Origin of the sequence: Bartonella elizabethae F9251 = ATCC 49927 (genome assembly GCF_000518165.1) — a bacterium.
GTDB lineage: Bacteria > Pseudomonadota > Alphaproteobacteria > Rhizobiales > Rhizobiaceae > Bartonella > Bartonella elizabethae.
This window is the reverse complement of sequence record NZ_JADB01000002.1, coordinates 266,581-323,754: the sequence shown is the minus strand read 5'-3', so window position 1 is coordinate 323,754 and position 57,174 is coordinate 266,581. Positions and strand designations below refer to the sequence as shown.

At 37.7% G+C, this 57,174-nt stretch carries 25 protein-coding genes, 3 tRNA genes and 2 pseudogenes; 12 read left to right on the top strand and 18 right to left on the bottom strand.

What is annotated here, in order from left to right; all coding sequences use genetic code 11:
• From T429_RS10085 to T429_RS0103700, 7 genes and pseudogenes are all read right to left on the bottom strand, one after another.
• A pseudogene (locus tag T429_RS10085) lies at nucleotides 1-6,125 on the bottom strand (hypothetical protein); the annotation flags it as partial.
• Between the two features lie 836 nt (nucleotides 6,126-6,961).
• Complete coding sequence (locus T429_RS0103730) at nucleotides 6,962-13,009, bottom strand: Vomp family autotransporter (RefSeq protein WP_005774495.1); 6,048 nt, start codon at nucleotides 13,007-13,009, stop codon at nucleotides 6,962-6,964.
• A 535-nt stretch (nucleotides 13,010-13,544) separates the two neighbouring features.
• Nucleotides 13,545-14,678 carry a Vomp family autotransporter gene (locus T429_RS11330; protein WP_457911908.1) on the bottom strand — a complete coding sequence of 378 codons (1,134 nt, stop codon included), beginning with the start codon at nucleotides 14,676-14,678 and terminating at the stop codon, nucleotides 13,545-13,547.
• A gap of 201 nt (nucleotides 14,679-14,879) precedes the next feature.
• A pseudogene (locus T429_RS11325) lies at nucleotides 14,880-16,712 on the bottom strand (Vomp family autotransporter); the annotation flags it as partial.
• Nucleotides 16,664-18,937 carry a hypothetical protein gene (locus T429_RS10595; RefSeq protein ID WP_245257969.1) on the bottom strand — a complete coding sequence of 758 codons (2,274 nt, stop codon included), beginning with the start codon at nucleotides 18,935-18,937 and terminating at the stop codon, nucleotides 16,664-16,666. The gene T429_RS10595 and the pseudogene T429_RS11325, both read right to left, overlap by 49 nt.
• A gap of 806 nt (nucleotides 18,938-19,743) precedes the next feature.
• A complete protein-coding gene (locus tag T429_RS0103710) occupies nucleotides 19,744-25,101 on the bottom strand; it encodes a Vomp family autotransporter (protein ID WP_005774989.1) in 5,358 nt (1,785 codons plus the stop codon).
• A gap of 686 nt (nucleotides 25,102-25,787) precedes the next feature.
• Nucleotides 25,788-26,312: a helix-turn-helix domain-containing protein gene (locus T429_RS0103700; protein WP_005774988.1), complete on the bottom strand. Its 525-nt coding sequence runs from the start codon at nucleotides 26,310-26,312 to the stop codon at nucleotides 25,788-25,790.
• 937 nt (nucleotides 26,313-27,249) lie between these two features.
• Here T429_RS0103700 and T429_RS0103685 point away from each other — a divergent pair.
• The gene (locus tag T429_RS0103685; RefSeq protein ID WP_005774987.1) at nucleotides 27,250-27,519 is read left to right on the top strand and encodes a hypothetical protein; all 270 of its coding nucleotides are present in this window, start codon (nucleotides 27,250-27,252) and stop codon (nucleotides 27,517-27,519) included.
• Nucleotides 27,520-27,836: 317 nt separating this feature from the next.
• Here T429_RS0103685 and T429_RS0103680 read toward each other — a convergent pair whose 3' ends face one another.
• Nucleotides 27,837-29,045: an MFS transporter gene (locus tag T429_RS0103680; RefSeq protein ID WP_005774986.1), complete on the bottom strand. Its 1,209-nt coding sequence runs from the start codon at nucleotides 29,043-29,045 to the stop codon at nucleotides 27,837-27,839.
• A gap of 622 nt (nucleotides 29,046-29,667) precedes the next feature.
• On the opposite strand from T429_RS0103680, the gene T429_RS0103675 reads away from it, so the two are divergent.
• From T429_RS0103675 to T429_RS0103665, 3 genes are all read left to right on the top strand, one after another.
• Nucleotides 29,668-30,444: a class I SAM-dependent methyltransferase gene (locus tag T429_RS0103675; protein WP_005774486.1), complete on the top strand. Its 777-nt coding sequence runs from the start codon at nucleotides 29,668-29,670 to the stop codon at nucleotides 30,442-30,444.
• A gap of 508 nt (nucleotides 30,445-30,952) precedes the next feature.
• The gene (locus T429_RS0103670) at nucleotides 30,953-32,188 is read left to right on the top strand and encodes an MFS transporter (RefSeq protein WP_005774485.1); all 1,236 of its coding nucleotides are present in this window, start codon (nucleotides 30,953-30,955) and stop codon (nucleotides 32,186-32,188) included.
• A complete protein-coding gene (locus T429_RS0103665) occupies nucleotides 32,185-33,390 on the top strand; it encodes an ATP-grasp domain-containing protein (RefSeq protein ID WP_005774484.1) in 1,206 nt (401 codons plus the stop codon). Before T429_RS0103670 ends, T429_RS0103665 begins: the two co-directional genes overlap by 4 nt.
• Before the next feature lie 173 nt (nucleotides 33,391-33,563).
• Here T429_RS0103665 and T429_RS0103660 read toward each other — a convergent pair.
• The 4 genes from T429_RS0103660 to rplU all read right to left on the bottom strand — a co-directional run bounded on the left by T429_RS0103660 (nucleotide 33,564) and on the right by rplU (nucleotide 38,321).
• Nucleotides 33,564-33,653: transfer RNA gene (locus T429_RS0103660), tRNA-Ser, on the bottom strand.
• 425 nt (nucleotides 33,654-34,078) lie between these two features.
• Complete coding sequence (gene ptsP / locus T429_RS0103655) at nucleotides 34,079-36,610, bottom strand: phosphoenolpyruvate--protein phosphotransferase (protein ID WP_005774482.1); 2,532 nt, start codon at nucleotides 36,608-36,610, stop codon at nucleotides 34,079-34,081.
• A gap of 952 nt (nucleotides 36,611-37,562) precedes the next feature.
• On the bottom strand, nucleotides 37,563-37,832 hold the full coding sequence (rpmA, locus tag T429_RS0103650; RefSeq protein WP_005774481.1) for a 50S ribosomal protein L27: 270 nt from the start codon (nucleotides 37,830-37,832) through the stop codon (nucleotides 37,563-37,565).
• Between the two features lie 12 nt (nucleotides 37,833-37,844).
• Nucleotides 37,845-38,321 (bottom strand): 50S ribosomal protein L21, encoded by a 477-nt coding sequence (gene rplU / locus T429_RS0103645; RefSeq protein WP_005774480.1) that lies wholly within the window; start codon nucleotides 38,319-38,321, stop codon nucleotides 37,845-37,847.
• A 294-nt stretch (nucleotides 38,322-38,615) separates the two neighbouring features.
• Here rplU and T429_RS0103640 point away from each other — a divergent pair.
• Nucleotides 38,616-38,705, top strand: a tRNA-Ser gene (locus tag T429_RS0103640).
• Nucleotides 38,706-40,130: 1,425 nt separating this feature from the next.
• Here the strand turns inward: T429_RS0103640 and pgi are convergent.
• The 3 genes from pgi to T429_RS0103615 form a co-directional block, all read right to left on the bottom strand.
• The gene (pgi, locus tag T429_RS0103625) at nucleotides 40,131-41,795 is read right to left on the bottom strand and encodes a glucose-6-phosphate isomerase (RefSeq protein ID WP_005774478.1); all 1,665 of its coding nucleotides are present in this window, start codon (nucleotides 41,793-41,795) and stop codon (nucleotides 40,131-40,133) included.
• Nucleotides 41,796-41,985: 190 nt separating this feature from the next.
• The gene (locus T429_RS0103620) at nucleotides 41,986-45,123 is read right to left on the bottom strand and encodes an efflux RND transporter permease subunit (protein WP_005774477.1); all 3,138 of its coding nucleotides are present in this window, start codon (nucleotides 45,121-45,123) and stop codon (nucleotides 41,986-41,988) included.
• On the bottom strand, nucleotides 45,120-46,259 hold the full coding sequence (locus T429_RS0103615; protein ID WP_005774476.1) for an efflux RND transporter periplasmic adaptor subunit: 1,140 nt from the start codon (nucleotides 46,257-46,259) through the stop codon (nucleotides 45,120-45,122). Before T429_RS0103615 ends, T429_RS0103620 begins: the two co-directional genes overlap by 4 nt.
• Before the next feature lie 368 nt (nucleotides 46,260-46,627).
• Between T429_RS0103615 and T429_RS0103610 the strand changes: the two genes are divergently transcribed.
• From T429_RS0103610 to T429_RS0103595, 4 genes are all read left to right on the top strand, one after another.
• A tRNA-Arg gene (locus T429_RS0103610) sits at nucleotides 46,628-46,704 on the top strand.
• Between the two features lie 646 nt (nucleotides 46,705-47,350).
• A complete protein-coding gene (locus T429_RS0103605) occupies nucleotides 47,351-49,024 on the top strand; it encodes a formate--tetrahydrofolate ligase (protein WP_005774474.1) in 1,674 nt (557 codons plus the stop codon).
• Nucleotides 49,025-49,209: 185 nt separating this feature from the next.
• On the top strand, nucleotides 49,210-49,443 hold the full coding sequence (gene rpsU / locus T429_RS0103600) for a 30S ribosomal protein S21 (RefSeq protein WP_005774473.1): 234 nt from the start codon (nucleotides 49,210-49,212) through the stop codon (nucleotides 49,441-49,443).
• A 1,152-nt stretch (nucleotides 49,444-50,595) separates the two neighbouring features.
• A complete protein-coding gene (locus T429_RS0103595; RefSeq protein ID WP_005774472.1) occupies nucleotides 50,596-51,150 on the top strand; it encodes an SH3 domain-containing protein in 555 nt (184 codons plus the stop codon).
• A 46-nt stretch (nucleotides 51,151-51,196) separates the two neighbouring features.
• Here T429_RS0103595 and irrA read toward each other — a convergent pair whose 3' ends face one another.
• Nucleotides 51,197-51,709, bottom strand: a complete 513-nt coding sequence (gene irrA / locus T429_RS0103590) for an iron response transcriptional regulator IrrA (RefSeq protein WP_026500868.1) — start codon at nucleotides 51,707-51,709, stop codon at nucleotides 51,197-51,199.
• Between the two features lie 233 nt (nucleotides 51,710-51,942).
• Between irrA and fabA the strand changes: the two genes are divergently transcribed.
• The 3 genes from fabA to fabI are packed head-to-tail and all read left to right on the top strand — an operon-like array spanning nucleotide 51,943 to nucleotide 54,596.
• Complete coding sequence (fabA, locus tag T429_RS0103585) at nucleotides 51,943-52,452, top strand: 3-hydroxyacyl-[acyl-carrier-protein] dehydratase FabA (RefSeq protein WP_005774470.1); 510 nt, start codon at nucleotides 51,943-51,945, stop codon at nucleotides 52,450-52,452.
• A 56-nt stretch (nucleotides 52,453-52,508) separates the two neighbouring features.
• Complete coding sequence (fabB, locus tag T429_RS0103580) at nucleotides 52,509-53,729, top strand: beta-ketoacyl-ACP synthase I (protein ID WP_005774469.1); 1,221 nt, start codon at nucleotides 52,509-52,511, stop codon at nucleotides 53,727-53,729.
• Between the two features lie 48 nt (nucleotides 53,730-53,777).
• Nucleotides 53,778-54,596, top strand: coding sequence for an enoyl-ACP reductase FabI (gene fabI / locus T429_RS0103575; protein WP_005774468.1), 819 nt, complete (start codon nucleotides 53,778-53,780; stop codon nucleotides 54,594-54,596).
• 302 nt (nucleotides 54,597-54,898) lie between these two features.
• On the opposite strand, the gene T429_RS10710 is transcribed toward fabI, so the two are convergent.
• Both T429_RS10710 and gpsA read right to left on the bottom strand, forming a co-directional pair.
• Nucleotides 54,899-55,120 carry a hypothetical protein gene (locus tag T429_RS10710; protein WP_161629904.1) on the bottom strand — a complete coding sequence of 74 codons (222 nt, stop codon included), beginning with the start codon at nucleotides 55,118-55,120 and terminating at the stop codon, nucleotides 54,899-54,901.
• A gap of 495 nt (nucleotides 55,121-55,615) precedes the next feature.
• The gene (gpsA, locus tag T429_RS0103565; RefSeq protein ID WP_005774465.1) at nucleotides 55,616-56,620 is read right to left on the bottom strand and encodes an NAD(P)H-dependent glycerol-3-phosphate dehydrogenase; all 1,005 of its coding nucleotides are present in this window, start codon (nucleotides 56,618-56,620) and stop codon (nucleotides 55,616-55,618) included.
• Nucleotides 56,621-57,174 lie beyond the last annotated feature (554 nt).

Genomic DNA, 57,174 nt, shown 5'->3' with positions numbered 1-57,174 from the left:
AAAGTTACACTCGTATAATCAATTTCATCTTTTTCTTTTTTATCATAATGAACAACCGCTGAATCATCTGATTGAAGATGATTAATCTGGTTGGTGATCTCATTGGTGATTGTGTTTTGAACATTCGTAATAGAAGTACTAACACCTTCAAAAGCTTCTGCTACATTCTGATAAGTCTTATCTTCTTTATCACCATTATCCTTAACTGTTTTAACCTTAAAGCTTGGTGCTTTCAAATTGCCTTCCTTATCATAACCAGCGCCACCACCAAAGTACTGTGCAACACTGCTACCCAAAGCATAAAGCTGTGAACCATTGACCGCTTCTGTTGATTTGGATGAAAGATCTCCTTCTTTAACTCCAGAAAGAACCCGTTCTGTACCATCAGTATTGGCAAAACTTACTTGCGTACCATTCGTTTCACCACCAACTGATATGACATGTGTCTTCTCATCTTGCTTAACTAGGCTGTCCCCTACAACTTGGTTAATTTTCTCATCCACCTCATTATGAATATTCGTGAATGATTGATTTACACCTTCAAAGGCGTCAGCTACAGTTTTATATTCTTGCTCTGTTGCTTTGCCACTATCATCGAATTTCTTAACCTTAAAGACAGGAGAACTCCACTTGCCTTTCTCATCATAACCTGCTCCACCGCCAAAATAGCTCGCTAACGTATTGCTCATAGAATAAAGCTGAGAACCATTTACCGCTTCTTTTGATTTGGATGAAAGATCTCCTTCTTTAACTCCAGAAAGGACACGCTCTATACCATCAGTATTGGCAAAACTTACTTGAGTACCATTCGTTTCACCACCAACCGATATGACATGTGTCTTCTCATCTTGCTTAACTAGGCTGTCCCCTACAACTTGGTTAATTTTCTCATCCACCTCATTATGAATATTCGTGAATGATTGATTTACACCTTCAAAGGCGTCAGCTACAGTTTTATATTCTTGCTCTGTTGCTTTGCCACTATCATCGAACTTCTTAACCTTAAAGACAGGAGAACTCCACTTGCCTTTCTCATCATAGCCTGCTCCACCGCCAAAATATTTTGCAAACTGATCCTGTAAGGAATAAAGCTGAGAACCATTAACCGCATCCGTGGAATCCACAGTCACGTCTCCAGCCTTAAGGTGTGTAATTTTGCGATCTGCCTTTTCATCACCTTCGCCATGCTGTGCACTAAAGGCTTTGTCAGTATTGCTCCACAATAAAGCATCACCTTGAACGTGTTGTGTAACATTTGTTATGTTTTCAGTCAGTTCGTTAAACTTGTTCGTTAGATTATTATTTACTTCATTGATGTTTGTATCAAGCTGAGCTTTGTTAACAGCTTCATTATCATTGACTGCTGCCTTAACACCTGAAAGAGTGCGATCTGCTTTATCTTTGTTGGCAATATTGATTGCACCACCCTCTTTTTCTGCACCTATCTTGATAAGACCTGTCTCATCCTGCTTGACAAGACTATCACTAATAATACTGGTGATTTGGTTATTCACCTCATTATGAACATCTGTAATAGAAGTGCTAATACCTGCAAATGCATCCGCTACATTATCATAGGCAATTTCTTCAACTTCATTACTATCCTTTTTAACTGTTTTGACTTTAAAGGTAGGCGCTTTCCAGTTGCCTTCTGTATCATAGCCGGCGCCACCACCAAAATAGGTCGCAAACTTTTCGTTCATCGAATAGAGTTGTTTGCCCGTTATGGCATCCGTTGAATCTTTTGAAATAGTTCCATCTAAAAGATGTGTAAGCTTACTATTTTTCTTTTCATCATCTTTGCCATGATCAGCAACAAAAGCATTAGCTTCTTTGCTCCATAATAAGGCATCGCCTTGAACTTGTTGCGTAATATTCGTTATGTTTTGAGTAAAATCGTTGAATTTATTCGTTATATCGTTGGTAATTTTGTTTTGAACATTCGTGATAGAAGTACCAACGCCTTCAAAAGCTTCCTCTACATTTTTATAAGCCTTATTTTCTTCCTTGCCATCATTAGTTACAGTTTTAACTGTAAAAGTTGGATCGATCCAACTGCCATCTTTATAACCAGCTCCACCGCCTAAGTAAGCAGCAACCTTATTATTTGTTTCGAAAAGCTGTGAACCATTAATAGCTTCTGTTGAAGCTGCAGAAATTTCTCCAGCAGCAAGAAATTTAACTTTACTATTCGTTTTTTGACCTTCTTTTTCATGCTGAGCGACAAAAGCATTGTCTTCATTGCTCCATAGCAAAGCATCGCCTTTAACTTCTTTGTTAATGTTGTCTACTTTTTTATTAAAGTCTTCAACAATGTTCGTCAGATGATTGTTTACATTTGTGAAATTTGCATCAATCCCTGCAAAGGCTGAACCAACATCATTATATGTCTTGTTTTCAACTTTCTTACCATCTTCACTGAAAGTTTGCAGCGTAAAGCTTGGAGCTGTCCAGTTTCCATCCTTATACTCAGCTCCACCACCTAAGTAAGTAGCAACCTTATTATTTGTCTCGAAAAGCTGTGAACCATTAATAGCTTCCGTCGAGTCTTTCGTAATATCTCCGGTAGCAAGGAATTTAATTTTGCTATTGGTTTTTTCTTCTTCGCCATGTTGCGCACTAAAGGCATTGGCATCCTTGCTCCACGATAAAGAATCCTGCGCAACACCTTCAGAGACTTCTTTAATACGTTGATTCACATGCTTGATATTCGTATCAAGAGCTGCAAAAGCTGTTCCAACACCATCAAGAGAACTTTCTGTTACGACTCCATCCTTGGCAATGTACGATAATTTATAAGTTGGACCTGTAAAGGCTCCATTGTTAAAAGCTGCATTTCCACCCAAGGATTTCGCTATATCTTCGCCGATTTTATTAATCTGCTTACCATTGATTGCATCGTGAGATTCTGAAGAAATCACACCATCAGCAATATTGTGAAGTGCTGTGAGGGTTTTATCTTTCCCACCAAACGTTACACTCGCATAATCAATGGCTCCATTCTTTTGTTTATCATAATGAACAACCGCTGAATCATCTGATTGAAGATGATTAATCTGGTTGGTTATTTCATTGGTAATTTTATTCTGAAAATTCGTGATAGACGTACCAACACCTTCAAAAGCAGCTGATACATTCTTATAAGTCTCTTCTTTTTCCTCACCCTCTCCGTTAACAGTTTTAATTTTAAATGTTGGAGATGTCCATTCACCATTCTCATAACGAGCATCGCCACCGAAAGACTGAGCAATCTTATCACCCAAAGTGTAAAGCTGTTTACCTGTAATGGCATCTGTTGAGTCAGAAGCAATATTACCATCTAAAAGATGTGTAATTTTACTATTGGTCTTTGCATCATCCTTACCATGAGCCGCAATAAAGGCATTCTCACTCTCACTCCATAACAAAGCATCACCTTGGACTTGTTGCGTAATATTCGTTATGTTTTGCGTAAAGTCATTGAACTTATTCGTGATGTCTTTACTGACATTTTCGATACCTTTATCAAACTGCCCCTTGTTGACAGCTTCATTATTTTTCACCGCATCCTTCACACCGGAAAGGGTTCGTGCTTCGTTTGCGTTGTTAGCAATATTGATTTCACCACCAGCTACTTCTTTACCAATCGTGATGTAATTTGTCTTTGGGTCTTTCTTAATAAGGCTATCACCTTGTACATTGGTAATCGCATTATTAATCTGGTTGGTCATTTCATTTTTTATATTCGTGAAAGCAGTACCAACACCTTCAAAAGCTGCGGCTACACTTGTATAATTTTGTTCATCTTCTGTACCATCAGCTTTAACGCGTTTAATTTTAAAGGTTGGATCGGTCCATACGCCATTCTCATAACGAGCATTACCACCAAAATAGGTCGCAACCTTATCACCTAAAGAATAAAGTTGATTACCCGTAATGGCATCTGTTGAACCAGACGCAATATTACCATCCAAAAGATGTGTAATCTTGCTATTGGCTTTTGCGCCCTCATTCTTGTGCTGCGCACTAAAGGCTTGATCATCTGCACTCCACAATAAGGAATCGCCTTTAACAGTGTTAATCGTATTATTAACCTCTTTGGTAATCTCATTTTTAACATTCGTAATAGACGTTCCAACCCCTGTTAAAGCTTCAGCTACGTTATGATAAGTTGCATTCTCTTCATTGCCTTCATCGGTAACAGTTTTCACTGTAAAAGTTGGATCGGTCCATTTGCCATCTTTATATCCAGCACCACCACCAAAGGACTTGGCTATATCTGTGGCAGCAGTTTGGAGATTACTGGAAACAGTATTTACACTTTGATTTGTCTCAAAAAGCTGTGAACCAGTGACAGCTTCTTTTGAATCTTTTGAGATGTCACCATTCTTTATACCCGTAAGCGTACGTGTTTCTTTGTTATTATTGGTAATATCAATTTTATCACCACCTGTATCTTTACCAATGGTGATGTGTTGTGTCACAGCATCCTGTTTTACAAAGCTATTGGATGCAATTTGCTTTTCGACTTCTTGAACTTGTTTTTCTACTTGTTCTTGAACTTCTTTTTTTGCTTTGTCTAATTGTCCAAAATTCACCGCATCGGTCGTATCCGTACCATTGGCTACATTTGTAATCCTTTTACTACCTGCATTAATACCAGCAGTAGTGATTTGCGGACCATCTGTAATTTTCAAGCCCGTAGCATCAAAAATGTTCTTCCCCGCTGTTACACTATCTAGTGTAATGTTCTTTGCTAAATCAAATTTTATGTTATTGTCTTTTTCGCCTTTGGTGATGCTAAGGTTGTTACTTCCTGTCGCAAAATCTACCGTATTGTCTATCCCCACAGCTTTAGCATTTTTACCGTCAACAGATAGTTTCCACCCTTTGTCTACGTACATTTTTAATGACTTTAGCTGCGCAACATTCACTGCATCAGTATTCGCACTACCTGCTGCGACTCCTCCAATTTGTCGTGTTTTGCCATTAGTAATATCACCAACACTCACGGCACCATAAGTACTTTTCCATGTAAAGGTCGTATCTGTCGCTACACCCTGTAAAAAAGGGCTATAACCTGCAACACCAGCTTCAACGGTCGCTATAGAATCAGCACCTAAAGCAACAGCGTGATCTGCTTTTGCTCTTGAATAAAATCCTATAGAAACTGCCTCTTTTTGCGTTGCGTATGCACGATGACCAACAGCCGTTGAACCATACTCCAAAGCTTTAGAAACAGCACCCAAAGCTGTTGAATAATCACCCTGAGCAGTGGTATAATCATTGTCCCCGTGTTCACTTTTTACATTATATTCGGAACCTAGTGCGGTGCTGCTTTTCCCCAAAGCATGCGCCATGCGACCTATAGCCAAGCTATCTTCTTTTGTCGCCTGCGCCTGATCACCCATAGTAATAGCAAATTTTCCTGTTGATTGTGCCTTATGACCAATAGCAACACTTATCTCCCCTGCTGCATTTGCCAGCCCACCTAAAGCAACAGAAGAATCTCCTTTTGCTTCCGATCCTACACCCACAGCAATGCTCACCTTTCCAGCAGCAAGCGACGCAACACCAAAGGCTAATGACCCTCCCGTAAGGGCCGTTGCATTTGCACCAAATGCTGTTGAATAACTCCCCTGTGCCGCAGATCCACAACCAGTGGCAAAAGAATAAACACCAAAAGCCTCAGGCATTATATTCGCATCACCACCAGTCAAACCTCCCATATAACCAATATTCCCACTGGTTTGCCCATTACCAGTCCAAACTAGTTGCTTATCGCTGTGACTATAAGGAGAAAAATTTCCAAACTTTACTTCTTCGAGAAATCTCCGATATTCTTCTTCTGCAGTTATTTTCTTCCCACCACGCTTAGTGGTTCCTCCCCGACCAATAACATTATCCGCACCGCAATAATCATCATCACCAGAAAGAACAATACTGCCATGACTGCCTTTAGGATAATTTACATTTGGATCATTTTGACTCAAAACCTTTGCTCCTGTTATCGCAAGATTCGAAGCAAATACAGGAGAAATATTTGATAAAAATGTAGTCGCTGTGGCTAATGAAAGCGCTTTCACAAAAGAAAAACGAAAAACTTTCAAAGTACGCGCTCTTTGTGTGGCATATAATTTTTTCATAACAAACTCTCCAATGAAAAAATCTGAAAACCCATCCAAAACATAAAAAAGACATATTTTTCTGTTAGCCATTCGCTCAGGTAAATTTGGAAATTGAGAGTGGCTCTTTGAATAAAGACGTTTTGAGTCTTTTGTCGTGTTTTGTGTGTGCTTTCTGTAACGAGATCTAAATGAGAAATTTTGGAAATATGTTTATAAGAACATAAAAAAGACACATTTAGACTCTAATAAAATATTGGGTTACGGTTTACTCTTTAGGCTTGGAAAAAGATCTTTGAGGGTTTTAAACATTAGAGCATTTTACTTATTAGGTGTTTGGTTACTTAATAAAGTTTTTAGCAATGTTTTTTTGTTGGTGCTATGTATCTTTATTAAGGAATGTTATTTCTTTCGTATTCAAGTAAATGAAAAGCTAAATATTTAAAAAAACCTTAAATTTCTTTAGAAATATGAAATTTTTCTAGCTAGGTTGTTGTTTTGTTAAATGGAGTGCGGCTATGTAAATTCTGTTTTTACAGTATTTACAGTTTATACACTACCTCTTCCCCCCTTTTGAATTATTATTTCGATCAAAATGAGTCTTACTAATATACTTTATGTTGCACTAACCCCTCTATAATAAAATAGCAACAAAAAAATAACAATTTTTATCGCTTTGAATATTTTTTACAGAAATATGTGATCTTTTTTCAACAATTTAAGTAAAAAATTTTAGAAAAATAATGAGAATTCATAAGTATGTTGCTCTATAAAGCTCATTCTAAAGCTAAAATACTCCTTATTCTTCATAAAAAAGTATAAATGCAGAACGCAGCAATAATCTTAACGACTTTCTATCAATTCAATTTTACTCTTAAACCCGCTCCTATGCCCCAATGCCTACCAGAACTCGTAGCGGATATATTAGAACGAATTCTGCCATTTTCAGACATATAACCTGCTCCAACAGCAAAAGCTGATTGATTGCGCCATGTCCCCGTTCCTATCGATAAACTTAAAGAACCTGGCGTATCTTCATAACTCAAGTTCGATACCGCTAAACCTATCGCTGCTGCCTGTTTGGATTCTTTGTGAACTTCCTTAATTTCATACCTTAACGCTTCAAACTTTACATCTGTATAAGATTTTGTCTCATGAATAACATCGTCGACCGTGTTATTGACAATGTCCTTGAAACGCTCATTCGTATATTTCTTTGCATCAGAAAGAACGAGTTTCATCTGCTTATTCGTATAATCATGCAATTGACCTCCTGTAACAGCTTCTTTCGAACCGCTTTCAATGCGACCTTCCGCTACATTATCTATCAATACTGGATCACTCTCACTCATACCAACTAATGTTACTTTATTCGTTTTCTTGCCATCAGTCCCTTTATCATACTTAACAGCAATATCTGCCACACTAGCAATATCTTTTACTTGCTTATCAATCATATTGACATGGCTTTCAACCTCTTTAACTTTCTTATTCGTCTGCCAAAGTTGTCTGCCATTAACAGCTTCTTTCGAGCTTTCTGATATTTCACCATCCGCTACATGCTTAATTTTACTGTCTTGACCTTTATGACGCGCGTCAAAAGCTTTTTCTGTCTCACTCCAATTTAAACCACTCGAGAAAGTACTCTGTTCAACATCATGAATACGATTGTTGATTTTTGTCATGCTTTCGTTAACAGCTTCAAATGCAGAGGCAACATTGGTATAGTTCTCCTTTTTGCTTAACACACCAGCAGCAGTAAATTGTGCAACCTTAAAGCCTGGTGCTAACCATTTTCCATCCTTGTATCCCGCATCCCCACTAAAATATCTAGAAAGTACATTGATTACCGAATAAAGCTGAGAACCATTGATCGCTTCCGTGGATTCTACTGTAAGAAGCCCTGCCTTTACACCAGAAATACTACGCACACCGCTCGCATTGTTTGCAATACTGATTTCATTCCCGTCTTTTTCTCCACCAATCGTAATAAGTTTTGTCTTTTCATGCTGCTTAACAAGATTCTCACTTTCTATTTTGCTAATCTCATGGGTAATTTTATTCTGAATATTTGTGAAAGAAGTGCTTAAACCTGATAAAGCATCCGAAACGGTTTTATAATCTTCTTGCGTTGCATTGCCTTTAATATCAAATTTGTTTATTGTAAAATTTGGAGCAGTCCAACTTCCCCCTTCATAGCTCGCTCCACCACCTAAAGAAGCAGAAAGCGCATTCCCCATTGAATAAAGCTGACTACCCGTGATTGCATCTCTAGAATCAGAAGAAATATTTCCATCTAGAAGACGCGTAATCTTGCTGTTCGTTTTTGCACTCCCCTCTCCATGATCAGCAACAAACGCTTTTTCATCCTTGTCCCATAATAAAGCATCGCCTTTAACTTGTTGCGTAATATTCGTGATGTTTTGATTAAGTTCTTTAAACTTATTCGTTAAATGATTATTGGTTTTCTGGATATTCGTATCAATACTAGCAAAGGCTTTGCCAATATCTTTAAACTCAACCTGCTTTGTCTCACCTTTTTCATTAACACTGGATAATGCATAAGTCGGTCCTGTAAAGGACCCATTGTTAAAAGATGCAGTGCCACCCAAGAATTTTGCTATATCTTCACCAATTTTATAAATCTGCCCCCCTGTAATTGCATCCGTAGAACCATACGCAATATTTCCATCTAAAAGATGCGTAACCTTGCTGTTTGTTTTTGCACTCCCTTCTCCATGATCAGCAACAAATGCTTTTTCACCCTTGTCCCATAATAAAGCATCGCCTTTAACTTGTTGCGTAATATTCGTGATGCTTTTGGTAAAGTCATTAAACTTATTCGTTATTTCGTTATTTGCTTCTTTAATACTTGTATCAAGCTGACCTTTGTTAACCGCTTCATTCTCTTTTGTTGCTGCCTTTACACCAGAAAGCGTCCGAGCTGCACCATTCTTGTTGATGATATTGATGACATCACCTTCATTCTTAGCACCAATGGTAATATTATTCGTTGCTTTCTCTTGCTGTACAAGATTCTCACTTTCTACTTTGTTAATCACATGATTAATCTGTTCAGTCACTTGTTTTTGAATATTTGTGAAAGAAGTGCCAACTCCAGATAAAGCGTCCGCTACATTCTGATAAGTCTTATTTTCTTCTTTACCTTCATCATTAACAGTTTTAAGCGTAAAAGTTGGATCGGTCCATTTGCCATCTTGATATTTAGCATTCACTCCAAAGGACTTTGCTATATTCGTGGCAACCGTTTGGAGATTAGTGGAAACAGCTGTCACACTCTGATTGGTTGTAAAAAGCTGCGAACCAGTAACTGCTTCGTTTGAATCTTTTGAAAGAGCACCATTCTTTATTCCCGTAAGAGTACGCTTTTCATTCTTGTTATTGGCAACATCAATTTTATCACCCTCTGTATCCTTACCAATAGTAATGTGTTTTGTCTGCAAATCTTGTTTTACAAAGCTACTAGCCGCTACTTGTTCTTTAACCTCTTTTACTTGGTCTTTGATCTCTTGCTTGACGCCTTTTAGCTGTGAAAAATTCACAGCATCAGCATCTGTCATACCATCCTTTATACCCGTAAGAATTCGATTTTCACTTTTTCTGTTGGCGATATTGATGACATTGCCTTCTACTTTTGCACCAATGGTAATATTATTTGTTGATTTCTCTTGCTGTACAAGATTCTCACTTTGTACAGTGGTAATTGCACGATCAATCCGGTTGGTAATCTCCTTGGTCATTTTATTTTGAACATTTGTAAAAGAAGTACCAACTCCTGTTAAAGCTTCCGCTACATTCGGATAAGTCTTATCTTCTTCCTTGCCTTCACCGTTAACAGTTTTGACCTTAAAGCTGGGTGCTTTCCAGTTTCCTTTTTCATCATAACCAGCACCTTTATCCAAATAGGTCGCAAGCGTATTGCTCGTAGAATAAAGCTGCTTACCGGTAATGGCATCTGTTGAATCTTTAGAAACAGCACCATCTAGAAGAAAGGTAATTTTACTGTTTTCTTCCGTTGTTTTGCTTTGTTCTTCTGCTTTCTTTTTATGACGCGCAGCAAATGCCTGCGCTTCATCGCTCCATAATAAAGCATCACCTGTAACTTGTTGCGTAATATTTGTTATGTTTTGATTAAGTTCACTGAACTTATGTGTTATATCATTGGTAACTTTATTCTGAACATTCGTGATAGACGTACCAACGCCTTCAAAAGCAGCAGCAACATCCGTATAAGCTTCATCTTTTTTATTGCCTTGATCGTCAACAGTTTGAACCTTAAATGTTGGTGCACTCCATTTGCCATCTTTATAACTAGCCCCACCCCCTAAGTAAGTAGAAACTTTATTATTTGTCTCAAAAAGCTGTGAACCGATAACGGCTTCATTTGAATCTTCTAAGAGCACACCAGCTTTTATGCCTGTAAGAGTACGGTTTTCCTTATTCTTGTTAGCAATATCAATTTTATCACCCTCTGTATCCTTACCAATAGTGATATGTTTTGTTTCAGCTTCTTGTTTCACAAAGCTACTGGCTACGACTTGTTGTTCGACTTCTTTTTCAATTTTCTGCAATTGTCCAAAATTCACAGCGTCAGTCGCTTCAGTGCCCTCTGCTAAGTTTGTTATTTTTTTATTGCCAGCATCAATACCAGCCGTCATTATTTTGGGACCATTCGTGATGACTAAACCCGTGGCATCAAAAACATTCTGCCCCGCTGTTACACTATCTAATGCAATGTTTTTTGCTAAATCAAATGTTACCTTCTTCTCTTCTGCATTGCTTGTAATGCTAAAATTTGTACTTCCAGTTGCTAAATTTAATTTGTCTCCAGCACCAATAGCTGTATTCTTATCACCAACAGAAAGCTCCCAACTTCCTTGTCTTGTAATCAGTCCTCTTAAGGATTTTAACTGTGCAACGTTTACGGCATCAGTATCATTCGTGCCAGCTGCGACACCTACAATCTGCCGTGTTGAGGTAATTTTACGAGTATTACGATTTTCAACACCAATACCGAGAGCACCATATCCAGATTTCCATGCAGGTTCAGTTAATGTTGAGGTTTGTCCAGTTTTAGGATCATAGCCAGAAATTCCTTCTTTGACGCTCGTAACAGTGCTGGAACCTAAAGCAATAGCTCCCTTAGCATTAGGTTGCACTTTTGCAAAATAACCAATAGCAATTGCCTCATCAGCACCACTATCAACGTAAGAGGTTGTGCCTATGGCTATTGCAAAATCGGAGTTTGCTATTGGACCTTGGAAGACAACAGCACCATCACCACGCTTTTCCTCCCAGTGTGCTCCTATCACAACACTTCCTCTTTTGGTCCAGCTATCAGGCACACCTAGTCTTACTTTGTTCTTAGACCATTCAGAAAGATTGTCTCTAGACACAGATACAGCTTTTTTTAACTGGGAAAAATTTACAGCGTCGGTATCATCTGTACCATCGACTACATTTGTAATCTTTTTACTGCCTGCATTAATACCAGCAGTGGTGATTTGGGGACCATTAGCAATTTTTAAGCCTGTAGCATCAAAAATGTTCTGTCCTGCTTTTACACTCTCCAGTGTAATGTTCTTTGTTAAATCAAATGTTACCTTATTGTCTTTTTCGCCTTTGGTGATGCTAAGGTTGTTACTTCCTGTTGCGAAATCTATCGATCCATCTATCCCCACAACTTTAGTATTTTTACCGTCAACAGATAGTTTCCAGCCTTTATCTACGTAGGCTTGTAATGACTTTAACTGCGCAATATTCACTGCATCAGTATCTTGAGTACCAGCAGCTACACCTCCAATTTGCCGTGTATTTTTACTAGCAAGATCACCAACACTCACGGCACCGTAAGTACTTTTCCATGCAAAAGTTGTATCTGTCGCTGCTTTATGTAGAAGAGGATCATAGCCTAGAACACCAGCAGCAACGTTTGCTATAGAATCAGCACCTAAAGCAACTGCATGATCTGTTTTTGCTCTTGAATAAAAACCTATAGAAACAGCGTCTTTTTCCGTTGCATATGCACGATGACCAACGGCCGTTGTACCATATTCTAGAGCTTTAGAAACAGAACCCAAAGCTGTTGAATAATCACCCTTGGCGGTTGTATAGTCATTCTGATTCTTTTCATTATATTCAGAGCCTAGTGCAGTGCTGCTTTTCCCCAAAGCATGCGCCATATGACCTATAGCAATACTATCTTCTTTTGTGGCTTCTGCCTGATCTCCCATAGTAATGGCGAATTTTCCTGTTGCTTGAGCCTTATGACCAATAGCAACACTTTCCTGCCCTGCTGCATTCGCTCCTTGCCCCAAATTAGTAGCATTTGATCCACCTCTTGCGCTTACAAACGTCCTTCCACCCACTTGTATTGGATATCTCTCCTCTGATGAACTAGGTGTATTTAAGAGAGCTATGCCATTTCCATGATTATCATCAACCGAAGACTCTAATTTTTTTTGTGTAGAACTGCTATCTTTGTCCAAAACATTCACAGCAGTCTTCCCTTTTTCAGAAAGCATAGTGATTAAAAAATCCACGTAACTACTAGACGTACTCACGCTTGACATTATGGCTGTAGTGAGCACTGTTAAATAACTTGATTTTGATAAACTTATATCGTCAAAGAAACCCGTATGAGGGTTATAAAGATTATAATCAGAAAAGACGTTTCTATTGTTTTTTTGAGAATAAACCGCTGTTGCCTTCTCTAGAACTTGAAGAAGCTGTTCTGTTCTATCAAAATTTTTTGCATAAACGGGGGAAGTATTTGATAAAAATGCAACGATTATGGTGCCCAACAAAAGCTTTTTAAACAAATGTCGAGAGAAATGCCTGTAATCCCAATCATTCCTCTTTGATATGATAGATAATTCTTTCATCACAAGTGCCCTAATGAAAAAAAATCAAATCAATCATATTTATGACATAAAAAGGACATATTTCAATTTATATTTTTTATTGAATTATCTTTTAAAAACTGCTGGGAGAGTTTTTTTGCATGAAACTAATTTAAAAACGAAGGTTTTTGGCAGTTTTATTTTTGCAGCGATGTATTATTTGGATAATAGCTTTATTTAGATAAATGTACACAAGCATATTTTCTTATTAGGTTAATGAGTTTTACCTATAAAGTAGTTAACATATTGATTTTATGCTCTTTTGAATTGCTTTTTCGTGAAAAGTAGAAACATTTAGTATGTGGTAATCTGCATTCGTTATTAAATTATAAATTGAGATTAAAACAGTGCTTTAGCATTAATGGTACATTTTATTTCATTACTTATCTGCTTTGCATGTTTTTCTTTAAAAATCTCATTTGTTTACTTTATTGATTTCTTCTTAAAATAAACTTTCGCCCTTGTCCTCATTTAAGACAAGAGCGAAAGTATTTTACTCAATGTATTCTGTTGATTATTAATTCAATGTCATATTAAATCCCGCACCTACACCCCAGTGACCACCAGAATTGGTAACAGATACATTAGACAGAACAGATCCACTTTCAGATGTATAACCAGCACCAAAGGCAAATGCAGATTTGTTACGCCATAAGCCGGTACCAAATCCAACACTTAATTTTCCAGGTGTTTCATTATAGCGTAAGTTCGCCACTGCTATACCAATAGCCGCTGCTTGTCTTGCTTCTTTTCGCACACCCTCAATGCTGTAGTTTAAAGCATCAAACTTCATATCCGTATAAGATTTCGCTTCATTAATAACATCACCCATTTGGTGATTGATAATGTCATTGAAACGCTCATTCGTATATTCTTTTGCCTTATCAAGGACTACATCTATCTTCTGGTTTGTCTCCCAGAGTTGGCTACCATTAACAGCTTCTTTTGAATCTTTGGATAAATCACCTGCCGCTACATTGTCTAACACTACCGGATCACTTTCACTCACACCAGCGAATGTAACTTTATTGATCTTATCACCCTTTTCATTTTTATCATACTTAACTGCATCATTCGTAACCGTATTTTCAATATTTTTTATCTGTTGATCAATATTATCTACACGGTTTTCAACCTTGCTAACCCTATTATTTGTCTCAAAAAGTTGGCTACCATTAACAGCTTCTTTTGAATCTTTGGATACGTCACCATTCTCTACATACTTAATCTTACTTGGTGTTCCATTGTGACGAGCGTCATAGGCTTTTTCTTCTTCGTTCCAATGTAAACCACTCGATGAGACATCCTTAGCAACATTATTAATACGCTCGTTGATACTAGACAGACTTCCATTAACACCTTCAAACGCATCCGCAACATTATCATAGCCAGTTTTATCCTTACCATTTCCATCATTCTTGAATTGTGAAACATAGAATGTGGGAGCTTTCCATTCACCATTCTGATAGCCCGCTCCACCACCAAAATAACCAGCTATTTGATTTTTCAGAGTATAAATTTGAGAACCATTTATAGCATCGGTTGATTCAGCAGTAATGTCTCCAGCCTTAAGGTGCATAATCTTGCTATCTGCTTTTTTATCACCTTCACCATGCTGAGCAACGAATGCCTTATCAGCCTCGCTCCACAATAAAGCATCACCTTTTGTTTTATTGATCTCATTAGTAATTTCATTGGTGATTTTATTCTGAATATTCGTGAAAGATGTACCAACAGCAGAAAGCGCTTTTTCTACAGTATCATAGCTTTCTTCACCTGCTGTACCATCCTCCTTAACTGTCTTAAGCGTAAAAGTAGGTGCTTTCCATTCGCCATTCTCATCATAACCAGCGCCACTACCAAAATATCCTGCAAGATTATTACTCATCGAATAAAGCTGAGAACCATTAACCGCATCCGTTGATTCAGCTGTAATGTCTCCATTTAAAAGGTACTTAAGCTTGCTCTTTGCTTTTTCTTCACCATGTTGAGCAACGAATGCCTTATCAGCCTCGCTCCACAATAAAGCATCACCCTGAACCTGTTGCGTAATATTCGTTATGCTTTGCGTAAAATCGTTGAACTTATTGGTGATGTCTTTACTGACATTTTCGATACCTTTATCAAGCTGACCTTTATTAACGGCCTCATTGCTGTTCTTTGCATCTGCCACACCAGAAATGATCCGACTTGCACCACTTGCGTTGGCAATATTGATTTCTGTGCCTTCTGTTTTAGCACCAATCGTGAGACGATTTGTTTCCTTATCCTGCTGAATAAAATTCTCACCCTCCACTTTGGTAATCGCATTATTAATCTGGTTGGTAATCTCATTGGTGATTTTATTCTGAACGTTTGTAATAGAACTACCAACACCACTCAAAGCCTCAGCTACATTATGATAAGTTTCATCTTTTTCCTCACCATCAGTGTTAACCGTTTTAAGTGTAAAAGTTGCTGCGGTCCATTTGCCATCTTTATATTCAGCTCCACCTCCAAATGACTTGGCTATATCCGTGGCAACAGTTTGGAGATTATTTGATACAGTTGCTACATTTTGATTTGTCGCAAAAAGTTGTGAGCCATTGATTGCATCTGTTGAATCTTCGGTAACGTCACCATTTGCAAGAAATTTGATCTTGCTATTCGTTTTTTCTTTACCATGCTGAGCAACAAATGCCCCATCACTCTCACTCCACAATAAGGTATCGCCTTGAACTTGTTGCGTAATATGCGTTATGTTTTGCGTAAAATCGTTGAACTTATTGGTGATGTCTTTACTGACGTTTTCGATACCTTTATCAAGCTGACCTTTGTTAACGGCATCATTATTGTTCTTTGCATCTTCCACACCAGAAATGATCCGATTTGCACCGCTTGTGTTGGTAATATCGATTTTATCGCCATCTGTATCCTTCCCAATGGTTATGTATCTCGTTTTATCATCTTGTTTTACAAAACTATTGGCAGCTACCTGTTCTTTGACATCTTTTTCCACTTTTTGCAGCTGTGCAAAATTCACCGCATCGGTTTCTGCAGTTCCAGCTTTCACACCAGAAAGAGTCCGAGCCCCACCAGTCTTATTGATAAGATCGATTCTCTCACCATCTGTATCCTTCCCAATAGTGATAGATCTCGTTTCATCATCCTGTTTCACGAAGCTATTGGCCGCGAGAGAAAGCAGTGAACCATTAATAGCTTCCGTCGAGTCTTTCGTAATATCTCCGGTAGCAAGGAATTTAATTTTGCTATTAGTTTTTTCTTCTTCGCCATGTTGCGCACTAAAGGCATTGGCATCCTTGCTCCACGATAAAGAATCCTGCGCAACACCTTCTGATACTTCTTTAATACGTTGATTCACATTCTTGATATTTGTATCAAGTCCTGCAAAAGCCGTTCCAACACCTTGATAAGAGCTCTTGGTTACTTTTCCATCTGTAGCAACGTAAGATAATTTATAGGTTGGCTCTGTAAAAGCTCCATCTTTAAAGGATGCTTCTCCACCCAAGAACTTAGCAATATCCTCACCGATTTTGTTAATCTGCTTACCATTGATTGCATCATGAGATTCTGAAGAAATCGCACCATCAGCAATATTGTGAAGCGCTGTGAGGGTCTTCTCTTTCCCACCAAAAGTTACACTCGCATAATCAATGGCTCCATTCTTTTGTTTATCATAATGCACAACTGCTGAATCATCTGACTGAAGATCCTTAGAAAGACCTTTACTTCATTGATGTTTGTATCAAGCTGAGCTTTGTTAACAGCTTCATTATCATTGACTGCTGCCTTAACACCTGAAAGGGTACGTGCCTCATCCATGTTGTTGGCAATATTAATTTCATCGCCTACTACTTCTTTACCAATGGTAATATGTTTCGTTACAGGATCTTGTTTCACAAAACTATTGGCCGCCACTTGCTTTTCGACTTCTTGAACCTGTTTTTGTATTTGTTCTTGGACTTCTTGCTTGGTTTTATTTAATTGTCCAAAATTCACTGCATCGGTCTCGTTAGTAGCCTCTAATATTCCTGTGATCTTTTTACCACCAGCATGAATACCATCAGTCGTTATTTGAGGACCATTCGCAATTTTCAAGCCCGTTGCATCTAAAGTATTCGTACCAGTCGTTACGCTACCCAGCGTAATGTCCTTTGCGAGATCAAATTTTACCTTATTGTCACCCTCACCTTTGGTAATTTCAAAATTTTTACTTCCAGCTGCAAAATCTACCGTATCCTTTATCCCTACAGCTTTAGCATTTTTACCGTCAACAGACAGTTTCCAGCCTTTATCTACGTAGTCTCGTAAAGATTTCAACTGTGCAACATTCACCGCATCAGTATCTTGAAGACCAGCGGCTACCCCCGTAATTTGCCGGGAAAGTTTATTAGTATTATCACCAACACTAACGACACCTAACCCAGAACCTCGCCACTCATAAGTCATTTTAGCTGTTTGACCTCCTGTAAAAGGCTCATAACCAGCAGTACCAACAACATCCGCCACAGAATACGCTCCTAGAGCAATTCCTCCATTCACCGTTGCTTGCGAGTTCAACCCCCAAGCTACAGCAGCAGAAGCAGATGCAGATGCCCCAGAGCCTATAGCAACTGAAGATTCCCCATCAGCGATAGCATCTTTGAAATCATTGTTAGCCGTGTTAATTTTCAAACCTTTTATAGCCGCTGCTGCTTGCATTGCTTTTAGCTGTGCAAAATTCACAGCGTCAGTATCTGCACTCCCATCTGCGACGCCTGTTATCTTTTTACCACCAGCATGAATACCATCAGTCGTTATTTGAGGTCCATTCGCAATGACTAAACCCATTGCATTTAAGGTATTCGCACCTGCCATTACGCTCTCCAGCGTAATATTTTTTGCGAGATCAAATTTTATGTTATTGTCTTTTTCGCCTTTGGTAATTTCAAGATTTTTACTTCCAGCTGCAAAATCTACCGTATCATTTATCGCCACAGCTTTAGTATTTTTACCATTAACAGATAGATTCCAGCCCTTATCTACATAGGTTTGCAATGACTTCAACTGCGCAATATTGACTGCATCAGTCTCTTCTGTACCTGCTGCTATGCCCCCAATTTGCCGTGTTCTACCTTGCTTAATATCACCAACACTAACAGCACCTTGTGTACTTTTCCATACAAAATCAGCACCTTCTCCCTTCTTCCCAAGAGGACTATACCCTTCAACACCCGCTACAACATCCGCTATAGAATTCGCTCCTATAGCAATACTTCCCTCTGCCTGTGCTTTCGAATAAAATCCTATAGAAATAGCGTTTTTTGCCTCTGCATATGCACGATGACCAACGGCAGTTGTACCATACTCCAAAGCCCTAGCAACAGCACCCAAAGCTGTTGAATAATCACCCTTTGCAGTGGTATAATCATCTTCTCCGTGAATGCTCTTTTCATTATATTCACCACCCAATGCGGTACTGCTTTCCCCTATAGCATGAGCCATATAACCTACAGCAGTACTCCATTTTTTTTCCGCTATCGCTCCTCCACCCAAAGTAGTATTTGTGTCTGCACGTTGTAATCCGGCATTATTCTCCGTTATTGTAGTTGTATCATTACGCGAGGCATCAGATACACTAACGATTGCTGTATTCTCATCATTCTGTGCAACCTGTTGGGAAGACATACTATTACGAAGCCCCAAATAACTGGGCACTTCATCATAAACAGAAATAACACTTTGGGGATATGCCACAGCAACAGTTTTTATATCTGTAGAATCCCCTTCTCTTGAATCAAGATTTTTTGCCAATACAGGAGAAACACTCGACAAAAGTGCAGCGATTGAAGTCAATGATAAAACTTTAATAAAAGGAAAACGAGAAAATTTTAAATCACTCCCCGCTAATTTTGTATATAATTTGTTCATAACAAATTCCCCAATGAAAAAAATTTAACTGTAAACACAAAAAAAGGCACACTTAAACGCCATGTAGGTGTCTGGATCTAGTTTTTTCTAACATCAAAATTTATGTGATTAAAAAAATAGAAAAATTGCGTATTTAGGTGTCATAGTGAATCTCCCCGCTTTTTGTGTTACTCTGAGAAAATAAGGTCTATACTTTTGCAGATTAGTTAATATTTTTTTAATTTCTAGAATGTTTGGTTGTTTTTTGCAAGGGTAATATTATTTTTCTAGCTTTTCGTTTATCACTTTTATTCATAAAGAAAGTGCTAATATCTTGAAGAGAAAGGGGCGTTTTTCTTTTTAACAAAGTGTTAAGCAGAGATATTTTTTGTGTAAAATAAGTGAATAAAGTCTACGACTTTTCTTCAAAAATGCGTAAAGAGGGGTATTTTTAGCTTCATTGTTATCCTTGAAAATAATCTCTTAACAGGCTCTAACAAATGACGAAAGTAGACATGGCTTAAGTTACCGCAGACTCATTAGCATATCATTTTTATCACCTCTCCCGTTAAACTCAATCTGTTTTTACCGGAAGGTGAATCGTAAATTTACAGTTTTGTAAAGAGTCAGACTAATTCATCGTTTCTTTTGAAAAAGGTGCAGACTTTGCCAAAATCGTAAAATTTTTTTCTGTTTTTAAAACCTGTCCGTTATCATTATATCCCTTAGCAATCTCTCTATGCATATCTTTTATAGACGTAAAAAGTAATTCACCCCTGCCTCATGAGACAAGGGTGAAAAGAATTTTTTATTTGGTTTGTTGATTATCAATTCAATGTCATATTGAATCCTGCACCTACACCCCAATGACCACCAGAAGTAGTAACAGATACATTAGACCGAATATTTCCATTCTCTGAGGTGTAACCTGCACCAAAGGCAAAAGCTGATTGACTGCGCCATAAACCAGTACCAAATCCAACGCTTAATTTTCCAGGTGTATCATTGTAGCGTAAGTTAGACACTGCTAAACCAATAGCTGCTGCTTGTCTTGCTTCTTTTTTCACATTTTCTATGCTGTAATTTAAAGCATCAAACTTCATATCGGTATAGTTTTTGGATTTATCAACAGCTTCGTCAATCGCATCAATTCTAATATTATTGATCTTTTGATCCGTATACTGCTTAGATTCATCAAGAACAATCTTCATCTGCTCTTGGGTATAGTCATGGAGTTGACCACCATTTACAGCTTCTTTTGATCCTTTCTCAATTTTACCATCAGCAACATTATCAATCACAACAGGTTCACTGGCATCCCCCCCCGCTAATGTGATTTTATTGGTCTTGTTGCCGTTTTCATCTCTGTCATAGCGAACAGCATCCTCAGCAATATCGTTAACCTTATTATCAATATTATCAACTTTGATATTAATATTGTTAACTGTATCCCCAATATCCTCAATGGTATTGGAAATGTTATCAACTTTTTTGTCGATGATCTCAACATGATTTTCAACATCCGTAACACGATTTTCAACCTTTGCAACACGCTCATTGGTTTGCCAAAGTTGTCCACCGTTAACCGCATCTTTGGAACCTTTTTCAATTCTACCATCGGCTACATTGATAATCTTACTTGGTTTACCATCACGGCTAGCATCATAAGCGTTTTTATTACTATTCCACTTTAACGCATCGGAATCGACCTTGTTGATGACATCATCAATACGGTTATTAATATTCGACATCCCACTGTTAATACCACCAAAAGCTTCAGCAACTGTATTATAGCTATTTTCAATAGTTTTACCATTTACGTCAACTTGAACAATCTTGAAAGTAGGGGCTGTCCATTTGCCATTTTCATATTTCGCATCACCGCCAAAATAATTCGCAAGTTGGTTGCTTATAGAATAAAGTTGAGAACCATTTATAGCATCTGTTGAATTTTTAGAAATGTCACCATCCAAAAGATACTTCAATTTGCTCTTGGTCTTTTCTCCATTTTTTTCATGAAGTGCAACGAATGCTTCTTCATTATCATCCCACAGTAAAGCATCTTTTGAGATGCCCTTTATGCTTTTATCAAGTTGGGCTTTATTAACAGCTTCATCGTCATTTTCTGCTTCCCGCACGCGAGAAATCTTACGTGGTGCGTTACCATATCCTGCAATATTGATCTCAGTACCAGCTTTATCCTTACCAATCGTGATAAGTTGCTGTCCTTCATCCCATTTAACAAGACTGTTTTCTTTCATTTCAGAAATTTTATTATCAATATTTGTGATAGAAACATTCACACCCGTAAAAGCATCGGTAACATTATGATATGTCTCTCCATCAATAAGGAAGGCTGGTTTTATACCTTCATATACATCTGTACTGCCACCAAAATAGTTTGATATATTTTTAGCAATCTTGAAAATCTGAGAACCATTGACTGCTTCCGTTGATGTTCGAGAGATTTCACCATCTTTTACACCAAAAAGTGTTCGCTCCTCACCATTCATATTTTCAATACTGATTTCTGTCCCCCCTGTTTTCGCACCAATAGTGATAAGACCAAACTCTTCTTCTTGCTGAACTAAATTATTTTCTTTGATATTAGAGATTTGATTGTGAATATTCGTGAAAGTATTGTTCACATCCTCAAAAGCATCAGCAACGTTTTGATGAGGTTTCTTAGAAACAGTACCATTATCATTGATGTGATAGACTTGGAAAGTAGGGGCATGCCATTCTCCATTTTTGTCATATCCAGCACCACCACCGAAATAATTGGCAATGTCATTCATTGCATTTATAAAATGATGATTAACATTCCTGATATTTGTATCAAGCCCTGACAAAGCTGACCCAACATCATTATGTTCCTTTTGTTTTACTTCACCATTGGAATCAATAGTCGTTAAATTATATCTTGGTCTTTTAAAAACACCATTTTCGAACGAGGCCCCACCACCAAAATATTTTGCAATATCTCCAGATATTGCATTAATCTGGGACCCATTAACAGCTTCTTTTGAATCCTTTCCAAGGTCACCATCTTTCACACCCGCAATAGTCCGTTCCCCCTCAGTACCTTTAATATCAATTTTAGTACCACTTTTTTCCTTACCAATAGTAATAAGTCCTTCCCCCTCATCCCATTTAACAAGGCTACTTTCAGTTACATTATTAATCTGCGTATAAATATCCGTGATATAATCATCAAGTCCTCCGAAAGCATCAGTAACATTATGATATTCGTTATCTTGAATAGTAAAAGTTGGCTTGAAACCATCGATCACATCTGTCTCGCCACCAAAATATTCTGATATATTAGCAGCATAATTGAAAAGCTGATGACCATTTATTGCTTCTGTTGAATCAGCACTGACTTTTCCAACTGCAACACCAGAAATAATTCGATTTTCGTCTTCATTATTCGCAACATTGATTTCTATACCATCTTTTTCTCCACCAATGGTGATAAGATTTTGTCTTTCATCCCATTTAACAAGGCTATCGCTAGCTATCTGGTCTTTCATTTCTTTCAACTGTGAAAAATTTACAGCATCAGTATTGCCTTCTCCCTTAGCTACTCCTGTAATCTTTTTATCACCAGCATTAATGCCATTTACAGTTATTTTGGGACCAGCATCAACAAATCCAAAGCCACTACCGTCCATAATGCTGTTGCCTGTCGTGACATTCGTCAATTTAAGCTTATCATTCAAAGTAAATGTGACTTTATTTTCATTACTTTTTTCAATTGTAATATTTTTGTGACCACCATCACCTTCAGCAGTAACAAGATCTACTGTACTACCAGCTTTAACACCTGTAGGATTTTTCCCATCAACAGAAAGTTGCCAGCCATTTTCTGCAAGTGTTTTTATCTCTGTCAACTGTTTATAATTTACAGCATCGTTAGGCTCAGCTCCATCTGCTACTTTTGTAATTTTTTTATTACCAGCCTCAATACCATTTAAAGTTATTTTAGGCCCATCACCATCAACAAATGAAAAGCCCTGATCATTCATAAGGCTATTGCCTGTCGTAACACTCGTCAACTTAAGATTATCATTCAAAGCAAATGTGACTTCATTTCCATTACTTTTTTCAATTGTGATATTTTTGTAACCCCCATCACCTTCAGCGGCAACAAGATCTACTGTACTCCCAACTTTAACGTCTGTAGCATTATTGCCATCAACAGAAAGTTTCCAGCTTCCCCCATTCTTTTCTACATATTTTTTCAGCTGCCCAAAATTCACTGCATCGGTATCTTGTTCTCCTGTTGCTACCCCTGTAATCGTTTTATCACCAGCATAAATGCCATTAACAGTTATGCTCGGCCCCTCAGTACCATCATCACCTTCAAACCGAAAGCCCGAAGCATCCATAATGCTTTCTCCTGCTGTGACAGACTCTACATTAATATTATTAGCTAAATCAAAAGAGACGTTTTGCCCATTTGTATTTGCAATTTTTATGTTTTTCTGACCAGTATAATTATTCGAAACAGCAAAAAAACGGACTGTGCTGCCTGCAGTAATATCTGTAGCTTTTCCATCTTCAACAGAAAGCTTCCAGCCGCCCCCTTTAATTCCTTCTGTAAATTTTTTCAACTGCTCAAAATTCACTGCATCAGTATCGTTTTCTGCTTCAGCCACATTTGTAATCTTTTTATTACCAGCATCAATACCTTCCTGAGTCATACTTGGACCATTTTGACCATTAACAAAAAAGCCATCCAGAACCATTTTGGGTCCATCATTCCCAATAATAAAGCCATCATCACTCATAGAGCTTTGACCTGTGGTGACTTTTGTTAACTTAAGCTCATCAGCCAAAGTAAATTGAATTTTATGATTATCGTTTTCATTGCTTTTTGTAATTTTTAAGTTATCTGGTCCTACGTTACTCTTTATCACTGAAAAATCTACGGTATTGCCTACATTAACATCTGTAGGACCTGTGTTGTTAGCAGAAATTTTCCACCCCCCTCCTCCTCCTTTTCCTATGATACCTCTTAGAGCTTTTAACTGTGCGACATTTACCGCATCGGTATCTTCTTTACCAGCAGCCACACCGGTAATTTGCCGTGTTAATTCACCTTTGCCATCATTACCATCAGCGTTTACTTCACCAATACTAAAAACACCTGCCGTACTTTTCCATGCAAGACCGCTTTTTTCGCTCGAGACTGTATCTGTTGCAGGATCATAAGCCTCGGCACCTTTTTCTCTTCTAGAAACAGAGCCACCACCTATAGCAACACCATCCTTAGAAAATACTTGCGCATTTACACCAAGGGCAACCGAATCTTCCGTTTTAGCATAAGCAAACGTACCTATAGCAATCGAATTTTCTGCCTCCGCTAATACTTCTCTGTTAGGTTTATTTTCTTCAGTTCTGTTAGAGCGCCTGCTACCTATTGCAATAGAACCTGAAGCTCGAGCTTCAGCATCTGTACCTATAGCAATCGCATAACTCTGTGCCGCCTTTACTTTAGTCCCCAAAGCAATACTATTTTCACCTAATGCATTTGCAAGCCCTCCAATGGCAACCGCAGACTTTCCCGCCGCTTCTGAGCCTACACCCATAGCAACGCTTGCTATACCCCCTGCAAGCGCAGAAACACCAAAAGCTTGCGCCCCTCCAGCTTTTGCGGTTGCGCCTGCACCAAATACCGTGGAATAATTTCCTGTTGCCGCAGAACCACAGCCCGTTGCAAAAGAATAAACGCCATAAGCTTCAGGCATAGCATTTTGAAACCCATTAGTGTTTGTTCCCATATAAGTAGCATCGTTGGTCAGAATCCCTTCACTTTGCCAAATAACCTTTTGAGTGGTTGTGCCATAAGGCTGACGACCATTAAAAACTTTCTCGCCAATAAATCTTTCATATTGGTCCTCTGCAGATATTCGTTGACTATCAGTAATACCCTTTTGTTGTTTGCCACCACGACCGATAACGTTGTCTGCACCACAGTAGTCATCATCACCAGATAAAACAACACTACCATGGCTACCATGTGCATATGAAACGCCGCCAAGATTTGTACTTAAATTATTTGCCCCCGTTATCGCGAGATTGGCAGCGAAAACAGGGGAAACACTAGACAAGAGTGTCGCCATTGCCGCGCTGAGCGAGACAGCTTTAATTAAATTTGGTGTGGAATATTTTTTTTTCATAAGAACCTCCTCCAACAGAGCTCAACATCATTACAACGCGCAAAAAACCTCATGGCAAAACCCTCGTTTGCGCACCTCAAAAAAACAATAAATCAATATAAAACTCCCCCTCTGATACCGATATTCACCCAGCATCAGCCTAAAATCTTTGCAACAACATCGAATCTAGAAAAGTCCCCAACCCTTTTAGCTAGAGGGATTCAAGCTAAAAAATAAATAAAAACACAAGACTTTGAAAATATACCTTTATCTCCATTCAAAAACACTGCGATTTATCTCTTAACAAAAATATAGTTTCACTAAAGAGCAATTCCACCTTTCAGATAAAGCGCAGCAGCAGAATGGCAAGAGTGTAAAAAATAATTTTTTATAAATTTGCAAAAATACTTCTTATGAAAGACAAAAAGTGTTTTTTTATAACAGTTGTGCTTATCTGTATGAAAATTATAACTTTTTAGACTTATTTTATAATCTAGTAGATTATGCCCCTTATGAAACCTCATTCTTTGTTATGAGATAACCTATTTTAAAGGATTGTGATTTTCATAAGAAATATAGAATATTGAAAAAATTAAAAAGAAAATACTTTATAACTTATTGTTTTTATATATATTTTTATCACTCAATGCGTTTTTCTTCAAACTGATTTTATAGCAGAAGAGAATTTTATTTTAGAAGGCTGTAATTCATATGCCTTGGGGCATTTTATGTGCCTTTTCAGATTCGATTTTGCGCTTTAAATGCAATTTTAAAAGTGGCAAAGTGGCTTCTACTTCTTCCATATCATTGAGATTTTCAATAAGCTCTTGCAATTTTCCGTAAAGCTCTGCTGCTAATTCCGCAACATCTTCAGGAGAAAGTGTTATGTTTGCATCATGATACGTTGTATAAGCTAAATATCCAAGCTTTTTCATTAAACCAGCAGGGATTGCTTGCGCTTTTAAACCTGCCGCTTTTGCCTTTGCCATATCTGAAAACATCTCTCCATTACCCGTTACAAGCCAATCTAATGAAACACCGCAAATTTCTTGATATTTGGATAGCGCAGAGGCTGTAGGTTCACTGATCCCCGTTTCATAAGTTCCTATAGAGCCAGCAGTAATACCAAGATGTTCAGCAAACTGCTTACGCTCTGTGAAACCAAGAGCGTGACGCACTTCACGAAAACGTTTTGCCAACTCAGTTTTAGGTTTTGCTTCCGGACGAGCCAAAAAATTACTCCAAAATCAATATAATTATTTATTCAACAATTATATTGATTTATATCTATCGTTACTGCTCTTAGAAAAAAGCAGTTATCACATACATAACCCCACAAAAACGGATGTTACAGCATCCATTTAAGCAGGAGCGAAAATTATGACAATTACACAAAAAATGCGACCGCCATAGTATTTTGCCAAGCCCTCACTCTCATCCCCCTAGGCAAAACGCGTGAAAGTTTACCAAATATCGACCTTCAGTGTCAAAAACATTTGGGCACCCTCTCATGAAAAAACAATACCTGCCATGGCCAATTGTATGCCTATTGAGCAAAGTTCTTATCAACGGCTCTCTCAAAAAGTGCAGTCATATGTCTCACAGCAGTAAAAACCCATGTGGTTCTCTCCATTGCGTGCTGTGCACTATATCACTGAAATCTTATTACAAAAACATGCAAATGCGCTTCTCATAGTTTTTTATAAGATAAAAGGTTTATCAATGTCTAAAACTCAATATAAAAAAGGCAAAATAATTTCACTTCTGCAAAAAACGAGATTATTACACATTCTTAAAAAGCTGAACGTTTACAAACCTTGCCTGCTTATTGTAGATATTAATGGTACTGATTTAACTGTGATTGGCAATAGACAGAGTATTTGGTGTATTGCCAAATATTCTTTCTGTGCGCAAATTAAAAGCCTTTTGGCAATGTATTTTAAATGTTATAAGTTCTATAGAAAACATTGCCATCTATATTTACAATTAGGTGCTTCAAAATCTTGGAGTGATAAAGTTTTTAATAGGCATTGATTTAAAAGTGCATATTTCGCAGAAAATTGATAAAATCATGAGGTTCGTATATATGGCAACTCTGAGTGATAATAGTGGAGTGATCTTTAAACAAAACAAAGCTGCACAAAAAGCCGTAACGTGGGGGAATTTAGCATGACCTCTTTATGCGGTAAGGAATTATCCGATACACTGGTTGGTCTTTATGACGACTATCAACGTGGTTTTGACATTGGAGAAGAGCTTAAATTGTGTGTGGATTTAGCTTTATCTCTTGAATTGGAACTCAGTATTCTCCGTTTAAGTGAAACAGATGCGCTTTTAAAAAAAGAGATTGTGCAAACCTTGAATCGTCGCAGAAGTGTTCATTCCAATGAGGATGAAATTGATGCAATTTTTCGTATGGATTTTGAAAAACAAAAATAATGTAATATTCTTCCCGTATGATAGAGCACTTTGACTTTCTGCTGTGCTTAAACCAAAAAACTTTTAAGGAACTTTAAAGTGTTGCGTCCTTGTCTCTTTACTAAAGTCCGGTGAATTAAAAAACCGCATAAACCCTTGTTGGTCATCATCAAAAAATAAAGAATATTTTATAACAAAATAAACCTATGCTTGCTTCATTAAAAGCAGCCATACTTTCGCATTTTCTCACCCCCCCTTTAAAAGCAAAATATGAAATATGCCCCCTCGTAAATGTTTATAAAATAGCATATAGCTTTACTGCACTTCAATGTAATTTATCATTTTTCATGTTTATAAAACAGTACGATAAGCATCCCAATAAGCGCAACAATACTTTGAAGAAAATATATCAATTGAGGTGATATGCTGCTGCTATCGCTTGCCATAATGAGATAGACTCCGAGGATAAAGCATCCAGACAAACCATTAAAACTTGCCTGCAATCTTCCTTGGTATTCAGGATCACAAGAGAGTTGCGATAAAGAAATTGAAAGAGCCCAACTCGAAAGTCCAAATCCAATCATAAAGTAAATAGGAAAAACAACAAAAATGTGTGTATTAACAGACAAAATAGCAAGTCCAATAGCCATAACAGCTAATAAAAATGCCAAGGTTTTTCTTATGGATAAAATTTTGCAAAGAAGTGGCGAAAGAAGCGCTCCTGTCAATACGCCCATAGAATAAAGCGCCTCAAATATTGCAAAGGTCCCACTATCCGTGCTTAAGACCTCTTGTGTATAAGGAACTAGAATAACAGGGATGGTCATTAAAAGCATTGTAATAATCATCTGGCTTATATAAGGCATAAAAAGAACCGGATTCCGCTTAAAATAATGAAGGGATGCTCTATAACTTTTCCACCAATTTTGCTTACTTTGATTTTTAGATCTACGGTTTTTAGGTACCTTCATTGCAAAGTTAAACAAACCAGCAATAATAAAAAATATACCACCTATTAGAAGAGTTCCTTTTGTTCCTACACAGGCAAGTATAAATCCACTAAACCCCATACCAATGATCATTCCAAGTTCATAGACCATATCAATGGTTGCATTTGCATTGATAAGCTGTTTTTGGGGAATAATACTTTGGATTAAAGGAATAGCTGATGGCATATAAAAAGAAATAAAAATACCCAACAAAGCAGATAAGATCATCAAATCAATTTCTATACCCAATTGCCAAAGTATACTCCACCCAACAATCACCAAACCTCTGACAAGATTTGAAATGATAATCTGCGCTTTACGATTATATTTATCTGCCAATACGCCTAAAATAGGTGCAAAAATAATGCTCGGCATCCAGAGAAAAAACATCAAAAGCGCTACACCACGAATTGAATTCGTTTGACTGTAAGCAAGCCACGATAATGCAATATAATTGAGCCCACTTCCAAATGTAGCAAACAAACCGCTCAAGGTAAAATAGAGGAAAGTTCTATTCTTGAATAAAGCAGCGCGTTCTTTCAAATTTGCAACGAACATAAATTATCCCCTTGTACACATGTCATTCAGGATGCAATATAACCACATTTAAAAACATATATTTAGCTCTTATTTTAGTTCACTAAATTTAAAGAAACAAAATTTCTCATTTTGTTAGAGCCTGATTAATTTTTTATGAAAAGAAAACGCTCTAGGTATCATATCGGGTAATCTTAACATACTGAAGATTCATAAATATTTCTCTTCTCATTAACGGTTATATTGGTGCCATAGACGTAAAATAGTAACGCTGAAATCAATTATTTTAACTGTAATAACGATAAAGCGAATAGGTGATCTCATTTTTACGATAGAGGATTTGGGATTAATCGTTTCCACAAGAAAGTTATAAATTTTATGCTCATAAAAGACTTTCAAGAGGTAATCGCACCAGAAGTGAGACAGATTTTTAGAGGAATATATGGAATCTCGGCGTGATTTTTGCAAAGATAATTGACTTTTAAAATGCCTCATTTGAGGCAGAAGAAAAAGTAAATATTAACCCTATAGAATGGCACAAAGAGCAACCCGCAAAACTCCTTGGAAATTTATACTTGACATAATTGGACAAAGGAGAGCTTCTTTATGTACAGTGCAATTCGTGAGGGGAGGACCAGACCAGATGCTAAAGACCATTCAACCGCAAAGTGAAAAATTTGATGGATTGGCTGGTGATTATGATCGCTATCGTCCACGCTATCCCCTCAGCTTATTTAAAATCATGCTGCTTCCTTTTAAAGATAAAAAACATTTGTCCATTGTGGATGTAGGAGCTGGAACAGGCATCGCATTAGAGGGAATTGTCAAACTTCTAGGCAATGAACATCAATATCATGCGATCGATGTCTCAGTAGATATGATTAAGCAGGGGAAAAGAAAATTTCCTTTTGTGCAGTGGTATCACGGTAAAGCAGAAAGCCTCTTGCCTCAAATCGGCAAGGTTGATCTTGTTGTTGCGGCACAAGCGTTTCAGTGGATGGATCGCCCTCTATTGCTTAGCACTGTCTCAAGCCAACTTCGCGCTGGAGGCGTCATGGCAGTTATTCAAAACAATCGCAATTTTCAAAATAGTCAATTTCTAGCTGCTTATGAAACATTATTAGAGGAGATGAGCCCTCACTATTCCCGTTATTATCGTAATTTTGATTTTTTACAAGAAATGCGTGATGGCCTTGGAGCCAATCCAGAAAAGGTTGCTTTACATACACAAAATTGGACGATGACAATCCCCTCCGAAGCTTTTATAGGTATGAGCCGCTCTTCAACGCAAGCGCAACGCGCCATTGCTAAACACGGAGAAGAATATTTGCAGCAATTGATTACACTGACAAAACAATATGAAATGCAGGGAAATTTGGAACTTTTATATCGAAGTGAACTCTACATCTATACAAAATAATCTTACATCTATGGTTCTCTCCATTATCTTTTAACGCGTTATAATATTCTAAAACAATGGAGTCATCCTCCCCCAATTGGTTGTATAAAAAGCCACCTAAAGCTGCACTCACGTGCCTCAATCTAAGACTATTATTAATTTCTGTCCGTTAATGAGGGGTTTTTGCCATCTTAAAATCCAAGCTTATCGTGGTAATGATCAAGAATAACCCCGCAACCTTGCATTAAACAGAGATACTCTTGAGAATACAAAATATAGCTCTCAAAAATAGTTGTGCTTATCATCCAGTAAAGTAACCCTTTATCAAAAGAGTACAACTGCAAAAGACGTAGTAAAAATACTAGCCGCCCCCGCTAATCAAATTTCTGAAAATGACTATCATTACAATAAATATCAGCATTCAACTTTACATCATGCCCCTATCGAAACAACTTGACCTGTCCAATAATAGATGTACTAACTGTTTATGAACATGTGTACCGATTATAATATTGCGTGTTTTTAAGAGATGGCAACATGGGGGGGTGATGTGCGCAAACAGCTAATGTTTCGGTTTTATGGGCTTGTTGTTCTGCTCTATTTTTCTGATATGGTGCTCTTCTTAAGTAACCTTTGGAATGCTTATCGCATAACATCCTCATCGATTTTTTTAGGGATAACCATGGCTTTGGGGACCCTTACACCCTACCTTTTGAAAAAAAGTGGTCTTGTACACATTAAAGCCTCGCTGCGATTGAAAGATTTATACAAAAGACGGATTGTCATCTATAGCCTTCTTTTGTTGATCGCTCTGTTTCATTATGTCGACTCCCCTTTGGGTTTTATTGCGGTCTCTATCTCTATTGGTTATCTCTCTTTGATCACCTTAAGTACACTGGAAACTTATAATACTAAACTCGCGCTTAGTGGTTATATTAGCGCCCAAAAAGCTTCCCGCATTATGCAAACAGTGGTGCAGATTGGTGCCTTTTTGGGAGCAGCATTGAGTGGTTATCTCTTAGAAGCCACCAGCCCACAAGGAGCAGCAGCTGAAATCGGCTATAATGGTTTGATTGCAGCTATTTGTGTGTTTGACATTATTATAAGCCTTGTTGCTGGATATATCATCTTTCGCGATGAATATAGTACCGAGTGCACTACAAATGGCTTGTCACCTGCCACCAATAAAGAACCAATACTTATACAGCAAGCAGATAGGCTTTCCCAAGAACTTAAATTTTTATGCATCTGCATAGGCCTTATTGGCTTTCACATTTGCGCCTATAATACACTAGCAACCATTCTTTTTCAGAGTGTGAAAGATTTTGGCTCTGAATATTATGGACTGTGCAGTGCAGTTGCAGGTGTGGGCGCTTTTTTGGCTGCTTTTATCAAAATCCCGCGCTTTGAATTCATCTTCCCAGCCCTTATGTTGGGTTTAGCTGATCTTATTTTTAGCACCACACAATCACCTTATTTGGCTGTGGCCTTTTGCTTTTTTATTGGCTTTTCGATGAATACCATGCGGATTAACGCCCGCAAACATATGATTGAAGCAACAAAAACAGAAACTCAAGCAGAGCTGGTGGGAAGCTATAGTGGCATGCTTTATACGCTCTCCCAATCGGCGGGTTATGTTATTCTTGGTCTTCTTACAAGCTCTGCTCTTATGGGCCCCCAAGCAGCCATTTATCTTCTCCCCCTTATCGGGCTGATAATCTTTATCTATGTTCTTTTTTTTTCATCACAGCGGGGCAAAGCATGAGCAAAACCATTCTTATTGTCGATCCTTTCTCCACGGGTGCTCTCTATGCCCCTGCTTTGCAAAAATTGGGCTATACCTGTTACGGTGTTATCTCTCAACCAGCTCCCTTTTCACACTTTATGCTCTCTTATCAAGGTGAAGGCATGGCAGAAGCAAAACTTCATAGTATCGATGAGATAAAAAAACGCTTTCCTATCGGCACAATAAAAGCTGTAGTAGCAGGTGCTGAACGAGGAATTTATTGTGCAGAGCAATTGGCTGATTATTATGGTTGTCCTGGAAACAACCCCTTGACCACCGATTGGCGGCGGAAAAAAGCAGCAATGCAAAGGTGCCTTTATGAAAATGGTTTATCTTATATAAGGTCAAAGATTCTTACAAAAGGCGATTGTACTCTTGATGATTTTGAAAGCCCCAGCGGCTATGTGATAAAGCCAAACGATTCTGCTGGGAGTGATGGTGTTTTGTTTTTCTCTAGCCGTGAAGAAGTGGCAGCGTGGATTTCTGAGATTGATTGGACACAGAAAAATATTTTTGGCACACCTAACGAGGCTTATTTGCTTCAAGAAAGATTGGAAGGAGAAGAATACATCGTAGATGCCATTGTAAAGGGAGAGGCTATAAAAATATGCGCTTTATCGCGATATAAAAAGGGTATCCATAATGGAAGTGCTTTTGTTTATGAATCGCTTGATGTGCTTGATGCTCAAGCCCCCCTTTATACCGCTCTGATCTCTTATGCAAAAAAGTGCATTCGCGCGGTAGGGATTGAATATGGACCTGTGCATATGGAAATCATGCAAACCACCCGCGGCCCAGTGATGATCGAAGTAGGAGCTCGCCTCCACGGAGGAATTGCACCCACTTTGTTTGCGCATTGCTATGAAGACGATTTACTTGACAGCTCCGTTAACCTTATTGCAGGAAAGTTTTCGCCAACACCAAGCCGTTTTAAGAAAAAAGGGCGTATTATCTTTCTTATCAACAAGATCGATGGTCATATTATAAAAGATGTTAACCTGTGGAAGCAAAAGCTTCATTCTTGGAGAAATGTGGTTCATTTTATGCTCTTCTTTAAAGAAAACGAGCCTCTACCCTTAACCATCGATTTAAATACCTGCCCAGCCATTATAGCAATTTTGGGACAGAGTGATGATGAATTATCGACTCTGGAAAAGATAATTCGTAGTAATTTTTTATAGAGAAAACAGCAGTTGGAAATAATAAAAAAGCCTAAAAATGTTGAATTTACAAAGCTATGCCTTAAAGCTTATGAAAATCTATTTAAGGTGACAAGATAAATAAAAAAATACATCAACAAAATCAAAGCAAAAAAACCTTGAACTTTTATATAACCCATTGATTTTACGATTAATGGCGGAGAGAGAGGGATTCGAACCCTCGATATGGTTTCCCATATACACGCGTTCCAGGCGTGCGCCTTCAACCACTCGGCCACCTCTCCAGAAGTCTCGCACTATACCCAGAAAGAAATAACGTGCAAGCCTAAATTATACATTCAAAATTCAAAAAACGATTTTATCCATAAAAATAAAATGTGATACTTATTGATAACAACTCCCCCCTCTTTTTTAAAGAAGAAAAATTTTTGAAATCACAAGCATACCTGCTCTCTCACGAAAAAATACTCTCTTCAAATTGAAGATGCTCCCTATTTTTTTAAGTAAAGTATTACGCACCATCACCAACCCGTTATCATTCATAGTATCTAACAATCAACAGGAACAATAACTGTACAATTCTATTTTACTCTTTAATATTAAAGCATAGGATAGAATAAACTTTCTTCTAAAAAAAACGATTTATAACATGGTTTTTGAGCGAAACTGCTAAGATTGTACGCGCTCTCTTCCCCTTAAAGCGCCCCTATCACCTTATATCATCCTTAAGAGCGCGTACAGCGCGTGCAGTTTCACATTGTAGTGCTTTTTGTGCTAAAATTTTCATCTCTTCAAAACTATGAGTTTGCAAACACGCCTTTACTGGAGAAATATCGCAAGATATCATAGAAAGCTCATTAATTCCCAATCCCGTCAAAATCATTGCACCAAAAGGATCTCCAGCGACACCACCGCATACACTAACCCAACATTTATGTTGTGCGGCTCCCTGAATAGTCTGATAAATCATACGCAAAACTGCTGGATCAAGACTATCCGCTTCAGACACAAGATACGGATTTTGCCGATCAACTGCCATTGTATATTGTGTTAAGTCGTTGGTTCCAATTGAGAAAAAATCAACATGAGCACCCAACACATCTGCCATAATAGCTGCTGCTGGAACTTCAATCATAATACCAAGTTTTAATTTTGGTGCATCAATATCATTGCGGATTTCTTCTGCAATCTTTTTTATGGTAACAATCTCTGAAACAGACATCACCATCGGAAACACAATCCATAAATCTCCGCCCTCTTTTGCTGCTCGATACAAAGCACGTAATTGCGGAACCAAAAGATCGCGCCGACGTAACAAAAGCCGTGTTCCTCGAACACCTAAAAAAGGATTATCTTCCTTAGATAAATGTAAATGCGTAACCTGTTTATCCCCACCAATATCAAGCGCCCGAATAATTAATGGCTTATCTCCTACAGCTGCAATCATCGCCCGATATATATCAAATTGGACCTCTTCATCCGGAATATGCGGATTCTCTAAAAATAAAAATTCTGTGCGCATCAGTCCAATACCTTCAGCCCCCGAATCAAACGCAACAGGAACCTGATTTGCATAATTGACATTAGCCATGATACGAATTCTTTGACCATCTGTCGTTTGTACTGGTAATCGAGACGCACTTATCTCACTAACACGCTTTTGTGCAACACTATCAATATGCCTTTGAGCATCTTCAACATCTTCATGCGTAGGATCAAGGTAAATGAACCCGTTATCACCATCAATAATAGCCTGAATATCAGACTGAACCGTTAAAATATCATCACCTACAGCAACAACCATCGGAATACCAAGCGTACGCGCCAAAATAGCTGTATGAGAGAGTGGACCTCCCCATGCTGTTACTAATCCTTTTAGTTTTATACCATCAAGTTGTGCGACATCAGAAGGAGAAAGATCATTTGTAACCAGAATAACACCACTTGGAATATCATTTAAAAAGAAGGATCTATAGGATGGATTTATTTCACCTAAAACACGACGACCAACATCAATTAAATTAACCGCACGTGCTGCTAATAAAGGATTATCCACCTTAGAAAACATATCTGAAAATTGCCGAACCGCTCTATCCCAAGACCAAGCAACACCATGACCTTCTGCTATAAAACGACAAGCTTGAGCTATGAGATTTTCATCTTCCAGCAAAACCATTTGCGCAGAAAAAATCGCAGCAGAATCCGTTCCCATACGCACTGTAATATCAGAAATCACCGATGCCAATTTATGTTTTGTTTTTGTAAGAGCATTTTCAAGACATGCTGCACCAACTGCAAAATCAATTGGCTGATCTATTATGGAAATATCATTTTGCCTTAAAACAAAAATCTTACCAAACGCTAACCCCGAACTTGCTCCAACACCAGAAATGCCTTTTTGCATGGAACGTGGATACCAACCATGAAAAGTCTTTGTTTGAGATTCTATTTCTCTTACCACGCATTTTTCACTAATACTTACCTTTTTTACAATAGCAATGGCATCATTGAGAAGTTGTGCTCCTTCTACAGCATCTGTAGAAAAAATCAGAACATCACCATTTTTTACGCCTAATTGTAATAACCCAACCAAATTTTTCATTTCAACGGCATATTGACCATGGCGAACTCTGATAGAGTTTTGAATTTTTTTCGCAAAATCAACCCAAAGAGAAGCTGGTCGCGCATGCAGACCACTTGGATAATCTAAAGTCCATTCCTGACACACCGAAAGATCACCAAGAAAAGTTTCTTCTTGCTTTATATCCTGATAAAACAAAGTTGTAACAATTTGCTGTTTGTCCGTAGTTGTCGCAAGTACTTCAAGTTGTTTTTTATCAAATAAAAGAGACGTCAATTTTTTGCAAATTTCTCTATAACGATCTGGACACGCTGCAATGGCAATAATCAAATGTGCTTTCTTTCCATCCTGCCACTCAACACCAGCAGGAACCTGTATAACAGCAATGGCATCCTTGATAATTAAATCACAATTTTCAACCAAGCCATGAGGAATGGCTATACCATTCCCAAGCCAAGTATTCGTTATTTCTTCACGTGCAAGCATGCTTTCCAGATAGCACTTGTCAACTGCGCCAACCTGCACAAGCAACTCAGCAGCAGCATAAATTGCATCATTTTTATGATTAAAAGCAGCTGCAAGTTGTACAGATTTGATAGACAAGATTTCACCCTCGGTCAAATCTACATTCATTGCTTCTGCTTTCTCAAATCCCATCATGAATTCAAACTGCCTCACACTCGAATACAAATATCCCTGATAAATTTCATTTCAAAGCCCCATTTTCAAAAATACAAGAGGTATATATCATCACGATTTTTTGTTTCACGCAATTCAATAGAGCTAAGTGAGGTGCTTAAGTACCTCAATATAACCTATAAAACAATTGGATACTATAATCCCGCGGGTTGCTTAAGCCATCATAAGCAAATCTGATTCTTAACTCTTACTTTACAAAGACAAAACCTCAATTTTTACAGCCCCAATCACCTGAAAAACTATGTTTTTAAAACGCTCCCTTTATCCCAAGTTATTCAACATAACTTACTATTATTCTCCCTATAAGAAAGCATCCTTTTCAATCATCTGTAACTCAGCTAACAGTTTAACTCTTCCTCCAAACTGATTTAATTTACTGTGTCCCTCTTATGAATTTATTACACCATTAAAATGACTCTATACAACTTATTATCTTTAAAATTCTATGCAACTCGCCCTACGATACTCATCCACCAATTATGTAACAGTGATATATTTTAAGCTAATCCTTTGCTTCAATCAATATCGCAAACACATAATGCTCTCTGTTACACATTTGCAAAGAACGCACATCCCCCAACACCATCATCTGTCACGAGGCCCTTCTTTATATATAAAAAGGAAGTAAATTTTTCTCATTATTTATCATACACAAATTTACCAATAAATTCCATCATAACATCAATACCTTCAATGCAAACACAACACAGCAAAAATTCTCCCCCTTATTGAGAAAATTCATTTCCTCAATTTTACCTTTTTTGTTTTCCGTATATTTTCTAGATTTATCATATGACCAATAAAATAAGGGAAAGATAACATTTATCTTTCCCTTTTAGAGCTTATTAATACTTTAAAACTACAACTGCAATCCAATGAAACTCCAGTTGATTGTTAGAGAAAATGCTACAGATTACTCTGCTACCTCCACTACAGGAATGACTGAAACATAGGCACGGTTACCTGCTTTGCGCTGAAAAGAAACCTTTCCTTTTGATAGGGCAAAAAGCGTATGGTCTTTTCCCATACCGACATTGTCACCAGCATGCCAACGCGTACCACGCTGACGGACGATAATATTTCCAGCAATAACCGTTTCACCACCAAATTTTTTAACGCCTAGACGTTTCGATTCTGAATCGCGACCATTACGCGAGGAACCACCAGCTTTTTTATGTGCCATAGACGCTCTCCTTTAATCTTTCTTACTTTTTGATGCTACAGCCGCTTTCTTCTGCGATGCAGTCTTTTTTTCAGTCTTTTTTTCAGCCTTCTTCTCAACAGCAGTATCTTTTGTTTCTTTTGCTGCCGTTTCTTGCTCTTTTATGGGTTTTGCAGCTGCTTTTTTAGGCTTTGAACCACCCATTAAAATCTCTAAAACACGCAGTGTTGTAAATTCTTGACGATGACCACGCGTACGTTTAGAATTTTGACGGCGGCGTTTCTTAAACGCGATAACCTTGCGCCCACGTGTCTGTTCTAAAATCTCAGCTGTCACCAACGCATCACCAACGACAGGAGTTCCGATAACTGCACTACCTTCTTGCCCAACCATCAAGATATCATTGAATTCAACAACATCACCCGCATTTCCAATAACTTTTTCAACTTTTACCACTTGGTTAGCAACAATGCGGTATTGCTTACCACCGGTTTTAATGACTGCGAACATTTTTTATCCTTCCGTTCACTCCAGCTCTTATTTAATTTTTACCTTGAAATAAGGGAAAATAGGCTGCTTTTTATCAGTCGTAACCAATCTTAAAGAAGGATAAAACCTTCCTCAAAACAAAAATACGCAGATTTCTCCACGCTCACATTCTACCTATATGAAGGAATTTCTATTCTCTGTCAATAAAGTCCCATAAAAAAGAAAAAAAGGTTGTACCAAAAACAATTGAAGGTTATCTACCCATCATATACTATACTTAACTTAAATAGTGGGCATTTTTGTTGCACTTCATATGGAGAGGTGGCTGAGTGGTTGAAAGCACCGCACTCGAAATGCGGCATAGGGGTGACTCTATCGAGGGTTCAAATCCCTCTCTCTCCGCCATTGACTTAAAACGAACTTGTCTATGCTCAGTATTTGCAGGTTTCTTGTGGTTTGCAATTGGTTAGTTTGCGTCCATCTATGCCTGTCATTATGCATCCCTAGAAATTGGTATTAGATTCCCACGAATTTTATAATTTCTAGGCTTCTCCTCTTACGATCTTTAGATTTCCTGATCTGGTATAAAATATCTCTTCAAATATTATGAAGAACTTTTGCCAATCACCAGCCTTTAATAGAGTTTTAGAAATAATGGTGACCATAGAGCTCTTTGCAATTCCGTTTATTAACAGGCTCAATGCGTTTTATCACCATCAGAGTTTTTATATTAACAGGCCCCGAGCTTTTTTCATACAATATGCGCATTTAGAATGAATATTATGAGTATTTATTCTAAATTTTTCTCTCTTCTTATAATCACAAAAAAGTGTGTAATCATTGAATATCGTTCACACAGCACTTTCTCTTATTTCTAAGCTTTTTAAGTAAATAGATAGTACACCGCTTGCACAAAAACTTGTCAAGCATCCAATCAAAATCATAGGAAAAACAGAATTACGCAATCGTTCTCTCATTTTCAAGCAAAATGCTAAGCCGTTTTATGCTTTTCTCCATTATCGAATATAGCTCGATACTAAATTCTGATTTTTCATAAAATTTTAGTATAAATGCGTTGTAGATAATTTATTTTTTGCAAATCATCTATCAGTATAATTCTATACGAGACAGTGTATAATTCTATACGAGACAGTGTGGTGCTCATAAATTGAAATAAAGAATAGAAAACGGCTTTCCAATACGTATGGAGACGCTCCTTTACTAAATAATTTTCTAAGGCATATTTCAAATGAAAACCATCTGAAGTATGTCGCACAATGGTACTACGAATGACAAATACAAATAGCATTCCCTTTATACACGGGACAAAAAGGAATATTTTTATTTCTCTTATGATAATTATAAAAACTTCCAGCAGCCAGATCTTCTAAATTCAGGCTCACCACAACAAGATTGGGTAGCAACACGAGACAAATCCAACTTCATTGCTAAAGTTTCCATAACCACTCAATCAGATTCTCTGGATAAGCTTTTTTAAATTTCCCGTCCAATCCTCTCTGATAATCCCTCATAATCATTCTATACCCCAAAGTGATAACTTAAACCCATGAGTTCGGAAAATACCTCTCTAGAGGTAGAAGATCTTCTCATAAAATATCTATCTCTTACTGATAGCACAGCATTTAAAGCCTTTTTTCACATGAATAATTGTTTCACAAACACTGTATGGAACCTGTAAAATCTGTTTTTTGTTCTTTTTTTGATTTATTGCAAAAATCCAATTCAAAAATAAGGGAGTCCAGAGTAAAATAGAGAATTGTCTCATATTTTTCTCTCACTCTACCGTCAAAACCTATGATCAAATTATATTTATTTTGCACGTCTTGCTTGAATATGGGCGAGCAATCCTAATGTTGAATTATCGCGATTATCCGCTTTACTTTCTCCACGAAGAATGGGGAGTAACTCATCTGCTAATTCTTTACCAAGTTCAACACCCCATTGATCAAATGAATTAATATTCATTAAAACACCTTCAACAAAAGTACGATGTTCATAAAGCGCAATGAGACGACCGAGTGTAAACGGGGTTAATGAATCTTGAACCAGCGTCATGCTGGGGCGATTTCCTTTAAAGCTTTTATGAAGTGCTAAATAATCTGCTTCACGTTCATCAACGCCATTTTTTATCAAGATATGCCGAGCATCTTCAACACTACGTCCTTTCATCAAGGCTTTTGATTGCGCTAAACCATTTGCTAGCAACATCTCATACATAGAATGTAAATTTTTCTCATGCCCTTTTATAAATAAAATAAATTCTACAGGAACAACATCGGTTCCTTGATGCAGAAGCTGAAAAAAAGCATGTTGGCTATTTGTTCCTGAATCACCCCAAACGATCGGACCACTTGAAAAATTGAGTGGTTTTCCATCCAGCGAGACTTGCTTCCCATTTGATTCCATATCAAGCTGTTGTAAATAAGCTGGAAAATGTATTAAGCGCTGTGCATAGGGAATGATAGAGCGTGATGAATAACCACAAATAACACGATGCCAGAACCCTAAAAGAGCAAATCGAATAGGGATATTTTTATGCAAAGGCATGGTTTTAAAATGTTGGTCCATTTGTAAAGCACCATTGAGAAATTGGCGAAAGTTTCGCCCCCCTACTGCAAACATAACAACAAGCCCAATGGCGGACCAAATTGAATAACGTCCTCCAACCCAATCCCAAAATTTAAAAACTCTTGTGGAATCTATGCCAAATTCTGCCACTTTATCAAGCGCACTCGAAACAGCAACAAAATGTGTGTGAATAGCTTGTTTCCCTAAATGTGAACAAATCCACTGACGTGCAACTTGAGCATTGACCATTGTTTCAGCCGTTGTAAAAGTTTTAGAAGCAATAACAAAAAGCGTTGTCGCTGGATTCAAAAGAGAGAGAGTATCAGAAATATGAGCACTGTCAGCGTTAGAAACAAAATGACAACGTGGACCATCATGATAAGGTTTTAAAGCATAGGTGACCATTGCAGGACCAAGATCAGAGCCCCCAATACCAATATTAACAATATCCCTTATTCTCTTTCCACTACTTCCCTTATAGCTGCCATCACGTACCTTTTCAGAAAATCTCTCCATATCTTTAAGGACGTCTTGAATATCGCCAATAAGATTATGACCATCCAGCATGAAAATTTCATCGGCAGGTAAACGTAATGCTATATGAAGAACGGAGCGTTTTTCAGTTGTATTAATAGCTTGGCCTGAAAACATTGCATCACGCCGCCCCAACACATCTGCTGCGACAGCTAAATCATCTAGAAGTTTCAATGTTTTGAATGTTACACCACATTTTGAAAAATCAAAAAGAAGATCATCAAGTCTGAGAGAAAAATGGGAAAAACGCTGATCATCTTCCAAAAAATGCTGACGAATATCACAGACTCCATCCTTTGCAGCATGGTTTTTTAAAGCTCTTAATGCGGCTTCAAAAGCCTTTTCATTTCGAATCGAAAAGCTATCTGCCATAAGCTTATCCTATACGGTTATTGATCATGAAATCTCTGTCCAAACAATACCAAAGTAGAAAACACCTCCTTGATTGCTCAATCTTTTCACTGCTCACACAAAAAATGAAGAAATATAAAAGTAAAAAAAATAAGAGCTAAAAATGATATTTTTACAAGAATCAACTTTCAAATCTTTACTACTCGAACCATCATTTAACTTGATTGAGTTCTTTTGTTAAGCGCAAATCTTCTTCTGCTTTTGATCTTATAAAACGCCCTAAAAAAAGATAAACAACCGGTGTAACATAAAGCGTAAAAATCGTTGCTAAACCTAAACCACCGACGATAACCCAGCCTAAAGCTGTACGAGCTTCTGCACCAGCACCTTTGGCTAAAACCAAAGGAATACCGCCTAAAATGGCACAAATCATTGTCATACAAACTGGACGAAGACGAATATTGGCTGCTTCTTCTACAGCTTCACGCACACTTCTTCCCTGATCCCGTAATTGATCTGCAAATTCAACAATCAGAATACCATTCTTTGCCATAATGCCAATCAACAAAATTAATCCAATTTGACTATAAATATTAAGACTCACACCACTTAAGAGCATAGCAATCACAGCACAACCAATCCCTAATGGAACAGTAGCCATGATAATGAATCCTGAAATAAAGCTTTCAAATTGAGCCGCTAAAACCAATAAAATAATCAAAAAAGCAATGCCGAAAACAATCATAAAATTGGAAGATGTTTCATGAAGTGTTTCAGCTTCTCCTAAGGGGACCACGTAGGTTCCTTTCGATAACAAAGGAGAAGCAATTTTCTGCACAGTTTGGTAAGCTTCCCCTAAAGTGATATCTGGAGCAAGATTTGCGCTTAAAATGACAGCGCTCATGCGCTTTTCCCGTTTTAATTGGGGAGCGATAGCTTTTTCATGTAAATGCGCAATAACCGACAAAGGAACATATCGATTGTCTTTGGTCTTTAAAAAAATATTTTCTAAATCACTAGGACTTTTCATAGGATTTTTACGCGATATCAATTTAACATCGTAAGAATGATCATCCACGTTAATGGAACCAATCTTTTTACCATCCAACATTGCTTGTAATGTATCGCCCAAATTGGTGATATCAATCCCTAAATCAGAGGCTTTTTTTCGATTGATTTCAATAAAAAATTGCGGTTGTGTAGCATCAACGGTAAGACGTGGGCGAATAAAACGCGGATCTGCTTGTAAAGCACGTACCAACTGATCAGCAATAGGTTGTAATGTCGCATAATCATTGCCAAGAATTGCAAATTGTAACCCTTGCCCCGTTCCTCTCACACCTAAAGAATTTCCCTGTGCAGCAAACACAAAAACTGCTGGAACTTGCCTAACCTTTGCATTAACATCTTTCACAATTTCTTGCTGATTTCGTAAACGTTTATCCCAAGACGAAAGCAATAAAATCAAAAAAGCAGTATTGGGTGAGCCGCCAATACCCGCGACAGAGAAACTATTCGCTATCTCACCTGCATCACGTAATGGCTGTAAACTTTCTTCAATTTGCTCTATTTGCTCGTTCAAATATTGTGTTGAAATACCTTGTGGTCCATTAATGGCCAAAAAGATAAAAGCTCTATCTTCTGCTGGCGTTAATTCCTGTTGCAACTTCGTATAACCTCCAACACAAAGCGCTGCAAAAACAAGTGAAGCAAAAACAACAGCCCAAGGTTTTTCTAAACACTTATGCAAACTGTACGTATAGGCCTTATGAAACAAAGAACCCCATTTATATAAAAAAGTAAAGTGATGATGGGCTTTTTCCTCTTGCTCCTCAATATGTTCTTTGAGAAAACGTGAAGCCAACATAGGACAAAGTGTTAAGGCAACGATTGAAGAAAGCAAAATAGAAATTGCCAAAACAAAACCAAATTCTCTAAAAAGTCCTCCAACTTGTCCAGGAAGAAAAGAAATAGGAACAAACACAGCAACGAGAGTCAATGTTGTTGCGATAACAGCAAAAAAGACTTCACGGGTTCCTAAAACCGCTGCAGCCCTAGAACCTATCCCCATATTGCGCCATCGAACAATATTTTCCAGAACAACAATGGCATCATCCACAACAAGCCCTGTTGCCAAAACAAGCCCTAAAAATGTGAGAATATTCAATGAAAACCCTACAAGATAAATAGCAGCAATGGTCCCAATCAAAGCGACGGGAAGAGATACAGCAGGTATCAGCGTTACACGAATGTCTCTGAGAAAAAGAAAAATAACCAAGATAACGCTCAAAATAGCAATGACCAACGCAACCTCAACCTCATGAAGAGCGCTTTTAATAAAAATTGCATCGTCACTAATAACGTCTATATGTACGGAAGAAGGAACAACACTTTTGAGATTATTAACAACAGCTCTCACGCCTGTAGAAATGTTAAGCGTGTTGGATTGTGCTTTACGCACAATACCTAATCCAATCCCTGTCTTTCCGTTGATACGAAGAATAACATTTTCTATATCGGGTGATAAAGTCACATGCGCCACATCACCAAGATGTACATGAGGCTTTAAAATAACTTGCTCAAAAGATTCTGGTGTTGTTAAACGTGCAGTGGCACGAACAACTAAAGTTTGTTTAGAATTGCGTAGTGATCCTACGGGCACATCCGTTTTCATATCAGCAAGAACACGTGAAATATCTGCGACCGTTAATCCATAACTTGCAAGTTTTGCTTGATCTATATCAATCTGAAAAATCTTTTTACGAGCACTATCGACCTGAACATCACCAACGCCATCAACCGCAGAAATTGCATCAACGATCTGATCATCTACAACTGTTGTTAAATCATCAATACTCATTGTTGGTGATGTCACAACCAAATACATCATGGCAGCAGCATTTGAATCTGCTTTAATAATCAAAGGTGAATCAGCATTTTTGGGTAAAGAATAAGCAATGCGAGACAGAGCATCACGGATATCAGATGCCGCTACATTTAAATCAACACCAACATTAAAATTAATCTGTACACGGGAACGTCCAAAAGAAGATGTTGAAGAAATCGTCTTAACCCCTGAAACACGAGAAACGGCATCTTCTATAACTTTTGTCACTTCACGATCAATTGTTTCCGCCGACGCTCCAGAAAATACCGTTACAATCGTTGTTACTGGCGTATCAACATCTGGGAGTTCCCGTACATCAACATTCAACCATGCTGCAAATCCTGCAATGATGATCATGGCATTTATAACAAAAGTAAAAACCGGTCTTCGAATAAATAAGGCAATGAGACCGCCTAGCTCCGCCTGTGACATTGGCTGTTTTGTGCTCAATTCTTGGCTCATTGTATATCCATTCCATAAACTGCTGATAATTGCTGTTGATGGGACGTTGGATCATCAATAATTACTTTACTTCCTGGATAAAGCATTTGCACCCCTTGAATGACAACTTGATCACCATTTTCTAAAGAGGCTTTCACGAAAACTTGATCTGCTTTATGCTGAATAATCGATACGGGTATAGGCTCTACTTTTCCTTCTCTCACACGCCAAACAAATGACCCTTTATTATTCCATTGAATCGCCAGAGGATTAACGACAGGGAAAGATCCACCATGGAATTGTAAGGCAACAGAAAAGGACATACCAGACATGAGTGTATCTTTTTCATTATTGATTTCAATCTGAGCATGAAGTGTACGACTTTCTGGGTCAACGACATTATCAATCGCGTAAATGTGACCAACAAAAGTTTTATCTGGCTGCGCTGTTAATGTTGCTGTTACCTCATCTCCCTTATGAATCCGTGAAACATATCGTTCAGGAACCCATATATCGACCAAAATACGTTCTCTATTCTCAATACGGCCTATTACAGTATTAAGGGTCACGTTATTCCCCGCATCAACGGGTAGAATACCAACAACTCCAGGAATCGGTGCACGAATTGTTCGCCGCTCTAGGTCTACCTCAGCGTTACGCAAAACCAAATTTGCGTTATCTAGCTCTAAGCGTGCCGTAAGTTCTTGCACTTCTGTTGCTGTATTGCTAGCACGTAATTTAAGAATCCGCGAAAGCGTTAATGCGTTATTATCACGTTGTACTTTTGCTTTTGCGGCTGCTATTTCCTCCTTTTTAGAATCAAGCTTTGCAATTACATCTCCCACTTGTACTTTTGTACCAGCAGACACAAAAAGCCTATCAATAACACCTGGTGATAAAGGGGTTAAATCTACCTCAGCAAGTGCTTGTCCACTCCCTAGAACGTTAAGTTGTTCATAAAAATCTTGGACCCTTACAAGATCAACGACAACATTCGTCGGTGGTCTTCCCATTTTTCCCTTTGAAGCTTTATACAATATACTTGTTTTCTTCACTATAGAAATGGGTTGTTCTGCACTCTGTTTTCCAGCCCAATAAGTAGCCGTTAAAACAACAATTAAAAACACCAATGGAAAGATCTTTTTTAATAACGCCATATATCTACCCTTGCTGTATCATGTTTATCTGAAATAGTTTTCAACAGTCATATCGGCGTTTTATACAAAAAACCAACAGCAGGTATATATCTTACCCCCCACCGCAAAAACATATATCATTTTTGGCTGACTATCGTTCATAGGCGAAAACGTCAAGTTAACTATCGTTCATATTGCGTGGTAAGATCACAGCAGAAAAATGACCCTATCAAAAATCCAACTGCATCCATAATATATTATAAGTTTTTTTTTAATATCTCATAAAAAAAAAGAGATTTTTTTTATGACTCCCCAAGTTTCACTTGCATTTCTTTAATGAAACGATTAGGAACCCATTGTCTTAGACAATGTAGAAAATTGAAATGTGTGCACCCGTAGCTCAGCTGGATAGAGCACCAGACTACGAATCTGGGGGTCAGGAGTTCGAATCTCTTCGGGTGCGCCATCTATCAATAAATCCAATATCTTACTCACAAACTCAAGCTCTTTAAATTCTTTTAATATGTGATTTATTTTTTTCTTATCTTTGGTCTTCTTATGGCTTTTTGTTCCATTCTATTGTGAGTCGTTTGTTCGCTGTTTTGGTAGAATGGAATGTTGTGCGACCTTCAATCCAGCCCAAACCTATTTTTTATTAATAATAATCATAGAGATTATATAAGTTGGTGTGTACTGTTGCTTTCTTTTCTCAATCTATGCGCATTGTTTTTGATTTCTTCTAGATTATACCTTTTCATCAATGGGTATTTCTGAGTATTTCATTTCTGTCCGTCTCATCTTAAGACGAACTTTAAGTGTGTCACCAAACATTACGGTTTAGAGCCCTCTAAAACTTTTTTCTGATATTCATCATGAGCCCATATTGAGAATGATATTGCAGGCTGGCTAAAAACTTATCGAAACTGAAAATACAGAGTTTTTTTCCCAAAAAATGCTAAAACCCTTCTTGTGCTCTTTTAGTATTATCGCTTGCGCGATACACCATTGATCTCTATGCTATATTATGCTTTCTGTTCTCTATGGATTTTTTCATTAATCCATAAAGTACAGATTCCAAATGTTAATAAAAGCTCCGTTTAAAGAATTTTTCCATGCCTAAAACAGATATTGAAATTGCTCGCACTGCTAAAAAGAAGCATATTACTGAAATTGCACAAAAAATTGGTATATCACATGAAAATCTCATTCCCTATGGCCATGATAAAGCTAAAATTTCTTCCTCCTACATAAAATCGCTCAATAAAAATCCAGATGGTAAACTTATCCTCGTCACAGCCATCAATCCCACACCTGCTGGAGAAGGAAAAACAACAACAACGGTTGGACTAAATGACGCTCTTAATCTCATTGGCAAAAAAACAATAGCCACTTTGAGAGAACCGTCTTTAGGCCCCTGTTTTGGTGTAAAAGGTGGTGCTGCTGGTGGTGGTTATGCACAAGTCGTCCCAATGGATGACCTTAATTTACATTTTACCGGTGATTTTCATGCTATTACAGCAGCGCATAATCTTCTTGCTGCAATGATCGATAATCATATCTATTGGGGAAATACTCTCAACATTGATCCACGTCGCATTGTTTGGAAGCGCGTTCTTGATATGAATGACCGTGCATTGCGTGATATCGTTATTTCATTGGGAGGCACAACAAATGGTTTTCCACGCCAAACAGGTTTTGATATTACTGTTGCATCAGAAATTATGGCACTTCTTTGTCTTTCTGAAAATTTAGAAAACCTTACACAAAGACTCAAAAAAATTATTGTTGCCTATCGTTATGATAAAACACCCGTAACAGTGGCTGATCTTAATGCAGAAGGCGCAATGGCAGTTCTTCTCAAAGATGCCATACAACCCAATCTTGTACAAACAATTGAAAATAATCCTGTTCTCGTTCATGGAGGACCTTTTGCCAATATTGCTCATGGTTGTAACTCAGTTATAGCAACAAAAACCGCTTTAAAACTCGCTGATTATGTTGTCACAGAAGCAGGGTTTGGAGCCGATCTTGGCGCAGAAAAATTCTTCAACATCAAATGTCGGCAAGCAGGTATTGTACCAAATGCAACAGTGATTGTCGCAACGATTCGTGCATTAAAAATGAATGGTGGTGTGGATAAAAACAACCTGACAGAAGAAAATATCACCGCTTTAGAAAAGGGAGCCGCTAATCTTTTACGACATATCAAAAATATGGAGCTCTACGGTATTCCTTGTGTTGTAGCGATTAATCATTTTGGCAGCGATAGCGATGCTGAAATAAGAACATTACAAAAAATAGTTGCAACAACTGGACGCAAAGCTATTATTTGTAAGCATTGGGAACAAGGTGGAAAAGGCGCAGTAGCACTTGCACAAGAACTTGTTGCCTTAATTGAAAAGCAAGATTCCGATTTTAAAGTTCTCTATCAAGATGATATTCCCCTCATTCAAAAAATTAATTGTATTATAACAAAGCTATACGGTGGGCGTAGCGCCATCATCTCAGTTCCTATTCTTAAACAACTTGAATCTTGGGAAAAAGAAGGTTTTGGCACCTACCCTATTTGTATGGCAAAAACACCTTATTCTTTTTCTGCTGATCCCAAGCAATATGGTGCTCCTGTCGATTTTGAAATTCCTGTACGAGAAGTTCGTCTCTGTGCAGGAGCTGGCTTTATTGTTGTCATTTGTGGAGATGTTATGACCATGCCGGGCTTACCGCATTATCCTGCTGCTGAAAAAATTTATCTTGACAAAAATGATCAAATACAAGGGCTTTCATAAGTTTATAGCCGTAAACTCTATCCTTTATTATAAAAAGCATTTTATTACAAAAAGAGTAGAATTTTAAAAAGCTATATAGACAAATGTCTTATTTGTATGATATAAGCCCCTGTCCTTTTAGATATGTCTTTAAAAGGACGTAGGTTTTCCTATCATTTATGACACTGAAAAAAGCAGGATAAATAGTGCAAGTACTCGTTCGTGATAATAATGTTGACCAAGCGCTGCGCGCGTTGAAAAAAAAGATGCAGCGTGAAGGTATCTTCCGTGAAATGAAAATGCGTAGTTATTATGAAAAGCCATCTGAAAGGCGTGCTCGTGAAAAAGCTGAGGCTATTCGTCGTACGCGTAAGCTTGCTCGTAAACGTGCGCAAAGAGAAGGTTTTGTAAGTAACGGACGAGCTGGTGCGATGAAGTGATGTGCTTTTGATGCATCATAGAATTGCATAAACAATAGAGAATAAGCTATCCTAGAATTTTATCTTTATAAGAAAGTGCAAGAGGTTTTTTGCTTGTGGTTTCTTGTGTGTAATGTTATCTAGAATTTTTAATTATACAAACGAGTGTGTTAATTATTTAAAAGTGATAAATTTCTTATCACAGAGATGTGAGTTTACTTCACTCTTGTAATTTTCAAAAATAGATAACAAACGACACTTTGGATATTTAAGCGACTTGTTCCTATATAAAATGTGGATTGAGTTAAGGTGTTTTGTTATTACTTTTCGTTATAATTTTTTTATCCTTTAATATTCTGCATCTTTCGAAGATGTTAGATCAGCTTGCGAAACATGAATGACTATCGCAATATGTGATTGCGTATATCAGGATATGAAAATACATAATCCTATCCTCTGCCCTTTCACTGATGTAATGAAACAATATAATTTCATAACTCTTTATATCTCCTGATTCTGTTCTTCTAAAGGATAAAGAATTTCCGCCACTACACTACAGAGATTCTGTTTTTTTATAAATCTCTTCTATTCACCACTTATATCATTAATCTCATATAAGCGTATCGAATAATCCTTCCTCTTTCATTAAACTTTTTTATACTGAGCTGAAACACAAAAAAATTAAACAGAAACAGAGAAAGTGCTCTTATTTTAATATGAGTGCAAGAGTCTTATATTCCCATTTCTGATGAACGTGTTTTTACCACTTAAGTAACGAATTAAAATTTATAACTTGTTGATTTATATCCATAAATAGTCGTTTTTTTTCATATTAAGTTATAACTCTGAATACAGGAAAAACTCTTAGAAAAAAAGAGACAACATTTCAGCTCTGATTTCCTATACAAAAACTGCTCTAACCACGATGTATTTTGCTGTTTTAATATTTTTCTCACGCATACAACTCGCCAAAAATCAAATATTTATTTACAACTATCCCCTCATCAACACCCTAAGCACTCAGAAATTCAAACTTTTATTTGCCTCTTCTCGTAACAATTTTTTCATTGTTTAGATCTCGTTAACGGGCGATATGGCATAATTTTTATCAGTCTCCAATCTTATCTTCCAGATTTTAAATTACCCATATATGACGAAATAAAGGAGTTCAGTGTGCAAAATTCTCGTTGGTTTCGCGTTTTAATGCTTGCATGTATCTTAACAAAAGTTATTGTATTGAATTCACCACGTTTGTTGCACGCACAAACCCTTAATCAAAATTTAGGACCTAGTGGTTTACCGCTTCCGCGATTTGCTTCGATTAAACCTACTCGTGTTAATGTCCGTGTTGGGCCAGGAAGCAACTATTCCATCATTTTTACCTACAAAAAGAAGGGACTACCTATTGAAATCATCCAAGAGTATGATCAATGGCGTAAAATTCGTGATGCAGAAGGCGATGAAGGGTGGGTATATCAATCGCTTTTATCAGGAAAGCGAACGGCTATAACTATTCCATGGCAAAAAGATAAAACAAAAAGGCTAATGCTACGAAAAAAACCCACTGATAATTCAGAACTTGTTGCAGAAGTAGAGCCTAATGTCATTGGCAATATCCACCAATGTGATGGACAATGGTGCGAAATCACTCTTAATAATGTCCATGGATGGCTTCATCAACCTCAATTATGGGGGATTTACCCTGATGAAAAAATAAAAGGCTGGTGAATGCTCAAACGCATCAAATTTAATTTTTATTCCTTATTGAATATCCCTACTCCCTACCACAAGATTGACTTTTTGGTTTTAATCGCACGATTAAATCAACATGTGAAATTTCCATACCTTCTGGTGGTGTAGGCAAATTTCCAATAATGGGCAATTCTTCTAAATTGCAAGGAATATCAAGAATATGATTTTCACCTTCTATATAAAAATGATAGTGATCAGAGGTATTCGTATCAAACCAAGTCTTCGAACCCTCTACGGCAATAATCCGTAACAATCCCGCTTCGGTAAATTGATGAAGCGTATTGTAGACCGTTGCTAAGGATACAGGAACACCTGCCCTCACCGCTTCCTCAAAGAGCTCTTCCGCCGTAATATGACGATTTCCTTCAGAAAAAATCATATGTGCAAGTTCTAATCTCTGACGCGTTGGACGCAAACCATTTTCACGCAAACGTTTTTCTAACATAGAAGCGGAATAATACTGGACACTTTCTCCACATTCTTTTGTGGACTGTTTCTCTTCATTCATATCTAAATTGTCTGCATTCCCTGACATATTACAAACCAAAATATCTTCCTGCTTCAATAAGATAAAAATATTAAAAAATGGGAACAGTACGGTGCAATCTTGTATTCCATTTTTAAATAATTATCTATGTAGAATACATAAAAAAGGGCTTTTGTCATTAAAAATGATATAAAATCATTTCCCTCTCTTTAAAATTTGCTCTAAAAGTAGGTCGGGGAAAAGCGCAGAAATAAAGATATATGCAAATAAATGGAGTAACCATGGCTGAACAAAAGTCTCGCTACACTTATGAAGAGCTTCTAAGCTGCGCTCGCGGCGAAATGTTTGGTAAGGGTAATGCGCAATTGCCGGCACCGCCAATGTTGATGATTGATCGAATCACTCAAATCAGTGAAACTGGTGGAAAATACGATAAAGGAATGGTTCGTGCCGAATTTGATATTACGCCAGACCACTGGTTCTTTAATTGTCACTTTATAGGTGATCCCGTTATGCCAGGATGTCTTGGATTGGATGGTATGTGGCAATTAACAGGTTTTTTTCTTGGTTGGTTGGGAGAACCAGGGAAAGGAAGAGCGATATCAACTGGTGAAGTAAAATTATCAGGTATGGTAACACCACAAACCAAACTTCTTGAATATGGAATAGATTTCAAGCGTATTCGACGGGGAAATTTAGTCTTGGGAATAGCTGATGGATGGCTCAAAGCAGATGGAGAAACTATTTATAAAGCGAATGATTTGCGTGTTGCTTTATTCAAAGAAGATTGAATTTATTTTCATCAGGAAGAATTTTTTACTATTCTGTATGGAATAAGGAGGTATGAATGCGTCGTGTTGTTGTAACCGGAATGGGAATTGTTTCCGCGATTGGGAATGACCCCCAAGCCGTTTTAACCAGTTTACGTGAAGCAAAATCCGGAATTTCTTACGCGCCTCAGTATGCTGAGTTAGGCTTTCGTAGCAGAGTTTACGGTAAACCTGATATTAATATAGAAGAACGCGTTGACCGACGTGCTTTACGTTTTCATGGACGTGGAACAGCTTGGAATCATATCGCCATGGATCAAGCAATTGCTGATGCTGGTTTAGAGCCTCACGAAGTATCAAACGAACACACAGGAATTATTATGGGTTCTGGAGGTGCTTCAACGCAGTCAATTGTAGAAGCAGCCGATATTACACGCCAAAAGGGTCCAAAACGTGTTGGGCCTTTTGTTGTGCCTAAAGCAATGAGTTCTACAGCATCTGCAACGCTGGCAACTTTTTTTAAAATAAAAGGGGTCAACTATTCAATCTCTTCAGCTTGTGCTACCTCCAATCATTGTATTGGGAATGCTTATGAAATGATCCAATATGGTAAACAGGACCGTGTCTTTGCCGGTGGCTGCGAAGATTTGGATTGGACTCTCTCTGTTTTATTTGATGCTATGGGCGCTATGTCTAGCCGATATAATGACATCCCTCATAAAGCTTCACGGGCCTATGATGTTAATCGTGATGGATTTGTTATTGCTGGAGGTGCTGGCGTTTTAGTCCTTGAAGAACTAGAATGCGCTAAAGCCCGTGGAGCAAAAATCTACGGAGAAATCGTTGGATATGGTGCGACATCCGATGGACATGATATGGTTGCACCATCAGGAGAGGGAGCAGAACGATGCATGCGCATGGCTCTTGCAACAGTCCATGATAAAATTGATTATATTAATCCCCATGCAACAGCAACACCTGTTGGGGATCCTCCTGAAATAGAAGCTATCCGCCGTATTTTTGGAGCAGGTGATCAGTGCCCCCCCATTTCTGCTACCAAATCTCTAACAGGCCATTCCTTAGGCGCCGCAGGTGTTCACGAAGCAATCTATACATTGCTCATGATGAACCATAATTTTATCTGTGAAAGTGCCCATATTGAAGAACTTGATCCAGCTTTTGCGGATATGCCAATTGTTCGTGAACGACGCGATCATCAACAACTGAATACCGTACTGTCAAATACTTTTGGCTTTGGCGGTACCAATGCAACGCTTATTTTTCAACGCTATGTATAAATGAAAGTTCTTAGTAATTGAAAAAAATACGGTCTTACGGAGAATAATATGAAAGGTTTGATGGAGGGCAAACGTGGCCTTATTATGGGAATTGCGAATGACCATTCAATTGCTTGGGGAATTGCCTGTCAACTCGCACAAGCAGGAGCTGAATTAGCCTTAACTTATCAAGGAGATGCTTTCGGAAAACGTGTGCAGCCTCTAGCTGATAAGCTTGGCTGCAAATTAGTTCTAGAGTGTGATGTTGAAAAAATTGAAAATGTTGACGACGTCTTTGAGAAACTTGAAAAAGAATGGAAAACGATTGATTTTATTGTCCATGCTATTGGTTTTTCAGATAAAAATCAGCTAAAAGGGCGTTACGTTGATGTTACAACACGTGAAAACTTTCAACGTACAATGGTTATTTCAGCTTATTCCTTTACTGAAATTGCTCAGCGTGCGGAGAAGCTTATGCCTCATGGAGGGGCACTTTTAACCCTTACTTATGGCGCTTCACAGCAAGTTGTCCCTAACTATAATATCATGGGAGTTGCTAAAGCTGCCTTAGAAGCTATGGTTCGTTATTTAGCGGCAGACTTTGGTCCGCAAAATATCCGCGTCAATGCAATTTCAGCTGGTCCTGTTAGAACCTTAGCGGGTAATGGTATTGCAGCTGCGCGTGCAATATTTTCACACCAACGACGTAATGCCCCATTACGTCGTACCGTGAATATTCATGAAATTGGAAAGTCCGCGCTTTATCTCCTCTCTGACTTATCATCAGGCGTTACAGGTGAAATCCACTATGTTGATTCAGGCTATAATATCATGTCTATGCCAATACTTGAAGAACTGAAAAAAACTGAAGACTCCCAAGAAGGATAAAAAACATCCGACTTCAAAAATAAAATCGGTTATCTGTAAAGTACTTTGGTCGCACAATGATGAGGGCTTTTCCTACTAGATTGAATCTCATAGGGAAAGCCTTCAGATCCAGTCTATTGCATATATGATTCTCACTAAGAAAACACGACGGATTGCAGAAAAAAAATCATGACGAGATAGCAAATGGCTTGTTTCAAAAATTTTTAATACCTCTAATGGCAGGGGAAACGAAATTCTATTGCAGTTATTACGCGTTCCTTTCAACTTTTCGAGCCAAGAATAATCCATATATTTCTCTCAAGCTAACCTTTATGAATACAACGCAAAGAACGTGTATACTCCTCTAGAAGGATAAGCAAACACAAAGCCAATTGGGTTATTATTATTGTTCTGCAAAGTGTTTTATAAAAAAACTGATCTATCTCTCCAATCCATTTTTCTGGAAAATTTTGTGTTTTATGGTGTTGTTTTTCTAACAAAGCCCATGTTTTTTCTACAGCTTGTAAATCAACATCCAACCCCAAAATTACAGCATATTTAGAATGAAATTAAGGCGTTTCGTGCTTTCTTTGCTGTTACAGCTTCTGGATGCTAGATATGTAATACCCCCTATCTAGTATACAAAAGCTATTAAACGCACAAATAATATTGAAAATTGAATAATAGCAATGATATTTCTAGCTTAACTTTATATAAATAAGATGCTACTCTCCCATGAATTTTCTACTATTCTTCAAATGTTATTGTGAGAGGCGTTTAAGAAAAAATTAAAATGTCTCTTTCATTACATTAGACAAATATATGTAAGTAGAAATGATAGTTTATTTTCAAAGAATTACTTAATAAGAACCAAAACTTTTATATTTCAACTCTACTTCATAGAGAATCGAATGATATGAATCTGTAATTTTCTACGGTGTAATAATCTTATACAATCATCAACACAATCTATTTTATATTGCTATCATAGGATGTTGCCATTTGTTATGATTGAAATTATTTAAGAATATAGGATAGTATTATATTTCGTCCTTGAGAGTGCGACTGAGTAATGTATTAGCCGCTTCAGTTGTGTCTTTACCACAATAAAGAATTTGATAAATTTGTTCTACAATAGGCATTTCTACCCCAATACGTTGCGCTAACGTATGGACTTCCTTGGTATTCAAATACCCTTCCACAACCTGACCAATTTGTCTTTCCGCTTCTTTTATACCTATTCCTTTACCAAGAAGTAGCCCAAAACGGCGATTACGCGATTGATTATCAGTACATGTCAAAACCAGATCACCTAAGCCTGTCATTCCCATAAATGTGGAAAGCTCAGCCCCCATAGCACCCCCTAAACGACTAATTTCAGCGAGTCCTCGTGTGATAAGAGCTATTCGTGCATTTGCCCCAAATCCCATGCCATCTGATATTCCTGCACCAATAGCAATAACATTTTTAACGGCTCCCCCTAATTGAACACCAATCATATCTGAGCTTTTATAAACTCTAAAACTTTTGTCACAATGAAAAAGTTGCTGCAATTCTTTACAAAACTCAACATTAGAAGCTGCTATCGTCATTGCAGTAGGCCAACCAATAGCGAGTTCTTTAGCAAAAGTTGGTCCAGAAAAAACAGCTAAAGGAATTTTTTCACCTAAAATCTCACGAGCGACATCTTGTAAGAGACGTCCTGTACCACGTTCTAAACCCTTCGTTGCCCAAATAACGCGTGAATATTGATCCAAATAAGGCTGAATATTATACAACACTTGATGAAATACATGGCTTGGAACAGCGATTAGTATATTATCACTTGCTGTTATTGCAGTTTCAAGCGAAGCTTCAAGGAATAAATTTTCAGGAAATCGAATATCAGGTAAATATACTTGATTACAACGTTGTTCTTGTAATTTTTTGATGTGTTGAGAATTATATCCCCAAAGTAAAACATTATGACCATTACGAGCAAGAGCAATCGCTAATGCAGTACCAAAAGAACCAGCACCAATAACTGTCATTGCAATGGTTTTCATTAATTTTTCTGATTATTCTCTAAATTGTCGATTTCAGTTGCACATTATTGTTAAAATAACTTCACTGTTCTCTTTAATATAAATCCTTTAAAACTAAAATGTTACTTCTTCGTAGCCTTATCTTACACAACATAAAAATGTGTTTCTCACGCTCTCTTTATCTGTATTGAATTGTACAAATACCATCCTTTGTATATTCTACAAATAGCTCTGTATCTCAAAAATCAAAGCTTTAGTAAATGCCCAATGGATCCTCTTGTTAAAAATATTAAGTGCATTCAAAATTATGATATGCATTCTATTGATATCTTACACTTAACACTCCTCTTCATATCCTACGAATCTTTGCAATAACCCCTGTAGAGCTGATACATGCCGCATCAGCTTCTACAGGTATTTCTCACTCCTATTCTACAGGAGAATGCACATTTGGAGTTTGCTCTATAGGCATTTCTGAACCAGGGACTTGATCTACAGGAGTCTGCATACTTGGAACTTGTTCCATAGGCATTTCTGAACCAGGCGCTTGATCTACAGGAGTCTGCATACTTGGA

What these genes read in the sequence shown, in the direction of transcription:
- fabI (WP_005774468.1), top strand. Translation starts at nt 53,778, where the DNA reads ATGAAAGGTTTGATGGAGGGCAAACGTGGCCTTATTATGGGAATTGCG.
- irrA (WP_026500868.1), bottom strand. Translation starts at nt 51,709, where the DNA reads ATGTCAGGGAATGCAGACAATTTAGATATGAATGAAGAGAAACAGTCC.
- T429_RS0103665 (WP_005774484.1), top strand. Translation starts at nt 32,185, where the DNA reads ATGAGCAAAACCATTCTTATTGTCGATCCTTTCTCCACGGGTGCTCTC.
- T429_RS0103670 (WP_005774485.1), top strand. Translation starts at nt 30,953, where the DNA reads ATGGCAACATGGGGGGGTGATGTGCGCAAACAGCTAATGTTTCGGTTT.
- T429_RS0103605 (WP_005774474.1), top strand. Translation starts at nt 47,351, where the DNA reads ATGCCTAAAACAGATATTGAAATTGCTCGCACTGCTAAAAAGAAGCAT.
- T429_RS0103710 (WP_005774989.1), bottom strand. Translation starts at nt 25,101, where the DNA reads ATGAAAAAAAAATATTCCACACCAAATTTAATTAAAGCTGTCTCGCTC.
- T429_RS10595 (WP_245257969.1), bottom strand. Translation starts at nt 18,937, where the DNA reads ATGAACAAATTATATACAAAATTAGCGGGGAGTGATTTAAAATTTTCT.
- T429_RS0103615 (WP_005774476.1), bottom strand. Translation starts at nt 46,259, where the DNA reads ATGGCGTTATTAAAAAAGATCTTTCCATTGGTGTTTTTAATTGTTGTT.
- fabA (WP_005774470.1), top strand. Translation starts at nt 51,943, where the DNA reads ATGGCTGAACAAAAGTCTCGCTACACTTATGAAGAGCTTCTAAGCTGC.
- T429_RS0103685 (WP_005774987.1), top strand. Translation starts at nt 27,250, where the DNA reads ATGACCTCTTTATGCGGTAAGGAATTATCCGATACACTGGTTGGTCTT.
- pgi (WP_005774478.1), bottom strand. Translation starts at nt 41,795, where the DNA reads ATGGCAGATAGCTTTTCGATTCGAAATGAAAAGGCTTTTGAAGCCGCA.
- fabB (WP_005774469.1), top strand. Translation starts at nt 52,509, where the DNA reads ATGCGTCGTGTTGTTGTAACCGGAATGGGAATTGTTTCCGCGATTGGG.
- T429_RS0103620 (WP_005774477.1), bottom strand. Translation starts at nt 45,123, where the DNA reads ATGAGCCAAGAATTGAGCACAAAACAGCCAATGTCACAGGCGGAGCTA.
- T429_RS0103730 (WP_005774495.1), bottom strand. Translation starts at nt 13,009, where the DNA reads ATGAAAGAATTATCTATCATATCAAAGAGGAATGATTGGGATTACAGG.
- T429_RS0103680 (WP_005774986.1), bottom strand. Translation starts at nt 29,045, where the DNA reads ATGTTCGTTGCAAATTTGAAAGAACGCGCTGCTTTATTCAAGAATAGA.
- rpmA (WP_005774481.1), bottom strand. Translation starts at nt 37,832, where the DNA reads ATGGCACATAAAAAAGCTGGTGGTTCCTCGCGTAATGGTCGCGATTCA.
- rplU (WP_005774480.1), bottom strand. Translation starts at nt 38,321, where the DNA reads ATGTTCGCAGTCATTAAAACCGGTGGTAAGCAATACCGCATTGTTGCT.
- ptsP (WP_005774482.1), bottom strand. Translation starts at nt 36,610, where the DNA reads ATGATGGGATTTGAGAAAGCAGAAGCAATGAATGTAGATTTGACCGAG.
- gpsA (WP_005774465.1), bottom strand. Translation starts at nt 56,620, where the DNA reads ATGAAAACCATTGCAATGACAGTTATTGGTGCTGGTTCTTTTGGTACT.
- T429_RS0103675 (WP_005774486.1), top strand. Translation starts at nt 29,668, where the DNA reads ATGCTAAAGACCATTCAACCGCAAAGTGAAAAATTTGATGGATTGGCT.